Source organism: Luteimonas sp. A649, assembly GCF_054072735.1.
The window spans coordinates 1-54,269 of record NZ_JBSVRQ010000001.1; the positions used below are offsets into that span (position 1 = coordinate 1).

Annotated in this window: 57 protein-coding genes and 1 pseudogene (1 of these 58 running past the window's edge); 21 read left to right on the top strand and 37 right to left on the bottom strand. The window is 68.8% G+C overall.

The features are described from left to right. Positions 1-113: 113 nt before the first annotated feature. The 10 genes and pseudogenes from ACW5E8_RS00005 to ACW5E8_RS00050 form a co-directional block, all read right to left on the bottom strand. Positions 114-563, bottom strand: a complete 450-nt coding sequence (locus tag ACW5E8_RS00005; protein ID WP_456963459.1) for a hypothetical protein — start codon at positions 561-563, stop codon at positions 114-116. A gap of 70 nt (positions 564-633) precedes the next feature. Further along, positions 634-1,083 carry a hypothetical protein gene (locus tag ACW5E8_RS00010; protein WP_456963459.1) on the bottom strand — a complete coding sequence of 150 codons (450 nt, stop codon included), beginning with the start codon at positions 1,081-1,083 and terminating at the stop codon, positions 634-636. 521 nt (positions 1,084-1,604) lie between these two features. Then, positions 1,605-1,937, bottom strand: a complete 333-nt coding sequence (locus tag ACW5E8_RS00015; RefSeq protein WP_456963460.1) for a hypothetical protein — start codon at positions 1,935-1,937, stop codon at positions 1,605-1,607. Between the two features lie 123 nt (positions 1,938-2,060). Then, positions 2,061-2,588, bottom strand: a complete 528-nt coding sequence (locus tag ACW5E8_RS00020; protein ID WP_456963461.1) for a hypothetical protein — start codon at positions 2,586-2,588, stop codon at positions 2,061-2,063. Positions 2,589-3,179: 591 nt separating this feature from the next. Then, positions 3,180-3,653: a hypothetical protein gene (locus ACW5E8_RS00025; RefSeq protein ID WP_456963462.1), complete on the bottom strand. Its 474-nt coding sequence runs from the start codon at positions 3,651-3,653 to the stop codon at positions 3,180-3,182. A gap of 162 nt (positions 3,654-3,815) precedes the next feature. Next, positions 3,816-4,259: an FKBP-type peptidyl-prolyl cis-trans isomerase gene (locus tag ACW5E8_RS00030; RefSeq protein WP_456963463.1), complete on the bottom strand. Its 444-nt coding sequence runs from the start codon at positions 4,257-4,259 to the stop codon at positions 3,816-3,818. A 66-nt stretch (positions 4,260-4,325) separates the two neighbouring features. After that, positions 4,326-5,066, bottom strand: coding sequence for an endonuclease/exonuclease/phosphatase family protein (locus ACW5E8_RS00035; RefSeq protein WP_456965193.1), 741 nt, complete (start codon positions 5,064-5,066; stop codon positions 4,326-4,328). Between the two features lie 85 nt (positions 5,067-5,151). Beyond that, complete coding sequence (locus tag ACW5E8_RS00040; RefSeq protein ID WP_456963464.1) at positions 5,152-6,012, bottom strand: thiol:disulfide interchange protein DsbA/DsbL; 861 nt, start codon at positions 6,010-6,012, stop codon at positions 5,152-5,154. After that, complete coding sequence (locus ACW5E8_RS00045) at positions 6,009-6,695, bottom strand: thiol:disulfide interchange protein DsbA/DsbL (protein WP_456963465.1); 687 nt, start codon at positions 6,693-6,695, stop codon at positions 6,009-6,011. Before ACW5E8_RS00045 ends, ACW5E8_RS00040 begins: the two co-directional genes overlap by 4 nt. Positions 6,696-6,997: 302 nt before the next feature. Beyond that, a pseudogene (locus tag ACW5E8_RS00050) lies at positions 6,998-7,771 on the bottom strand (c-type cytochrome); the annotation flags it as partial. A gap of 126 nt (positions 7,772-7,897) precedes the next feature. On the opposite strand from ACW5E8_RS00050, the gene yihA reads away from it, so the two are divergent. Then, complete coding sequence (yihA, locus tag ACW5E8_RS00055) at positions 7,898-8,512, top strand: ribosome biogenesis GTP-binding protein YihA/YsxC (protein ID WP_456963466.1); 615 nt, start codon at positions 7,898-7,900, stop codon at positions 8,510-8,512. 184 nt (positions 8,513-8,696) lie between these two features. Further along, positions 8,697-10,061 carry a glutamate--cysteine ligase gene (locus ACW5E8_RS00060; protein WP_456963467.1) on the top strand — a complete coding sequence of 455 codons (1,365 nt, stop codon included), beginning with the start codon at positions 8,697-8,699 and terminating at the stop codon, positions 10,059-10,061. Positions 10,062-10,066: 5 nt separating this feature from the next. Here the strand turns inward: ACW5E8_RS00060 and ACW5E8_RS00065 are convergent, their stop codons facing one another. Continuing rightward, on the bottom strand, positions 10,067-11,062 hold the full coding sequence (locus ACW5E8_RS00065) for a hypothetical protein (RefSeq protein WP_456963468.1): 996 nt from the start codon (positions 11,060-11,062) through the stop codon (positions 10,067-10,069). 78 nt (positions 11,063-11,140) lie between these two features. Between ACW5E8_RS00065 and ppc the strand changes: the two genes are divergently transcribed. From ppc to ACW5E8_RS00080, 3 genes are all read left to right on the top strand, one after another. Next, complete coding sequence (ppc, locus tag ACW5E8_RS00070) at positions 11,141-13,960, top strand: phosphoenolpyruvate carboxylase (RefSeq protein ID WP_456963469.1); 2,820 nt, start codon at positions 11,141-11,143, stop codon at positions 13,958-13,960. A gap of 85 nt (positions 13,961-14,045) precedes the next feature. Beyond that, positions 14,046-14,684: a glutathione S-transferase family protein gene (locus ACW5E8_RS00075; RefSeq protein WP_456963470.1), complete on the top strand. Its 639-nt coding sequence runs from the start codon at positions 14,046-14,048 to the stop codon at positions 14,682-14,684. Positions 14,685-14,804: 120 nt separating this feature from the next. Continuing rightward, positions 14,805-15,140 (top strand): carboxymuconolactone decarboxylase family protein, encoded by a 336-nt coding sequence (locus ACW5E8_RS00080; protein WP_456963471.1) that lies wholly within the window; start codon positions 14,805-14,807, stop codon positions 15,138-15,140. Between the two features lie 60 nt (positions 15,141-15,200). On the opposite strand, the gene ACW5E8_RS00085 is transcribed toward ACW5E8_RS00080, so the two are convergent. Both ACW5E8_RS00085 and ACW5E8_RS00090 read right to left on the bottom strand, forming a co-directional pair. Further along, positions 15,201-15,773 carry an NADPH-dependent FMN reductase gene (locus ACW5E8_RS00085; RefSeq protein ID WP_456963472.1) on the bottom strand — a complete coding sequence of 191 codons (573 nt, stop codon included), beginning with the start codon at positions 15,771-15,773 and terminating at the stop codon, positions 15,201-15,203. A gap of 139 nt (positions 15,774-15,912) precedes the next feature. After that, positions 15,913-16,707, bottom strand: coding sequence for an alpha/beta hydrolase (locus tag ACW5E8_RS00090; RefSeq protein WP_456963473.1), 795 nt, complete (start codon positions 16,705-16,707; stop codon positions 15,913-15,915). A gap of 235 nt (positions 16,708-16,942) precedes the next feature. Between ACW5E8_RS00090 and ACW5E8_RS00095 the strand changes: the two genes are divergently transcribed. The 5 genes from ACW5E8_RS00095 to ACW5E8_RS00115 all read left to right on the top strand — a co-directional run bounded on the left by ACW5E8_RS00095 (position 16,943) and on the right by ACW5E8_RS00115 (position 20,517). Then, entirely contained in the window at positions 16,943-17,218 is a 276-nt protein-coding gene (locus tag ACW5E8_RS00095) for a metal/formaldehyde-sensitive transcriptional repressor (RefSeq protein ID WP_456965194.1), read from the top strand. 72 nt (positions 17,219-17,290) lie between these two features. Continuing rightward, on the top strand, positions 17,291-18,400 hold the full coding sequence (locus ACW5E8_RS00100; RefSeq protein ID WP_456963474.1) for an S-(hydroxymethyl)glutathione dehydrogenase/class III alcohol dehydrogenase: 1,110 nt from the start codon (positions 17,291-17,293) through the stop codon (positions 18,398-18,400). 10 nt (positions 18,401-18,410) lie between these two features. Next, positions 18,411-19,097, top strand: coding sequence for an NAD(P)H-binding protein (locus ACW5E8_RS00105; protein ID WP_456963475.1), 687 nt, complete (start codon positions 18,411-18,413; stop codon positions 19,095-19,097). 49 nt (positions 19,098-19,146) lie between these two features. After that, a complete protein-coding gene (gene fghA, locus ACW5E8_RS00110; protein WP_456963476.1) occupies positions 19,147-19,980 on the top strand; it encodes an S-formylglutathione hydrolase in 834 nt (277 codons plus the stop codon). A 213-nt stretch (positions 19,981-20,193) separates the two neighbouring features. Continuing rightward, positions 20,194-20,517 (top strand): putative quinol monooxygenase, encoded by a 324-nt coding sequence (locus ACW5E8_RS00115; protein ID WP_456963477.1) that lies wholly within the window; start codon positions 20,194-20,196, stop codon positions 20,515-20,517. A gap of 153 nt (positions 20,518-20,670) precedes the next feature. Here ACW5E8_RS00115 and ACW5E8_RS00120 read toward each other — a convergent pair whose 3' ends face one another. From ACW5E8_RS00120 to ACW5E8_RS00145, 6 genes are all read right to left on the bottom strand, one after another. After that, positions 20,671-21,366 carry a Dph6-related ATP pyrophosphatase gene (locus ACW5E8_RS00120; RefSeq protein ID WP_456963478.1) on the bottom strand — a complete coding sequence of 232 codons (696 nt, stop codon included), beginning with the start codon at positions 21,364-21,366 and terminating at the stop codon, positions 20,671-20,673. Next, on the bottom strand, positions 21,356-21,697 hold the full coding sequence (locus ACW5E8_RS00125; protein ID WP_456963479.1) for a hypothetical protein: 342 nt from the start codon (positions 21,695-21,697) through the stop codon (positions 21,356-21,358). Before ACW5E8_RS00125 ends, ACW5E8_RS00120 begins: the two co-directional genes overlap by 11 nt. Positions 21,698-21,765: 68 nt before the next feature. Then, on the bottom strand, positions 21,766-22,707 hold the full coding sequence (locus tag ACW5E8_RS00130) for a DegV family protein (protein ID WP_456963481.1): 942 nt from the start codon (positions 22,705-22,707) through the stop codon (positions 21,766-21,768). A 103-nt stretch (positions 22,708-22,810) separates the two neighbouring features. After that, positions 22,811-22,984 (bottom strand): hypothetical protein, encoded by a 174-nt coding sequence (locus ACW5E8_RS00135; RefSeq protein ID WP_456963482.1) that lies wholly within the window; start codon positions 22,982-22,984, stop codon positions 22,811-22,813. Positions 22,985-23,104: 120 nt separating this feature from the next. Beyond that, a complete protein-coding gene (locus ACW5E8_RS00140) occupies positions 23,105-24,412 on the bottom strand; it encodes an amidohydrolase family protein (protein WP_456963483.1) in 1,308 nt (435 codons plus the stop codon). Continuing rightward, positions 24,409-25,824 (bottom strand): amidohydrolase, encoded by a 1,416-nt coding sequence (locus ACW5E8_RS00145; RefSeq protein WP_456963484.1) that lies wholly within the window; start codon positions 25,822-25,824, stop codon positions 24,409-24,411. Before ACW5E8_RS00145 ends, ACW5E8_RS00140 begins: the two co-directional genes overlap by 4 nt. A gap of 139 nt (positions 25,825-25,963) precedes the next feature. Between ACW5E8_RS00145 and ACW5E8_RS00150 the strand changes: the two genes are divergently transcribed. Next, on the top strand, positions 25,964-26,740 hold the full coding sequence (locus tag ACW5E8_RS00150; protein ID WP_456963485.1) for an AMP nucleosidase: 777 nt from the start codon (positions 25,964-25,966) through the stop codon (positions 26,738-26,740). Then, entirely contained in the window at positions 26,737-27,288 is a 552-nt protein-coding gene (locus ACW5E8_RS00155) for a DUF924 family protein (RefSeq protein ID WP_456963486.1), read from the top strand. The genes ACW5E8_RS00150 and ACW5E8_RS00155 overlap by 4 nt, the downstream gene beginning before the upstream one ends. A 173-nt stretch (positions 27,289-27,461) precedes the next feature. Here the strand turns inward: ACW5E8_RS00155 and grxD are convergent, their stop codons facing one another. Next, complete coding sequence (gene grxD, locus ACW5E8_RS00160) at positions 27,462-28,385, bottom strand: Grx4 family monothiol glutaredoxin (RefSeq protein ID WP_456963487.1); 924 nt, start codon at positions 28,383-28,385, stop codon at positions 27,462-27,464. A gap of 194 nt (positions 28,386-28,579) precedes the next feature. Between grxD and ACW5E8_RS00165 the strand changes: the two genes are divergently transcribed. Next, on the top strand, positions 28,580-29,359 hold the full coding sequence (locus ACW5E8_RS00165) for a polysaccharide deacetylase family protein (protein ID WP_456963488.1): 780 nt from the start codon (positions 28,580-28,582) through the stop codon (positions 29,357-29,359). Between the two features lie 370 nt (positions 29,360-29,729). Here ACW5E8_RS00165 and ACW5E8_RS00170 read toward each other — a convergent pair whose 3' ends face one another. From ACW5E8_RS00170 to ACW5E8_RS00180, 3 genes are read right to left on the bottom strand one after another with little or no spacing between them, the layout of a single operon-like run. Continuing rightward, entirely contained in the window at positions 29,730-30,431 is a 702-nt protein-coding gene (locus ACW5E8_RS00170; protein ID WP_456963489.1) for a methyltransferase domain-containing protein, read from the bottom strand. Next, positions 30,428-31,054 (bottom strand): SGNH/GDSL hydrolase family protein, encoded by a 627-nt coding sequence (locus ACW5E8_RS00175; protein WP_456963490.1) that lies wholly within the window; start codon positions 31,052-31,054, stop codon positions 30,428-30,430. Before ACW5E8_RS00175 ends, ACW5E8_RS00170 begins: the two co-directional genes overlap by 4 nt. Positions 31,055-31,059: 5 nt before the next feature. Next, a complete protein-coding gene (locus ACW5E8_RS00180; RefSeq protein ID WP_456963491.1) occupies positions 31,060-32,334 on the bottom strand; it encodes a pyridoxal phosphate-dependent aminotransferase in 1,275 nt (424 codons plus the stop codon). Between the two features lie 87 nt (positions 32,335-32,421). Between ACW5E8_RS00180 and rsgA the strand changes: the two genes are divergently transcribed. The 3 genes from rsgA to ACW5E8_RS00195 all read left to right on the top strand — a co-directional run bounded on the left by rsgA (position 32,422) and on the right by ACW5E8_RS00195 (position 37,170). Then, the gene (rsgA, locus tag ACW5E8_RS00185; protein WP_456963492.1) at positions 32,422-33,510 is read left to right on the top strand and encodes a ribosome small subunit-dependent GTPase A; all 1,089 of its coding nucleotides are present in this window, start codon (positions 32,422-32,424) and stop codon (positions 33,508-33,510) included. Positions 33,511-33,574: 64 nt separating this feature from the next. Then, entirely contained in the window at positions 33,575-34,798 is a 1,224-nt protein-coding gene (locus ACW5E8_RS00190) for a flavohemoglobin expression-modulating QEGLA motif protein (protein WP_456965195.1), read from the top strand. 11 nt (positions 34,799-34,809) lie between these two features. Continuing rightward, entirely contained in the window at positions 34,810-37,170 is a 2,361-nt protein-coding gene (locus ACW5E8_RS00195) for an NADP-dependent malic enzyme (RefSeq protein ID WP_456963493.1), read from the top strand. On the opposite strand, the gene ACW5E8_RS00200 is transcribed toward ACW5E8_RS00195, so the two are convergent. From ACW5E8_RS00200 to ACW5E8_RS00210, 3 genes are read right to left on the bottom strand one after another with little or no spacing between them, the layout of a single operon-like run. Then, positions 37,167-37,529, bottom strand: a complete 363-nt coding sequence (locus ACW5E8_RS00200; RefSeq protein WP_456963494.1) for a response regulator — start codon at positions 37,527-37,529, stop codon at positions 37,167-37,169. The two genes, ACW5E8_RS00195 and ACW5E8_RS00200, sit on opposite strands and share 4 nt — an antisense overlap. A 4-nt stretch (positions 37,530-37,533) precedes the next feature. Continuing rightward, complete coding sequence (locus tag ACW5E8_RS00205) at positions 37,534-37,974, bottom strand: response regulator (protein ID WP_456963495.1); 441 nt, start codon at positions 37,972-37,974, stop codon at positions 37,534-37,536. Beyond that, the gene (locus ACW5E8_RS00210) at positions 37,971-39,770 is read right to left on the bottom strand and encodes a sensor histidine kinase (protein ID WP_456963496.1); all 1,800 of its coding nucleotides are present in this window, start codon (positions 39,768-39,770) and stop codon (positions 37,971-37,973) included. Before ACW5E8_RS00210 ends, ACW5E8_RS00205 begins: the two co-directional genes overlap by 4 nt. 178 nt (positions 39,771-39,948) lie before the next feature. Here ACW5E8_RS00210 and aceE point away from each other — a divergent pair, with 178 nt between their 5' ends. Next, the gene (gene aceE / locus ACW5E8_RS00215; RefSeq protein ID WP_456963497.1) at positions 39,949-42,642 is read left to right on the top strand and encodes a pyruvate dehydrogenase (acetyl-transferring), homodimeric type; all 2,694 of its coding nucleotides are present in this window, start codon (positions 39,949-39,951) and stop codon (positions 42,640-42,642) included. A 120-nt stretch (positions 42,643-42,762) separates the two neighbouring features. On the opposite strand, the gene ACW5E8_RS00220 is transcribed toward aceE, so the two are convergent. Continuing rightward, positions 42,763-44,046, bottom strand: a complete 1,284-nt coding sequence (locus ACW5E8_RS00220; protein ID WP_456963498.1) for a hypothetical protein — start codon at positions 44,044-44,046, stop codon at positions 42,763-42,765. Between the two features lie 59 nt (positions 44,047-44,105). Between ACW5E8_RS00220 and ACW5E8_RS00225 the strand changes: the two genes are divergently transcribed. After that, entirely contained in the window at positions 44,106-44,603 is a 498-nt protein-coding gene (locus tag ACW5E8_RS00225; RefSeq protein WP_456963499.1) for a hypothetical protein, read from the top strand. Between the two features lie 199 nt (positions 44,604-44,802). Here ACW5E8_RS00225 and ACW5E8_RS00230 read toward each other — a convergent pair whose 3' ends face one another. The 5 genes from ACW5E8_RS00230 to ACW5E8_RS00250 all read right to left on the bottom strand — a co-directional run bounded on the left by ACW5E8_RS00230 (position 44,803) and on the right by ACW5E8_RS00250 (position 49,523). Continuing rightward, positions 44,803-45,516, bottom strand: a complete 714-nt coding sequence (locus ACW5E8_RS00230; protein WP_456963500.1) for a hypothetical protein — start codon at positions 45,514-45,516, stop codon at positions 44,803-44,805. Beyond that, positions 45,513-46,466, bottom strand: coding sequence for a DUF2167 domain-containing protein (locus ACW5E8_RS00235; RefSeq protein WP_456963501.1), 954 nt, complete (start codon positions 46,464-46,466; stop codon positions 45,513-45,515). The genes ACW5E8_RS00230 and ACW5E8_RS00235 overlap by 4 nt, the downstream gene beginning before the upstream one ends. Positions 46,467-46,568: 102 nt before the next feature. Continuing rightward, entirely contained in the window at positions 46,569-48,089 is a 1,521-nt protein-coding gene (locus ACW5E8_RS00240; protein WP_456963502.1) for an acetyl-CoA hydrolase/transferase family protein, read from the bottom strand. Between the two features lie 150 nt (positions 48,090-48,239). Beyond that, positions 48,240-49,013, bottom strand: a complete 774-nt coding sequence (locus ACW5E8_RS00245; RefSeq protein WP_456963503.1) for a hypothetical protein — start codon at positions 49,011-49,013, stop codon at positions 48,240-48,242. Between the two features lie 159 nt (positions 49,014-49,172). Then, complete coding sequence (locus ACW5E8_RS00250; RefSeq protein WP_456963504.1) at positions 49,173-49,523, bottom strand: BON domain-containing protein; 351 nt, start codon at positions 49,521-49,523, stop codon at positions 49,173-49,175. A gap of 186 nt (positions 49,524-49,709) precedes the next feature. On the opposite strand from ACW5E8_RS00250, the gene ACW5E8_RS00255 reads away from it, so the two are divergent. After that, positions 49,710-50,153, top strand: coding sequence for a PepSY domain-containing protein (locus tag ACW5E8_RS00255; RefSeq protein ID WP_456963505.1), 444 nt, complete (start codon positions 49,710-49,712; stop codon positions 50,151-50,153). Between the two features lie 140 nt (positions 50,154-50,293). Here ACW5E8_RS00255 and ACW5E8_RS00260 read toward each other — a convergent pair whose 3' ends face one another. The 4 genes from ACW5E8_RS00260 to ACW5E8_RS00275 all read right to left on the bottom strand — a co-directional run bounded on the left by ACW5E8_RS00260 (position 50,294) and on the right by ACW5E8_RS00275 (position 51,987). Beyond that, complete coding sequence (locus tag ACW5E8_RS00260; RefSeq protein ID WP_456963506.1) at positions 50,294-50,536, bottom strand: DUF3297 family protein; 243 nt, start codon at positions 50,534-50,536, stop codon at positions 50,294-50,296. A 92-nt stretch (positions 50,537-50,628) separates the two neighbouring features. Next, the gene (msrB, locus tag ACW5E8_RS00265) at positions 50,629-51,096 is read right to left on the bottom strand and encodes a peptide-methionine (R)-S-oxide reductase MsrB (protein ID WP_456963507.1); all 468 of its coding nucleotides are present in this window, start codon (positions 51,094-51,096) and stop codon (positions 50,629-50,631) included. A 38-nt stretch (positions 51,097-51,134) separates the two neighbouring features. Beyond that, complete coding sequence (locus ACW5E8_RS00270; RefSeq protein ID WP_456963508.1) at positions 51,135-51,419, bottom strand: DUF4031 domain-containing protein; 285 nt, start codon at positions 51,417-51,419, stop codon at positions 51,135-51,137. Between the two features lie 7 nt (positions 51,420-51,426). Then, positions 51,427-51,987, bottom strand: coding sequence for a DUF3016 domain-containing protein (locus tag ACW5E8_RS00275; protein ID WP_456963509.1), 561 nt, complete (start codon positions 51,985-51,987; stop codon positions 51,427-51,429). A 169-nt stretch (positions 51,988-52,156) separates the two neighbouring features. Between ACW5E8_RS00275 and ACW5E8_RS00280 the strand changes: the two genes are divergently transcribed. Then, entirely contained in the window at positions 52,157-53,137 is a 981-nt protein-coding gene (locus ACW5E8_RS00280) for a L,D-transpeptidase family protein (RefSeq protein WP_456963510.1), read from the top strand. Between the two features lie 3 nt (positions 53,138-53,140). Further along, on the top strand, positions 53,141-53,860 hold the full coding sequence (locus tag ACW5E8_RS00285; protein ID WP_456963511.1) for a M23 family metallopeptidase: 720 nt from the start codon (positions 53,141-53,143) through the stop codon (positions 53,858-53,860). 15 nt (positions 53,861-53,875) lie between these two features. On the opposite strand, the gene ACW5E8_RS00290 is transcribed toward ACW5E8_RS00285, so the two are convergent. Next, positions 53,876-54,269, bottom strand: the 3' portion of a protein-coding gene (locus tag ACW5E8_RS00290; protein WP_456963512.1) for an arylesterase. The gene runs 278 nt beyond the window's last position; 394 of the gene's 672 nt are visible here — the last part of the coding sequence; the start codon falls outside the window, past its right edge; it ends in the stop codon at positions 53,876-53,878.

A 54,269-nucleotide genomic window follows, 5' to 3' on the forward strand; every position in this document is an offset into this window, starting at 1 on the left:
CCTATAACGACAGTATTGAATAGCTGTGATCTTTCAGTAGCCATGATTTCCCCTGTAGTGCCTAACGCCTGAATTAAGCCGCGCCGCGAAGCGGCGTCGGCTTGAATGAATTGTTAGGCCCCGTCCGACGGCTCACGGCGCAAACTAACGCGAATCTTAAAGTCAGGACTTTCAGCGAGTTCTTTGAGTTCAGATAAAGGCGAACTTTCCGTGGCAAGCAATTTACGGACATCTTTGCTATCAAAGACAGTTATGACCAGCCCGTCTGTTGTAGCGTCAATCGAGATCTTTCCGTCGAAGACGGTGAAATCAATTCCAGTAGTCCGATCTGACAGTTCCTGTATGTCTTTTGGCCAGCGATTAAACAAGCCATAAAAGACACGCGAGGCTGCTGATAATTTAGTTGCCTCATCAAGGATAGCGGTCTGATGCTCGGTTAGCTCGAGCTCGGAGTAGCGAGTAACGGCGGCCTCTATGTCAATTCCAAGCTCTTTCGCGCGAACCGAGCTGCACAAAATGGCGAAAATGAGAAGCAGTAAGAGAGGGATTGTTTGAAATCTCATGAAACTCTCCACAGGGGCCTAACGCCTGAATTAAGCCGCGCCGCGAAGCGGCGTCGGCTTGAATGAATTGTTAGGCCCCGTCCGACGGCTCACGGCGCAAACTAACGCGAATCTTAAAGTCAGGACTTTCAGCGAGTTCTTTGAGTTCAGATAAAGGCGAACTTTCCGTGGCAAGCAATTTACGGACATCTTTGCTATCAAAGACAGTTATGACCAGCCCGTCTGTTGTAGCGTCAATCGAGATCTTTCCGTCGAAGACGGTGAAATCAATTCCAGTAGTCCGATCTGACAGTTCCTGTATGTCTTTTGGCCAGCGATTAAACAAGCCATAAAAGACACGCGAGGCTGCTGATAATTTAGTTGCCTCATCAAGGATAGCGGTCTGATGCTCGGTTAGCTCGAGCTCGGAGTAGCGAGTAACGGCGGCCTCTATGTCAATTCCAAGCTCTTTCGCGCGAACCGAGCTGCACAAAATGGCGAAAATGAGAAGCAGTAAGAGAGGGATTGTTTGAAATCTCATGAAACTCTCCACAGGGGCCTAACGCCTAAGTTAAGCCGACCCGCGCAGTGGAGTGGACCAGGTGGCAAGATTTACCTGCCGCCTGGGCCGCGTAACGAAGCGGGTTCGGCTTGAACGCATTGTTAGGCCGCATTGTGCATGACGCCCCACGACTCACAAACTCCGCCGGATGGCTCCATGGCCACGCTGACGCGGCGCTGGGTGGACGTGACGCCCTCGTAGGTGAGTCGGCCCAGTATCTGGAACTGGACATAGCCGTTCATGTCCTCATTGGGTGGGTAGAGCCCGAGCTCACCGTAGTGGGTCAGAAGCCAATCAAGTGCCTCTGCTGGAGGTGGCCAGCTCTCAAAGTCGACGTTTTAGTCAACAGAGTGCTGCACCGAGAAGTCGAAGTTGTCGGCTGCGAGATTGCGGAACACTCCGCCATCTGCGTCATCAGGCCAATCTGCGTTGAACTGTTTCATGCGGCCTAACGCCTGAATTAAGCCGCGCCGCGAAGCGGCGTCGGCTTGAATGAATTGTTAGGCCGCAGTGGGTGCTTGACCCGCGACGACGAAGAATAGGCCAAAGAACAAGAAGAGATAGATTGCGAAGAAGACCAGCATGGCATCGGACAACCTGGACAAGTGGCCGTCATTGAGCGCCTTGTGCTCTCGTGCAACTAGGAATTTGAGCGTAGCCCAGCCGCCGGCAATGCTATTGCGCAGAAAGAGAGACGGCCTGCCCATTGCCTCGTACTTCTGTGGATGTGCCCGCTCAAGCCGATTGAATAGAAGCTTGATGAGCACGAACCACACAATGACCATGCCGAAGAGAATCGGCGCGAGTGCGATTGAGAGCGTTTGAGGGTTCATAGAAGACCTTGTCTGCGGCCTAACGCCTAAGTTAAGCCGCGCCGCAGCGGGGCGTGAAGCACATGGCAAGCTGTACCTGCCATGTGGTTTGCGCCCCGATGCGGTGTCGGCTTGAACGCATTGTTAGGCGCGCCTTGCTGCAGCAGTGACGCGCCCACCACTCTGGAACGTAAACACGTAAGCAATCTTTATTGCAACAGTAGTCACTACCACTTCGTCGCCGGAGCAATCATCCATGGCCTCAACCCCTTCCGGGAAGGTACATATCGCTGCCGCCAAGAACTGCCACCGGATCGCTGCCTCTACGGCAGAGCCAATAAATTGTGGATCTAGCTCTTCCTTTGGCGCGGGACACTCGGGAAGGCCATAGAGAGGAGTTGTGGAAGCAACAGCACCATTCTCGTCAATCACAAACTCTATGCATACGCGCGCACTTGCACCGCGTTGGACCCCAGAAGGATACGCTGGCAAAGGCTGCGTCACCGGGGAAGCCATAAGAAAGGTCTTGTCCTTCGGAACATCCATGACTTCCGCCATGGGAGGAAGCACCATCTGCATTCCAACGGCAGGGCTAGTCTTACAGCCTGCAACAAGCACGACTATCAGAGCAGCGGCGGCGATTGTTCTGAAGCACTTTGCAGAGCTCTTCAAGTGAGCCTCCATGGCCTGGCGCGCGCCTAACGCCTGAATTAAGCCGCGCCGCGAAGCGGCGTCGGCTTGAATGAATTGTTAGGCCCGCCGCCGCTAACGGCCTGGGCCCATCTTGATGGATATAGGAACCGACACCAAGGTGCCGGTGAAGTACCCGCCACCCTCGAGCGCAGCGCAGGGAGCCTGGTACCTCTCGAGGATATGAGCCGGAATGTCGCCCGATACTTTTACGATCGTTCCTTCTGTTCCGAAGGAGAATTTTGAAACGGCTGTCCCGTCCACATAAGCCTCCGCAGGGTACCCATCTTCCATTCTCGAGCAGTCTCCGACCCTTACATACGTGTACAGCTCTCGGCTCTTGATCTTGGCTGCGTCTCTTGCCGGAATAGCTACTTCAACGATCACTGCATCGCCACTCTGCCGTGCCTGAGCCGATACGAGTTGGGGCTGAACCTGGCACCCAACTAGCGCGACTGCAGCTAGCAACCCCGAGACAGTTGCTCCGGTTCTAGTGACCACGTTGAACTTCCATCAAGGGCCTAACGCCTGAATTAAACCGACCCGCGAAGCGGGTTCGGCTTGAATGAATTGTTAGGCGCCTGGCCGATCATCTGCCCGTTTGACAGCAGCGAGTACTGACTGGCCATGCGCAAGAATGAGAACAACGGCAACCACGCTGAGTAAGGCAAATACTATCGCCACGCAGAGTGACACGTACCACAGAAGTGATGTAAAGCTCACGGTGAGTGAAACCAGGCCGATCACCGCGAGAATCGCAGCTACGCCGATGCTACGAGCCTTGCGGAAGTGGCTGTATGAGACAGGACCGTAAAGAAGATAGGGCTGTACGTATTGCCACACGACGATCCAAACCGGTATGCCGAGTGCGGCGGCGTAGAAGGAAATGCGAAGCGGGATGCTGGAGAGGCCAACCTGCAGTAGCACCAGAACTATGGCGGCTGAAAAGCTGCCGCCGCCGATTGCTGCGCTGCGCATCTGACCAAGATAGTTCTCAGAAATGCCGCGTGTCACAGGCTCCATAGCTTGCTCAAAGTTTTGGCTCACCGGAACGCCTCCCCTGGCGCCTAACGCTAAGTAAGCCTCACTTTTGAGGCGGTATAGCCCCGATTAGAGCGCAAAAATGAGGCGGTAACGAGTACCGCCCTGTTTTCGCCGGTATGCACCGGCTCCACGCCTGCCGCACATCAGCTGCATGAAGCCTTCGTCCTACTCCCGCACATCCAGCAGCTCCACCTCGAACACCAGCGAAGCCCCCGGTGGAATCACCTTGCCCGCGCCCTTCGCGCCGTAGCCAAGATCCGCCGGAATCAGCAGTTCGCGCTTGCCACCCACGCGCATGCCGGCCACGCCCTCGTCCCAGCCGCGGATCACGCGGCCCGCGCCCAGCATGAAAACGAACGGCTGGCCGCGGTCGAGCGAGCTGTCGAACTTGATGCCGCGCTTGTCGGCAGCGGCCTCGTCGTAGAGCCAGCCGGTGTAGTGCACGCTGACTTCGTCGCCGGCGGCCGCCTGCCGACCTTCGCCCACCTGCACGTCGACGCGCTGCAGTTCGGCCACATCACCGCCGGTATAGGGCAGCGGCTGGCTGCAGCCGGTGGCCAGGGCCACGGTCAGGAAGAGGGCGGCATGGCGAAGGCGGCGTGCAGGCATCGGGAACGGCTCCATTGGGCGGGGCCGGTAGGGTAGCCCACGGCCTCGCCGTGGGTCAGTGGCCGATCAGCGCTTGAGCGCCACGTCCGGTACTTCCAGGTCCACCGACAGCGCCAGGTGATCCGAGAACGCCGCCGGGAAGGCCTGCATGTCGCGGCATCCCAGCGTGTCACTGACCAGGATGTGGTCGATCGCCTTCTGCGGCTTCCAGCTGGGGAAGGTGTGCACCATGCACGACGGTGGTTCCAGGCGCGTCTGCCGGAACAGGGCCTGCATTTCGGGCCGGTCGACGGTGCAGTTGAAATCACCCATCAACACGGCGTGTGGGGTGTCGGACAGCAGTTCGCCGATGAAGGACAGCTGCGAGGCGCGCGACTGCGCGCCCAGCGAGAGGTGGGCCACGGCGATGGTCAGGCCTTCGTCGCCCGTGCCGAAGCGCGCGACCAGCACGCCGCGGCCCGAGATGCGGCCGGGCAGTGCGTGCACGGCGATGTCGAGCGGTTCGAACTTGCTCAGCAGGCCGTTGGCGCTGGAGGCGAACTGGCCCACGCGGCGGTTGGGCTGGTGGGTCCAGTAATCGAAGCCGCCGCGCTCGGCCAGGTAGTGGGTCTGGTTGGTGAAGCCGGAGCGCCAGCTGCCGGGGTCGGCCTCCTGCAGGCCGACGATGTCGTGGCGGCCGGCCAGCTTGGCGATGGCGTCGAGCATGCCGCGCTTGTTGCCGGCGGGCAGCACGTGCGACCAGCTGCGGGTCGCGTAGTCGCTGTAGCGGCGGGTGCTGGAGCCGGCCTGGATGTTGGCGCTGAGCAGCTTCAGCCGCTGCGTCGCGGTGTCGGTGTCGACAGCCGGCGCAGGGTCGGGCGCAGGCATGTTCGCCTGCGCCGCGGTGCTGTCGTCAGTTCGAGCCACCGGCCTGGGCGGCTGCGCGCTCGCGCGCGACGAGCTGGTCGGTGATGCGCAGGATGTCGTCCAGGCTGCGGCCGCGCACCTTGTATTTGCCGTTCACCACCACGGTGGGGGTGGCGTCGATGCCGCTGCGCACGATGAACTGCTTGGTGCGCGCGATCTTGGCGTTCACCGCGAAGCTGTCGATGGTGCCGCGCAGCTGGCCGGCGTCGGCGCCGTGCTTGCCCATGAAGGCGATGATGTCGTCGGCGCTGGCGTTCGGGCGCAGGCTGCGCTCGATGTGCATGGCGTTGAACAGCGGCGTGTGCACGCGGTCGAGCACGCCCACGGACTCGGCGGCGAAGAAGGCCTTCGGGAAGTTGTCCTGCTCGTAGAACACGGCCGGCAGCATGGTGAAGCGCACGTCGGCGGGCAGGCGGCGCTTCCAGGCCGCCACCAGCGGATCGAACGCCGCGCAGTGGCCGCAGGAGTAGGCGAACACTTCCACCACTTCCACCTTGCCCTCCAGCGGAGCGAAGGGCTGGCCGCCGGGGATCTCGACGTAGTCGGTGCCCGGGACCAGGGCCGGACCCTGCTGGGCGGCCTGGCTGGCCGCGGCCACGGCGGCTTCGGCCGCGGGATCCTGGGCGGCCGCTGCGGGCTCGCCTTCGGCCGCGGCGTCGGCGGGCTGCGCGGCGTCGGTTGCGGTGCCGTCGGCCGCGGGCTCGTCGGCGATCGCGGCGTCGGCAGGCGGCGCAGTGGCTTCGGTCTGCGGGGCGGGGGCCGCGGCGTCTGCAGGCGTCGAGTCGCCGCCACAGGCGACGAGCAGCAGGCTCAGCATCAGGGGAACGAACAGCAGGCGTTTGGTCATGGCTTGGACTCGTGAGGTGCGGAAGCGTGGGGAGTGGCCTGGGTGGCGCGTTCGCGCGCGACCAGCAGGTCGGTGATGCGGAGCATGTCGCCAAGGCTGCGGCCGATCACGCGGTAGCGGCCGTTGACGATGATCGACGGTGTGCCCTGAATGCCGGCAGCCACGATGAACGCGCGCGCGGACTCCATGTGCGCGTCGACTTCGGGCGAACGCATCGCCCGGGCGACCGCGGCAGGCTCGAGGCCGAAGCCCGCATAGAGCGTGGCGACTTCGCCCGCCGAGGCGCCGCGCGACGGCAGCGACTGCTCCGTGTGGATGGCGCGATAGGTGGGTTCATGCGTGCGTGCCAGCGCGCCCAGCGACTCCGCGGCGAAGTATGCGCGGGCATAGGGGTCGGCGTGCGTGAACGCGGCGGGCAGGTAGCGGAAGGCGACGTCGGCGGGCAGCTTGCGCTCCCAGGCCGAAAGCTGTGGCTGGAAGTCGTTGCAGACGTGGCACCAGTACGCGAACACCTCGACCACTTCGACCTTGCCTGGCTCGGCGGACAGCGGCTGGCCGCCGGCGATGGTGACGAAGTCGCGTCCTTCCACCAGGCCGTCATCGGCGCTGGCCAGTCCCGTGGCAAGCAGCGCGCACGCTGCGAACGCGAGGGCGAGCAGGGCGGCGGGCAGGCGCTGGGTCATCGGTTTCGGTCCTCGAACAAAAAAGCGCCGGCACAGGGATCTGGCCGGCGCTGCGATTCACGCATTGTGAATGCCGTCGACCCGCGGGGGTCGGGCAGCCGTCATGGAGTCTGGAGCTCGTTTCCTGCGTCCGCGTCCGCGTCCGCGTCCGCTTCGGCCGGCTCGGCGTTCGCGGCGGGCTCGGGGGAATCGCGGGCGGCGGGCTCGCCACCCTCGGCGCCTTCGGCTGCCGGCGCGGTCGCGTCGACGGCGGCTTCAGGCGCAGGTGCAGGTGCAGGCGTGGCCGGCAGCTTCGCTATCGCGGCCAGTGTGGCGGCGTCGGGACGCGTGTGCAGGCCCTGCATGTAGCTCGACAGGGCGCCGATCTCTTCGTCGGTCAGCTCGGCGGCGATCGCGGCCATGATCTCGAACATGCCGGTGTCGCGTTCGGTGCTGGTGCCGGCGCGGTATTCCTCGAGCCGGCGCGCGGTGTACCAGGACTCCTGGCCGCCGACGTGCGGGTAGGCCGGGCCGGGGTTGCCGGCGCCCGACGGGCCATGGCAGGCCATGCAGGCGGGGATGCCGCGCTCGAAATCACCGCGGCGGAACAGCTGCTGGCCGATCTCGTAGAACTTCAGGCCCTCGTAGTCACCTTCCGCGACCACGGTGTCGTCGGCGATGCCCGCCCCGGCCGACTGCGCGGCGTAGTGCGCGCCGACGTCGCGCATGTCCTGCGGCGACAGCATCGAGGCGAAGGGCTGCATGATCGCGTTCGCGCGCTCGCCGCTCTTGAACAGCGCCAGCTGGCGGGCCATGTACTTCTCGCTCTGGCCGGCGATGTCGGGATAGATCTCGGGGATCGTGCTGTTGCCGTCCACGCCGTGGCAGGCCGCGCAGACGGCGGCCAGGGTGGCGCCGTTCTGGGCGTTGCCCGGCACCGTGGTGGCGAGCTGCGCCAGCGCGTCGACCGCCTCCAGCGGCAGGGTCTCGACCGGCTCGGCCTCCTCCAGCGGGGCGACCGTGGTCTGGGCGAAGGCGACGGCTCCGACCGCCAGGGCGGCGAAACCGGCGAGGAGGTAGCTGCGGGCGTGACGCATCTGGCTGGACTCCGAGGATCTGGGCACCGCGCCCTGTGGGCACGGTCGCAAGGTCTCGCATTATCCGGTCGCCGGCTCGGCACGGTCAAACCGGCCCCGCGCGCGTTCCGTGCGATCCTGTACGCCATGGCCAATCCCCTTGCTCGCGCCCAGTACATGCTGGCGGCGCATCTTCCCCGCCAGCTGCCTCCCGATGGCGGTTTCGAGGTGGCCCTTGCGGGCCGCTCCAACGCCGGAAAATCCAGCGCGCTCAATGCCCTGTGCCAGCAGAATGCGCTGGCGCGGGTGTCGAAAACCCCCGGACGGACCCAGCAGCTGGTCTATTTCGAGATGCCGCAGCATCCCGACCGCTTCCTGGTCGACCTGCCCGGCTACGGCTACGCGAAGGTCCCGCACGACCTCCGCGAGCACTGGCAGGCCTTCCTCGACACCTACTTCCGCACCCGTCTCGCGCTGCGCGGGCTGGTGGTGGTGATGGACATCCGCCATCCGCTGAAGGATTACGACCGCCACATGCTCAATTACACGGTGGAGCGCGGCCTGCCGGCGCACGCCCTGCTCACCAAGGCCGACAAGCTGTCGCGCAGCGCGGTGGGCAATGCGGTGCAGGCGGTGCGGCGCGACCTGGCCCAGTCCTATGGCGACACGGTGAGCGTGCAGGCCTTCTCGGGCGAGTCCAAGCTCGGCGTGGAAGAGGCGCGCGCGGTGATCTGCAGCTGGCTGGAGATCCCGGCCAACTGAGCGTGGGCCATGGGCCCCTGCGCATCGCACGTTTCCCGCGAGCCGCCGGCACCGATTGCGCCGATGACGGCGACGCTGCAATCCGGTGGCGTGGCCGGCTGCGCGGGTGTCACGGGATATAGTGGCGGCTTCCGCGCCGGACCGTGACCGGCGGCCTTGCAACCTGCGTCGACGAGTCCGCCCCGTGTCCAACCCCAGCACCTCCCCCGACGCTCCGATCCGTTCGCGCGACGAACTCGTCGCCTACCTCGCCGATGGCTGCAAGCCGCCGGCCGACTGGCGGATCGGCACCGAGCACGAGAAGTTCGGCTTCCGCCTGGACGACCTGCGCCCGCCGTCGTATGAAGGTGATCGCGGCATCGGCGTGCTGCTCGACGGCCTGACCCGCTACGGCTGGGAGCGCGTGGAGGAGCACGGCCAAGTGGTCGCGCTGCTGAAGGATGGCGCCTCGGTCACGCTCGAGCCCGCGGGGCAGCTGGAACTGTCCGGCGCGCCGCTGGAAACCATCCACGACACCTGCCGCGAAGTGGGCAGCCACCTGTTCGAGGTCAAGGCGGTGGCCGACGAGCTGCGCCTGGGCTTCCTGGGCATGGGCTTCCAGCCGAAGTGGACCCGCGCTGACATGTCGTGGATGCCCAAGGACCGCTACAGGATCATGCGCGCCTACATGCCCAAGGTCGGCAACCTGGGCCTGGACATGATGACGCGCACCTGCACGGTGCAGGTCAACCTCGATTTTTCCAGCGAAGCGCAGATGGCGAAGATGTTCCGCGTGTCGCTGGCGCTGCAGCCGGTCGCGACCGCGCTGTTCGCGGACTCGCCCTTCACCGAGGGCAAGCCCAACGGCTACCTCAGCTACCGCTCGCACATCTGGACCGACACCGATCCCGACCGCACCGGCATGCTCGACTTCGTGTTCGAGGACGGCTTCGGCTTCGAGCGCTACGTCGACTACCTGCTCGACGTGCCGATGTACTTCAGCTACCGCGACGGCGTGTACCACGACGCCAGCGGGCAGTCCTTCCGCGATTTCATGCAGGGCCGGCTGCCGGTGCTGCCCGGCCAGCTGCCCACCATGCGCGACTGGACCGACCACATGACGACCTCCTTCCCGGAGGTGCGCCTGAAGCGCTTCCTGGAAATGCGCGGCGCCGACAGCGGCCCGTGGAACCGCATCTGCGCACTGCCCGCGTTCTGGGTCGGCCTGCTCTATGACGACGCGGCGCTGGATGCCGCTTGGGACCTGGTGAAGGATTTCAGCCTGGAAGAGCGCCACGCCCTGCGCGACGGCGTGCCGAAGCAGGCGCTGAAGCTGCCCTTCCGCGGCGGCACCGTGCGCGACCTGGCGCTGCGCGCGCTGGAGATTTCAGCCGCGGGCCTCGCGCGCCGCGACCGTCGCAACGACCAGGGCCAGGACGAGCGCTTCTTCCTCGATCCGCTGATCGAATTCGCCCAGGCCAACGAAACCCCGGCCGAACGCAAGCTCGCGCTGTACCACGGCGAGTGGGGCGGCGACATCGACCGCGTGTTCCGCGAGTTCGCGTACTGACCGCGTCAGCGGCGGCGGCGGTTGATGGATGCGCCTTCGCGGGAACCCATGACGGACGAAAAGCGGAAGGTGACCGGCACGGTGCCGCCGTGGGGGGCGAACGCGTACTGCTGCAGGCATTTCCTGATTTCGTGCGCGATGCTGGCGTTGGGCACGAAGTTCTCGAGCACGATGCGGCCCGTCTCGCCCGTGGGCAGCACCTCGACGATCCACGCCGCCGAGGCCGCTCCGAGGCGGTCGAGGTCGCGGACGTAGCATTTCCCGGGATCGTTCGTCGTCGTGACCCCGATGTTCTGGGCGGAGGCGCGCCGGTGCGTTGAACCCTTCCCGTTGGCGCGCACGCGCTGGAGGAGGTGCGGCTGCGTGGCCAGGTAGGCGTGGAAGTCCTCGCGCTTCAGCTTGCGCGGAAGCGACGGCTTGGACCAGTTCCAGATGAGTTCGACGCGGGTCAGCAGGTTGCCGTTGTAGGCCGAACGCTGGTAGTGGCGCTCGGCGGCGTCGGCGCCTTCGAGCATCACCTCCTGCACCAAGTAGAGGTAGACCTGCGTCCAGAGCATGGCTTCGCGCGCGTTCGCGTGGCGCATCTCCATTTCCGCCAGGTCCGCGAAGGCACCGATGTAGCCGGCCTCCTCGGCCATCGGCCGGATCAGCTCCCGCGCGCGGGGCACGTCCTGCGCCAGCGGATTGCCGGGCAGGTCGTGGCCGTGGCGGTACAGCTGGCCCAGCGTGTATGCGAATTCGGGGCATTCCTTGATGGTCGCCAGTCGCTCGTAGGTCTCGAGCGCGCTGGCCCGGCGTTCGGCCGGCGCCTCGGGATCAAGCAGGTCCAGGATGGTGCCGTATGGCAGCGCCTGGTACTCGCGCTCGCAGATGGCGCCGGCGACGGCCTCGACCGGGTTCGCCGCGTCTGCGGCCACGATGGCTTCGACCGGATCCTCCGCGGCCAGGCCGGCCAGCGGAATGAGCATGCCGGCGATCAGGCCGATCCATTGCGGTTTCATCGGGCTTCCCCCATCACCTGTGTCCCCGGCGCGGAGCATATCGCACGGATGCAATGCCTGGTGCGTTAGCGTAGGGCCATGGCCAATCCGCTCCGCGACCAGCTCGACTTCGTTGAATCCGACGCGCTGTTGCGCGATGACGTGCGCCGACTGGGCGCGATGGTGGGCGACATGCTCGCCGAACAGGTGTCGCCGGCGCTGCTGGACCAGGTCGAGGCCGTGCGACGCGCGGCGATCGCGCGGCGCGAGAACGGCGCGCCGGTCGACGCACTGGCCGGCGAGCTGGCGCAGGTGTCGCCCGCCAATGCCGACGCGCTGGTGCGTGCGTTCTCGGCGTGGTTCGGCGCGATCAACCTGGCCGAGCGCGTGCATCGCATCCGCCGCCGGCGCGACCACCAGCGCAGCGATGAAGGCCCGCAGCCCGGCGGACTGGAAGCGGTGCTCGGCGCGCTGCATGCCGATGGCGTGACCCTGGATGAACTCGAGTCGCTGCTGCCCGGCCTGTGGGTGGAGCCGGTGTTCACCGCGCATCCCACCGAAGCCGTGCGCCGCGCGCTGCTGGCCAAGGAGCGCGTGATCGTCGAGCGCCTGGTCGCCGACATCGACCGCACGCGGACGCCCGACGAACGCCTCAGCGACGAGTCGCGCATCCGCCAGGCGCTGGCGACCACGTGGCAGACCTCGGAAGCGCCGCCGCTCAAGCCCACCGTGACCGACGAGGTCGACCACATCGGGCACTACCTGGGCGTGCTGTTCCGCGTGCTGCCGGCGTTCTACGAAGTCTTCGCCGACGCCGTGGAGGCGGCCTGGGGACGGCGCATCGAGCTGCCCAACGTGCTGCGCTTCGGCACCTGGGTGGGCGGCGACATGGACGGCAATCCCAACGTCGGCGCCGAGACCATCGAGGCCGCGCTGGCGGCGCAGCGTGCGCAGGTGCTGGGCCAGTATCGCGACGAACTGAAGGCGCTGGGCCAGGTGCTGACCCAGACCCGCGATCGCGCCGGCGTGGACGAGGCGGTGGAAGCACGCCTGGCCCAATACAAGTCCTTGATGCCCATGGCGGCAGCGAAGCTCCGCGCGCGCCAGGCGGACATGCCCTATCGACAGCTGATGGAGCTGATGTCGGCGCGGCTTGCGGCCACGGCGGCTGGGGGCGTTCGAGAAGTCGGGAATGGACATGCCACGAACGGCGCCGATCACGACGGCCCGGAAGTGGATGGGCCGGCGGGCGCCGCGTATGCCCGCGTCGACGACTTCCGCGGCGACCTGGAGCTGCTCGATGCCAGCCTCGCGCGCAACCGCGGCGAGCACGCCGGACGCTTCGCGCTGCGACGCCTGCTGCGGCGCGTGCGCAGCTTCGGCTTCCATCTTGCCGCGCTCGACCTGCGACAGGATTCGGCGGCGCACGACGCCGCGTTGGCAGCATTGCAGGGCGACGACGACTGGGCCGCGCAGCCGCTGGACGCACGGCTCGCGCAGCTGCACGCACTGATCGATGCGCCGACGCCGCCGCTGCCGGATGCCGAAGCCGCCGTGCCGGCGCTTGATGTCTTCCGCACCGTGAAGTCCGCGCGCGCGCGCTACGGCGCCGATGCCTTCGGCCCCTATATCGTCAGCATGAGCCGCAGCGCGGCGGATGCGCTGGCGGTGCTGGCGCTGGCGCGCATCGCCGGCTGCATCGAGCACGACGGCGCGGCCACGCGCGAAGACGCGGGCGCATCCGGCGGCACCGGGCAGGTGCCGCTCGACGTCGCCCCCCTGTTCGAAACCGTCGACGACCTCGACGCCGCGGCGGGCGTGATGCGCGCACTGTTCGATGATCCGGTGTACCGCCGCCACGTGCGTTCCCGCGGCGATCGCCAGATCGTCATGCTCGGCTATTCCGACAGCGCGAAGGACAGCGGCCTGGCTGCCTCACGCTGGGCGCTGCAGCGTGCGCAGGTCGATCTGATGCGGCTGGCGCGCGAGGCCGGCGTGCGCCTGGTGTTCTTCCATGGCCGCGGCGGCTCGGTCAGCCGCGGCGGCGGCAAGACCGAACGCGCGATCATCGCCGCGCCGCGCGGCACCGTCGACGGCCGCCTGCGCGTGACCGAGCAGGGCGAGGTGATCCATCGCAAGTACGGCATCCGCGCGCTCGCACTGCGCAACCTCGAGCAGATGACCGGCGCGGTGCTGCGCGCGAGCCTGCGGCCGCGACCGCCGGAGCCACGCGTGCAGGGATGGCGCGCCATCGCCGACGGTCTGTCCGCCGACTCGCGTGCCTGCTATCGCGCCCTGGTGCACGAGGATCCCGGCTTCAATGCCTACTTCCGCATCGCGACGCCGGTCGACGTGATCGAACGGCTGCAGATCGGTTCGCGCCCCTCGCGTCGCCGCGATGGCGGGATCACCAACCTGCGCGCCATCCCATGGGTGTTCGCCTGGTCGCAGAACCGCTCGGGCCTGACCGGCTGGTACGGCGTGGGCCATGCGCTGGAGGCCGGCATCGCCGCGCACGGGCTTGACGCCATGGCCGAGATGGCGCGCGACTGGCCGTTCTTCGCCGCTATGCTCGACGACGTCGAGATGCTGCTGGCCAAGTCCGACCTCGACATCTTCGAGCGCTACTCACGCCTGGCCGGCGACGCGCACGACGCCTTCTTCCCCGGCATCGCCGCGGAGTTCGTCCGCACCCGCGATGCCATCCTCGCGATCAAGGGCGAAGACGAACTGCTGGCCCACGACTACCGCCTGCGCCTGTCGATCCGCCTGCGCAATCCCTACGTCGACCCGATCAGCCTGCTGCAGGTGGAGCTTCTGCGCCGCTGGCGCGAGGGTGGCAGCGAGGACGAGGAGCTGCTGCGGGCGCTGTTCGCAACCGTGAACGGCATTGCCGCGGGCATCCAGAACACGGGCTAGACAGGCGGACGGACAGCACGCCGGCGTGCCCGTTGGCCGCCCGTCGCAGCGTTAGACTGGCTCGGCCCACCCCGGAGCCGCAGCCATGTCCCAGCCAAGCGAAGCCATCGTCCTCCATACCAATCCCATGTCGCGCGGTCGGATCGTGCGCTGGATGCTGGAAGAGCTCGGCGTCGACTACCGCGCCGTCGTGCAGGACTACGGCACCGGCATGAAATCGCCCGAGTACCTGGCCATCAACCCGATGGGCAAGGTGCCGGCGCTGCAGCACCGCGGCGTATTGGTGACCGAGGCCGCGGCGATCTGCGCCTACCTGGCCGATGCCTTCCCGCAGGCCGGCCTCGCGCCCGCACTGGACGATCCGCTGCGTGGCCCTTACCTGCGCTGGATGTTCTTTGCCGCCGGACCGGTGGAGGCCGCCGTGACCGCCAAGGCGCTGGGCCTGGAGCCGCCGCCGGAGAAGTCCGCGTTCGTCGGCTACGGCAGCTACGGCCAGGTGATGGCCGTGTTGGAGCAGGCGGCGGGATCGGCTTCGCCCTGGCTGCTCGGCGATCGCTTCAGCGCCGCCGACGTGTACGTCGGTAGCCAGGTGGATTTCGGCTTGGCCTTCAAGTCGATCCCCGATCGCCCCGCGTTCACCGCCTGGGCCGAGCGGCTGCGTGGCCGCGAGGCGTACCAGCGGGCCAAGGCGCACGATGACGCGCTGGTGCCGCCGCAGGGTTAGCCTCGCGCCGTGGGCAAGGCCCCGGGCATTGACAGCGGGCCGTGCGAGGAGGACACAGGGGCCGGGCCTGCCGTCCCGCGGCGGGCGACGTTGCCGGGGAAGCCCGGGGAGGACAGCGCCATGCTCGAATGGAACGACTATCGCCGTGACCTGATGAAGCGCATCTCTGAATTCGGAGCGCTCTCGCCCGACACCGTGCGCGGCTACGCCACGCTGGACGGCGCCGGGGCGAAGACCAACCACCTGGATGCGAAGACGCGCGAGCTGATCGCGCTGGCAGTCGCGGTCACCACGCGCTGCGACGGCTGCATCACCGTGCACGTTGACGCCGCGCTCAAGCACGGCGCCACCCGCGAGGAAATCGCCGAAGCCCTGGGCGTGGCGGTCACCCTCAATGCCGGCGCGGCGCTGGTGTTTTCGGCGCGGGTCATGGATGCGGTCGACGCCCACGGCTGATGGTGTCGCGCCGCATGCGGCACGTGCGATGCGGCTGCACCAGGGCGTGCTGCCGCTCGCTCAGGCGCCGCGCGGCAGCACCGTCAGCACGCGCGCGATGAACTCGTGGAATTCCTTCATGTACGTACGCAGGAACTCCGCGGTCGAGGCATCCGCGATTTCGCCGGCGTCGTTGAGCATCCCGTCCTTGAACTGGATGTAGGCCTCGGGTGCGTTCATCTGCGGCGAGTTGAGGAAGCCGAGGATGCTGCGCAGGTGTTGCTGGCCTACCGCGGTGCCGATGGCGCCCGGCGAGGTGCCGATTACGCCAGAGGGAATGTTCGCGAAGGAGTTCGTCCCCCAGGGACGGCTGGCCCAGTCGATGGCGTTCTTCAGCGCGCCCGGGATGGAGCGGTTGTACTCCGGCGTCACGATCAGGATCGCATCGGACGCTTCGATGGCCTTCTTGAAGTTGCTGCCCGATGCCGGGTAATCGGCGTCGTAGTCATAGCTGTAGAGCGGCAGGTCGCCGAAGGGGATTTCCTTGAAGCTCAGCTGTGACGGCGCCAGCTTGAACAGCGCCTGGGCGAGCTTGCGGTTGATCGATTCCTTGGCGAGGCTGCCGATCAGGTAGCCGACGTTGTAGGTCTTCATGGGCTGCTCCGGGTTGTGGGTGGGCACCGCCCGTAGGCCAGGCGGCGCGGCAGGACCCGAGGAAGGGTCTCGCAGGCGCCAGTGTGCCCGGGCACTTGTTATGTCGGTGCCACCGTCCCGGGGCCGGACGCAGGATCCGTCAGCGCGGTGCCGGTGTGATCGAGTCGCGGAACAGCCACAGCATCGCGCGCCGGTAGACCTCGCCGATGCTGGCGGCGTGGGTGCCCTCGGGCAGCACGACCAGTTCCACCTGCCATGGCGCGTCATCGCGACCGGCCCAGGCGGCGCTCCACTCCGCGGCGTTGCGCACCCGCTCCGCGGTATCGCGGGCGCCGCTGGCCACCACCACCGACAGGTCATCGCGCCGGTGCGGCGCGGGCGCGGCGAACAGCTGCTCGCGCGCCGGTGCCAACGACGGATTGCTGGCGATGCGTCCCCAGAACAGGTCCGGATCCTTCAACGCCGACCAGAGCACGAAATAGCCGCCGCGCGACTGGCCCACGAGCACCCGGCGTGCGGGATCGGTGCGATAGCGCCCTTCGACCTCGGGCAGCAGCTGCTCGGCGAGGAAACGGTGGAACGCCTCCGCGCCGCCCTGGCCGGGCGCCGTGCCCTCGCCGCGCGCGGTGAAATCGACGTCGCGCTTGTTGGTCGCGGGATCGAAGCTGCCGTAGGCGATGCCGACGATGATGGCTTCGGGGAGCTTCTCGTCGTAGCCGAGGAACAGGTGGGTGGTCGCGAGCAGCGGGAACAGGCTGTCGCCGTCGAGCAGGTAGACGACGGGCCAGGTCCGCTCGCCGGTGGCGTCGTAATCCTCGGGCAGGCGCACGTAGATGTGGTGCGTGCGGCCGGTGGCCTGGGAGGTGATCGGGAAGTAGCCGCCCTTCAGTGCCGGGAGGTGGTCGAGCGGGACATGGGCTTCGGTCGGGGCCATCGGGACCGACGACGGAGACGGCGGATGTGCCATCGCCATGCCGCACGGCAGCGCCGCGAGCAGGAACGCTATCAGGGGCCGCCAGATGTGCATTGCGCCGGAGTCTAGCGCGCTCGTGCGCTGCGCGGTCGTCATGGCGGGCATCGAACGCCCGACGCGCGTGGGCCCCTCTGCGACCTCGCCGCTCACCGGCGCGGTGATATACTGCCCCCCACTATCCAGTGGGCGCATCCGGATGCCGCATTCGCCAGAAGAAAAGCGCAAGGTCCTGGCGCGTATCCGTCGCATCCGCGGCCAGTGCGAAGGCCTTGAGCGCGCGTTGGAAGCCGGTGTCGACTGTGCGCCTGTGCTGCAGCAGATCGCGGCCATCCGCGGCGCGGTCAACGGCCTGATGAGCGAAGTGCTGGAGTCGCACCTGCGCGAGCAGTTCGGACAGCCCGCCGCCGATCCGGCCGACCGGCAGGCGCGCGTCACCGAGATGACCGGCCTGATCCGTTCCTATCTGAAATGACCCTCGCCTACCCGTGCGCCGCCGCCGCGCCGCGGCAGCCACCCATGCCATTGCATTGCAGGAGTTGAAACCATGAAGACCCGTGCCGCCGTCGCCTTCGAAGCCGGAAAGCCGCTGCAGATCGTTGAACTCGACCTCGAGGGCCCGAAGAAGGGCGAGGTGCTGGTGAAGATCACCCACACCGCGCTCTGCCACACCGACGCCTTCACCCTGTCCGGCGACGATCCGGAAGGCGTGTTCCCGGCGGTGCTCGGTCATGAAGGCGCGGGCATCGTGGTGGAAGTGGGCGAGGGCGTGACCAGCGTCAAGTCGGGCGACCATGTGATCCCGCTGTACACCGCCGAGTGCCGCGAGTGCCTGTTCTGCAAGAGCGGCAAGACCAACCTCTGTGTGGCCGTGCGCGCGACCCAGGGCAAGGGCGTGATGCCCGACGGCACCACCCGCTTCAGCTACAACGGCCAGCCGGTCTACCACTACATGGGCTGCTCGACCTTCAGCGAATACACGGTGGTGGCCGAGGTCTCGCTGGCGAAGGTGAACCCGGACGCGAACCCGGAACACACCTGCCTGCTCGGCTGCGGCGTGACCACCGGCATCGGCGCGGTGCACAACACGGCCAAGGTGCAGGAAGGCGACACGGTCGCGGTGTTCGGCCTCGGTGCGATCGGGCTGGCGGTGATCCAGGGCGCCGTGCAGGCCAAGGCCGCTCGCATCATCGCCATCGACACCAATCCGTCGAAGTTCGAACTGGCGACGCAGATGGGCGCCACCGACTGCGTGAACCCGAAGGACCACGACACGCCGATCCAGCAGATGGTGGTCGAGATGACGGGCTGGGGCGTGGACCACAGCTTCGAGTGCATCGGCAACGTCAACGTGATGCGCGCGGCGCTGGAGTGCGCGCACCGCGGTTGGGGCCAGAGCGTGGTCATCGGCGTGGCCGGCGCGGGGCAGGAGATCAGCACCCGGCCATTCCAGCTGGTCACCGGCCGCAAGTGGCTGGGCACCGCGTTCGGCGGAGTGAAGGGCCGCACGCAGCTGCCGGGCATGGTAGAGGACGCGATGCGCGGCGACATCCAGCTGGCGCCGTTCGTGACCCACACGCTGCCGCTGGAGCGCATCAACGAAGCCTTCGACCTGATGCATGAAGGCAAGTCGATCCGCACCGTCATCCACTACTGACGGGGAAGGCATGGACACTGAAGGCGGCAGCGCACGGGCCAGTGGCGGACGGGTCGCGCTCGTGGCCGGCGCGAGCGGGCTGGTCGGGCGCGCGCTGCTCGCGCGCCTGTGCGCCGACCGCGGCGTAGCGCAGGTGCATGCGCTGGTGCGCCGGCCGCTGGCGCTGGACATGCCGAAGCTCCGGCTGCACGAGGTCGACTTCGGGCAGCTGCCGGCGCTGCCGCGGGCGGACGAGGCCTACCTCGCGCTGGGCACCACCATCCGCGTGGCGGGCAGCCGGGACGCCTTCCGCGCGGTCGACTTCGACGCCAAGCTCGCCGTGGCCAGGGCCGCACTGGACGCCGGTGCGAAGCGGATCGGACTGGTCAGCGCGATGGGCGCGAACGCCACGTCCCGGGTGTTCTACAGCCGGGTGAAGGGCGAGCTGGAAGGCGCCCTGTCGGCCTTGCCGCTCGATGCGCTGGTGATCGCGCGGCCGGCGCTGCTGCTGGGCGATCGCGATCGTCTGGGCCAGCCCGCGCGCCGCGGCGAGCGCCTGGCCGAGGGACTGGACCGCTGGCTGCGTCCGCTGATCCCGGCGCGCATCCGCGCCATCGCCGCGGAGGATGTGGCGGCGGCGCTGGTCGCCGCCGTTCCGGACGCGAGTGGCCGCCAGGTCCTCGACTCCGCAGACATGCAGGGCGCGGCGCGCCGCTGAGCCGCCGCCGCGCCGTCATCCCGTCAACGAACCCTATTGGAGGAACGCCATGGAACGTATCGAACACCGCGCCTGCGCCGGCGGCTGGCAGGACGTCTACCGCCACCGCTCCGAAGTGCTTGGCTGCGACATGACCGTCGGCGTGTATTTCCCGCCGCAGGTGGCCGATGGTCCCTGCCCGGTGCTGTACTGGCTTTCGGGCCTGACCTGCAACGAGCAGAACTTCATCACCAAGGCCGGCGCGCAGCGCTATGCCGCGGAGCACGGGATCATCATCGTCGCACCCGACACCAGCCCGCGCGGCGAGGACGTCGCCGACGCGCCGGGCTACGACCTCGGCAAGGGTGCGGGCTTCTACGTCAACGCCACGCAGGATCCGTGGGCGGCGCACTACCGCATGTACGACTACATCGTCGACGAGCTGCCGGCATGGGTGGAAGCGGATCCCTCGGCCAGCGACGCGCGCGCGATCAGCGGCCACTCGATGGGCGGCCACGGCGCGCTCACCATCGCGCTGAAGAATCCCGGCCGCTACCGCAGCGTGTCGGCGTTCTCCCCGATCGTTGCGCCAAGCCAGGTGCCCTGGGGCGAGAAGGCCTTCGGCGCCTACCTCGGCGACGACCGCGAGGCCTGGAAGCAGCACGACGCCGTCGAGCTGGTGAAGTCCGCGAAGGAACAGCTGCCGCTGCTTGTCGACCAGGGCGATGCCGACGAATTCCTGGATGGCCAGCTCAAGCCGCACTTGCTGCAGGCCGCCTGCGAAGCCGCCGGCCACCCACTCGAACTGCGCATGCAGCCCGGCTACGACCACAGCTACTACTTCATCGCCAGCTTCATCGGCGACCACATCGCACACCATGCGAAGGCGCTGCGTGCGGCGTAGAGGCAGAGCTTTTTTGCCACGGATCTACGCGGATAAACGCAGATAGGACGTGGAACAGCGATGCGCGGCGGCCCATCTGCCTTGATGGGTTTTTGATCCGCGTCATCCGTGGCAAAGCTTTTGCCGTCCGTTCTTTCCAACCGTGATCCGCGCACGTGCATGGGTCAGCGGCGTGGCGGGAGAATGGGGCACCCCCCGGACAGGAGAGTGCCTGTGGCGAACCAGGATCTTGTTTTCTACGTGAAGTTGCGCGTCAAGCCGGACTGCATTGATGCATGGCGCACGGCGGTGACGGGGATCATCGAGCAGATGTCGCGGGAGGACACCTTCGTCTCCTGCCAGCTGCACGTCGACGCCCAGGACCCGACGCTGTTCACGCTGTACGAGCGCTGGGCCGAGCCCTCGGTCGAGACCTTCCTGCAGCGACAGGACACGCCCTACCGCCGCGCGTACGAAGCACTGCTGCCAGGCCTCCTGCAAGGCCCCCGCGAGCCGCAGGTCCTGGTGCCCCTCGGCGAATGGCATCGCCCCGCGTAGCGGATTCCTGCAGGAAAGTACGAAAGCTTTCTGCCGCGGATTCACGCGGATAAGAGCAGACAGGGCATGGAGCAGCGATGCTCCGCGCCCCATCTGCTTTGATGGGCTTTTGATCCGCGTCATCCGTGGCAAAGCTTTCGCCCTGATCCCCACTCAGCCCGCCAGCCAGACGTCCGTGTACGCGAAACGCGCATCACGCAGCACGGTTTCGCCGGGCTGCAGCGCGAGCGGCGCGCTGAACATCGGGCCGTCCGACACGCAGGTGTGGAACTCGCCGCGTTCGCCGCAGGAGTCCACGCCGTCAGACAGGGCGTCGAGCAGCGCGGCGTCGAAGTCGCGTCCCGCGAAGGCGGCGTCGAGCTGCTGCGTATCGACGCAGCACAGCGTCGCACGCAGTCCACCGGCGATCATTTCGCGCGCCAGCGTTTCGGTCTCACGACCGAACAGGGGGAAGACCGCGCCCCATCCGAGCCGTTCGCACAGCGCCTCGCGCCAGGCGCGGACGTCGGCCAGCAGCAGGTCGCCGAAGGCGATATGGGCGATGCCGGGCCAGCGTGCCCGCGCATCCGCCAGCGCATCGGCGAACGCGGCTTCGTAGCGGGCGTTGTCGCAGTCTTGCGGGATCCGTGACTCGATCAATGGCAGTCCTGCGGCCGCGGCCTGCGCGCGCAGCACGTCGACGCGGACGCCCTGCATCGACGCCCGTTCGAAACCTTCGGTGATCGTGGTCAGCAGCCCGACGACTTCGAGTTCGCCGCCGTCGCGCAGCGCGTGCAGCGCCCAGGCTGCGTCCTTGCCACCGCTCCAGGCCAGCAGCGCGTGCGGGCGCGGTGCGGGCTCAGCCGGCACGGACGTCGCGCAGCTCCCAGACGTTGCCCGCAAGCAGGCGCATGCGGTGCTTGAACACGTCGCCGCGCAGGCTGGTGGTCGCGACCAGTTCCACGCGGGTCTCGCGCTGTATGCCCTCCACGTTTGCGGCCGGATCGGTGGCGCCCAGCAGCGGGTCGACCTCGTCCGGCTCGTCCTGGGTGGCGCGCCAGCGTTCGAACAGCGCGTCGCCCTGCAGCGCCTCCTGCAGGTCGCGGGCGAAGCCTTCGGCGCCGTGCGCGGTGAAGGCGAACTCGCCCGCGCCGCGCGCGGCCTCGGGATCGGGGATGGCGATGAAGTAGCGTGTGGCCATGGCGTCGTCCGCTGCGTGTCGTTGCGGCAAGCTTAGCCGCCGCCCGTTAACCCGATGTTGTAACGACCTCAGTCGAACGCGTGGTCGGGGGCTGCGAAGCCCACCACCACCGCGCCGCGGCCGACGTTCACCATGCCCGTCGTGCTCATCACGCTTTCGAACACGTCCACGTTTTCGTCGGCGCAGGCTTCGCGCAGGCGGGCGTAGCCGGGCAGGGCGCGCATCTCATCGAGGTGGCCGCCGTAGCAGAGGGTGACGGTCGGGGTCAGCAGCCCGGCGCGCACGCGGCGGGCGGCGAAGTCGAACATCTTCTCCACTGCGGGCTCGAAGCCCTTCACCTTGGCGACCGGGCCGGTCTCGCCGCGGAAGCAGCGCAGCACCGGCTTGATGTCCAGCGCAGTCCCCAGCGCAGCGCTGAACAGGCTGACGCTGCGGTCGCCCTTGGCGCGCGCTCGGTTGCGGATGTAGTACAGGTCGCGCGGCACCAGGTAGCCGCAGGTATGGTTCGCCAGCTCCTCCAGGCGCGCGCGGATACGCGGCGGCAGTTCGCCGGCGGCGCGCAGGCGCGCGGCTTCCACCGGCAGGATGCCCTGGGCGCAGAACAGGTTCCGGGTATCGATCACGCGCAGCGCGAAGGGCGTGGTGTTGCCCGCCGCGGCGCGCGGCTGCTTGTACTCGTTGAGGATGAGGAAGCTCGCCTTCTGCGCGTTGGCGTGGATCGGGCTGCGCGAGCCGGTGATCGTCATGCAGAAGACGTAGTCGTAATCCACCACCAGCCGCTCGAGGAACAGATCGCGGATCTGCTCGGGCGTGTAGGGAATCGTCTCGGCGCTGGCGCCGCGTTCGGCGATATGCGATTCGAGGAAGGCGAGGGTCTGGGCCTCGTCGCGATGGTCGGCCTGCACGGCGTCGCCGATCCGCACCGTGATCGGCATGATCTCGACGCCTTCGCGTTCGAAAAAGTCCCGGGGCAGGTCGCAGGCAGAGTCGACGACAAGTCCGACGCGCATCGTGTTTTCCTTCTGGCAATGCCGATCCAGATGGAATCGTCGCATGGAGCGTGCCCGGGGTCACGCTTGCCGCGTGATCGCCCGCTCGCCCAGCCGGCGAGGATCAGCGCCGGCGCGGTGGTGGCGCACCCCGGCGCTTGGCGTCTTCCGCCTCCGCACGCTCGCGGCTGCGGATGAACAGGGGCACGCCGATGCCGATGCCGAGCATGATCAGCGTGCCGCCGATCAGGAGCCAGCCCACCGGGCGGGCAACGAGTTCAACCAGGATTGGATGCATTGCAAGTCTCCCCAAGGGTCTGGGGAGATCATTGGCCGAGGTGCCGGTCGGGATATTGATCCCGGTCAAAGCCGCCGCAGGGCGTGGTCGGCGGCGGCGTCGGTTCCGCTGGCGTGGCGGTCAGCGCCCGCCGCTGGCCGGATACGCCCGCGGCAGCTCGCCGCGCGCGGCATCGGGTTCGGCGCGCAGGTAGCGGTCGCGCAGTTCGGTCTGGCGCGAGCGCATGTCGATCGCGCGGCCGTCGAACCACACCTGGCTGGCGAGGCTGGCGACGTCCAGCGGGTCGCCGTCCCACAGCACCAGGTCGGCGCGCAGGCCCGGCGCGATGGCGCCGATCTCGCCGTCGACGCCGAAGGTGCGCGCTGGCACGCGGGTCAGGCCGGCCAGGCCGTCGTCCCAAGGCAGGCCGTTGGCCACGGCATTGCCCGCGAGCTGGCGCAGCTTGCGCGCGTTGTGCGAGGAGTCGCCGGCCTGGGTGAAGCCGACCTCGACCCCGGCCGCGCGCAGCACCGCGGCGCTGCGCAGGCTGGCGTGGATGCGGTCGAAGTTGGCAGGCAGGTTGTCCAGCGGATCGATGAAGACCGGTACCCGCGCCGCGGCCAATTCGTCCGCCACGCGCGCGGCCTCGCCGCCGCCGCGGATCGCGACCCGCACGCCGTGCTTCTTTGACCACCGCAGCAGCTGGCGGATGTCGGCCGCGCGGTCCACGGCCACCACCAGGGGGAGGGTGCCGTCGAGGTGCCGCTGCAGGGTGGCGCGGCCGGCGGGCGTCAGCAGCGCCGAGCGTGATTCCGCGGAGATGCGCCCCCGCGCCTCGTCGACAAGCTGGTCGAGCAGCATCCACTGCGCCGCGCGCGAGCCGCCGGTGAGGTTGGCGGCGCGGCTGCCCAGGTCGATGAACAGCAGCTTCGGTCCCGCCGGCTGGTCGCCGCCGTCCAGGCGCATGGTCGCGCCCTGGCCGCCGATGATCGAACCGCCGGCGCCGGTGCCCGCCGACAGCAGGGTGAAGCCGATGCCTTCGACGCGCGCGACCGGCAGCAGCAGCGAGTCGGGGTTGTAGGCCAGGGTGACGTCGAACTCGGGGCGCACGGTCATGTCGTGCGCGTCCTCGCCCAGCGCCAGGCGGCCGTCGGTGGTCGCTTCCTCGCCCGACACCTCTTCGATGCCGATGCCGGTGATGCCGCCGAACAGGGTCGGCGTGACCGGCCGGCCGTTGGCTTCGACCACGGTGGCCCCAACGGCGTCGAGGCCGGTGCCGACCGCACTGATGCGGCCGTTGCGCACCAGCACGTCGGCGCCCTGCAGGGTGCCGCGCTCGGTGGCGGTGTGCACGGTGGCGTTGCGGATCAGCAGGTCCTGGGCGGCGGCGGTCGCCGAGGCGCCAAGCATCGCGGCCAGCGCGACCCCCTGCAGGAGCAGACGGCTCATCGCACACCTCCAACAGCCACGTCCCGTCCCAGCATGAAGTCCGAGCGCGGCTGCAGCGAGGGGTCGTTGCGGTCGTATACGCGGGCGCCGTCGATCCAGACCTGCTCGGCGAGCGCGTAGGAGCTGAAGGGGTTGCCGCTCCACAGCACCACGTCGGCCATCTTGCCGGCCTCGAGCGTGCCGGTGCGTTCGAGGATGCCCATCGCCTTCGCCGGGTTCTGCGTCAGCCAGGTCATCGCGCGTTCGGGCGCGATGTCGATGCCCGCGCGGCGCGCATTGGCCATGACCTTGGCCGCTTCCTGGTTCAGGCGCTGGATGCCCTCCTCGGAGTCGGAGTGCACGATCGCGCAGCCGCCCGGCGCGCGGTCGACGATGGCGACGTTCTCCTGGATCCCGTCAAAGGCCTCCATCTTGAAGCCCCACCAGTCGGCCCACAGCGCGCCGCAGACGCCTTCGCGGCCGAGCCGGTCGGCGATCTTGTAGGCCTCCACGCCGTGGTGGAACGCGGCGACCTTGAAGCCGAACTCGTCGGCGAGGTCGAGCATGGTCGCCATCTCGTCGGCGCGATAGCAGTGGATGTGCACCAGGATGTCGCCGTCGAGCGCGCCCGCCAGCGTCTCGAGCTTGAGGTCGCGCTTGCCGTCCTTGCCGCTGCCGTTGCGCTTGTCGCGGTAGTCGGCGGCGTCGATGAAGGCCGCGCGGTAGCCGGCGACGTTGCCCATGCGCGTGGCGGGGCCGCCCTTCTGGCCGTACACGCGCTTGGGGTTCTCGCCGCAGGCCATCTTCAGTCCGTGCGGGGCGCCTGGGAACTTCATCGCCTGGTAGGTGGTGGCGGACACGTTGCGCAGCGTCACCCCGCGGCCACCGACGAGGTTGGCCGAGCCGGGCAGGATCTGCAGCGTGGTGACGCCGCCGGCGAGCGCGGCGTGGAAGCCGGGGTCCTGCGGCCACACCGAATGTTCGGCCCAGACCGCGGCGGTGACCGGCGAGGTCGCCTCGTTGCCGTCGCTGTGCGAGCGCGTGCCGGGGCTCGGGTAGACGCCCAGGTGGGAGTGGATGTCGATGAGGCCGGGGGTGACCCACTTGCCGCGGCCGTCGACGCGGATCGCGTCGGCCGGGGCCTCCAGGCCCGCGCCCACGGCGACGATGACACCGTCGCGCATCAGCACGTCGGCGCCTTCGAGCCGGGCGCCGGCGCCGTCGAGCACGGTCGCGCCGCTCAGCAACACCGGCGCACTGGCGATGCGCTGGTAGGTGCTGGGATAGGCGTCGCCCGGGGAACCGCTGGTGGCGGCCGACGTGTCCGTGCCGCGGCTGTGGTCGCGGCCGCCGGTGGCGCTGGTGGTCGCGCAGCCGGTGGCCAGCGCGATCGTGAGCGCCGCGGCAAGCGCGGCGTGTGGCTTGAGTCCCATGTGTCGCTCCCCGTGGTCAGTCGCACACCCTAGCCGCGTATCGGGGCCACGGGCAATGTGCGGAAAGTCGGGTTCCTGTGGGAGCGGCTATAGCCGCGATCCCCGCCATGCCAGAATCCCCGCAAACCAGGAGGAACCGATGAAGGAAAAAGAACAGATCGTCGAGAACTGGCTGCCGCGCTACACCGGCGTGCCGCTCGACGGCTTCGGCGAGCACATCCTGGTGACCAACTTCGGCGGCTACCTGGGCCATTTCGCGCGCCTGACGGGCGCCGAGATCACCGGCACCGACCGGCCGATGCCCAGCGCCACCGCCGACGGCATCACCATGATCAATTTCGGCATGGGCAGCCCGAACGCGGCCACGCTGATGGACCTGCTGTCCGCCATCGGCCCCAAGGCGGTGCTGTTCCTGGGCAAGTGCGGCGGCCTGAAGAAGAAGAACCAGCTCGGTGACCTGGTGCTGCCGATCGCCGCCATCCGCGGCGAGGGCACCAGCGACGACTACCTGCCGCCGCAGGTCCCGGCGCTGCCGGCGTTCGCGCTGCAGCGCGCGGTGTCGACCTCGATCCGCGACATGGGCCTGGACTACTGGACCGGCACCGTCTACACCACCAACCGCCGCGTGTGGGAGCACGACGCCGTCTTCAAGGAGCGGCTGCGCACCATGCGCTGCATGGCCATCGACATGGAGACCGCGACCATCTTCGCCGCCGGCTTCGCCAATCGCATTCCCTGCGGCGCGCTGCTGCTGGTCAGCGACCAGCCGATGATCCCCGAGGGCGTGAAGACCGAGGCCTCCGACGCGCAGGTCAGCACGCGCTTCGTCGAGGGCCACATCCAGGCCGGCATCGAATCGCTGCGCCTGATCCGCCGCCACGGCAAGTCCGTGCGCCACCTGAGGTTCGACGAATGAGCGCCGTGGACGGACTGCGGACCGCGGCGGAGATCGTGGACTTCTGGCGCGATGCCGGCCCGCCGAAGTGGTTCAACGGCGGTGCCGCGTTCGACGCGGAAACACGTCGGTTCCTGGAGGCCGCGCACTTCGCCGCCGCGCGCCGCGAGCTGGATGCCTGGGTGGACGATGCCGAGGGCGCGCTGGCGCTGCTGATCCTGCTCGACCAGGTGCCGCGCAACATCTTCCGCGGCAGCGCGCATTCGTACGCGACCGATCCGCTGGCGCTGCACTATGCCGAGCGCATGCTGGCATCCGGCCTGGACCGCGAGGTGGATCCGGAGCTGCGCGCGTTCTGCTACCTGCCCTTCGAACACTCGGAGGCGATCGGCGACCAGGAGCGCGCGGTGGCACTCATGGCCGACCTGGGCGAGATGTCGCTGGACTACGCCGTGCGGCACCTGGAAGTGATCGAACGCTTCGGCCGCTTCCCGCACCGAAACCGCGCGCTGGGCCGGGCCAACAGCGCCGACGAGCAGGCCTGGCTGGACGCCGGCGGCGGCTTCTAGCCTTGTAGGAGCGGCTATATCGCACTGTGGGAGCGGCTATAGCCGCGATGCGCTGTGCCGAATCGCACTGTGGGAGCGGCATAGCCGCGATCCGAGGCGCTTATCGCGGCTATAGCCGCTCCCACATGGCCGCTCCCACAGGAGATTGATTGCCGGGGAGTCGGCAGCCCGGCTCAGTAGCGCGGGATCTCCGCGTCCACGTCGGACCAGGCGTCGATGCCGCCTTCGATGTTGTAGACCTCGCGGAAGCCGAGCTGGCGGAAGTGTTCGGCCGCCTGGCCACTGCGGCCGCCGTGGTGGCAGAGGAAGGCGAGCGGCGTGTCCTTCGGCAGTCCTTCAAGCGCGCCCGGACCGTCGTCCAGCGTGGCGTGGGGCACGGGCGCGGTAGCGAGTGCGCGCTCCTCGGCCGGACGCACGTCAACCACCCGCAGGCTGCCGTCCGAGGCGCGGGCATGGGCGTCTGTCGGCGACAGCGCGCGCACCGGCGGTGGCGCGTTCGGGTTCTCGACCACCAGGCCACGGCCGCGGGCGTCGTCGGCGAAATCGATGACGATGCCGTCGGCGCGGCGCGCAGCGGCGACCGCCACCTGCACCGGGATGCCATCGCAGTCCACGGTGATGGCGCCGGCGTCGCGCGTGGCCAGGGCCAGGCGCGTACGGAAGTTCGGGTCGATGTCGATCTGCACGGCGAGGTCGCCACCGGCGTCCTCGATGGCCTTGCGCAGCGTCGGCTGCGCGGTCGGGGTGATGGTGATCACCGGTGGTGTGCGGTCCGGCGGCGGCAGGCCGACCGCGGCGTGCAGTTCGCCGGAGTTCGCCATCTGCTCGATGATGTCGCTGCCGCCGACCAGTTCGCCGCCGATGTACAGCTGCGGGATGGTGGGCCAGTTGCCATAGGCCTTGATGCCCTCGCGGATCTCGGCGTCGGCCAGCACGTTGACGTGCGCGAAGGGCTGTTCGAGCGCGGACAGGGCGGCCACCGCCTTGGCCGAGAAACCGCACTGCGGCGAGCGCGGGTCGCCCTTCATGAACAGCACGATGCGATTGGCCTGCAGCAGGTCGTCGATGCGCTGGCGGAGGTCGGGGGCAAGGGTCATGGCGGGCACGCGGTGTGTAGTGTGGAGGTGCAACAGGGTACTCCCCGTGTCCCCGCATCGCCTTGACCCGCATCACCCGGAAGCCCGTCCTCCCTCCCAAAACCCGTGTGGGAGCCGCCATGGCGGCGATCCGGGCGCGACGCTGCCTCAGCTGGGCCGCCCCGCACGCAGCGACGGATGCCATCATCCCGCCCATGCCTGCCCGCACTGCATTCCACGCCACCCCGAAACACCCCCACGCCTGGGCCTGGGCCGCGCTGCTGCTGCACGCCGGCATCGCCGCGGCCTGGTGGTGGCTGGGCTGGTGCTGGGGCCTGGCGCTGCTGGTCGCGGTGCACCTGGGTTTCGTCTGGGGCACGCTACGCCCGGGTTCGCGCCTGTTCGGGCCCGTCATCCGGCGCTTCGCCGCCACGCATCGCGGGGTCTGGCTGACCATCGACGACGGGCCCTCCGACGACACCGCGGCCATCCTCGACCTGCTCGACGCCCACGATGCGAAGGCCACCTTCTTCCTCGTCGGCGAGCGCGCCCAAGCGCGGCCGGACCTCGTGCGCGACATCGCCGCGCGCGGCCACGGCATCGGCAACCACAGCCACACCCACCCCCAGGCCCGCTTCTGGGCCCTGGGTCCGCGCGCGATGCGCCGCGAGATCCTCGACTGCCAGCGCACGCTGGCGGGCATCACCGGCACCGCCCCGCGCTGGTTCCGCGCCGTGGTCGGCCACGCCAATCCTTTCGTGCACGCACCGCTGCGCGAAGCCGGCCTGTCGCGCCTGGCCTGGAGCGCCCGCGGCTACGATGCCGTCCGCTCCGACGCCGCCGACATCGCCGCCCGCATCGCCCGCGACCTCACGCCCGGCGCCATCGTCCTCCTGCACGAGGGCGCCCCCCACGGCCGCAGCGCCGAAATCGTGTCCGCGGTCCTGGCCGAAGTGAAGCGTGCAAACCTCCGCGCAGTCATCCCCGCAGACTGATCGCCGCGCTGCGAAACTGCGGGATCCCGTGGGCAGGACAAGAGCTTTCATGCCACGGATTAGCGCGGATTACGCGGATCAAGCCAAGGCCAGCGCCGGCACCACGCGCTGCACAAGCCTCTTCTTCAGATGGGTTTCCCGCAGCAATCTTGCCTCGGCCAGATCCGCGTAATCCGCGCTAATCCGTGGCAGAAGAAGCTCTCCGCTTTTTCTTCTTCCCTTCCGCTCTATCCGCGTCGATCCGCGCAAATCCGTGGCCAAAAAAGCACCTCGCCTTTTCCGCCCTTCCCGCTTTATCCGTGCAAATCCGCCCTGATCCGCGTAAATCCGTGGCAAAAAATGCTCTTCCCCGGTCAGTGCGAAATCCGAGTCAATCGCGGCGCCCCACGATCAGCCAGTTGTTGAACGGCGTGTTCCCGTACAGCGGCCGGAATTCCACCGCCAGTCCCGCATCGCCCAGCGCCGACTCCAGCTCCGCGCGCGTCGGATAGCGCTTCGGCACTTCCTGCATCCAGCCCGCCAGGTGCGCCAGCCGGTCGGTGATGCGCGTGGTGCGGCCGCGGCGCGAGTCGTCGCCCAGTCCGCTGCGGATCACCAGGCGTGCGCCCGGGGTGAGCATCGCGGCGGTGTCGGCGAGCAGCGCCGCCTGCGCCTGCGCATCCAGGTACTGCAGCACGTCGAGGATCGCCACGCTGCCCGCGTGTGGCGGCCAACCCGCGGCGAGGTCCACGACGTCGAAGCACGCGCCGTCGGCAAAGCCGCCGCGCGCGGCGATCTCGCGGCCGCGGCGGATCTTGTCGGCGTCGATGTCCACGCCGTGCCAGGGCATCGCCTGCCCGTCCAGGCGCAGCGCATGCAGCAGCAGTCCGAGCCCGCAGCCGAGGTCGAGCACCGGTGCGGTGGTGCCGCGCAGCGCGTCGAGCACGCCGGGATACAGCGGGTCGGTGCGCAGCTTCGACAGCGTGTAGTAGTAGTCGTAACGGTTGCCGTAGAAGCGGCGCGGCAGGAACGCGCGTGCGATCGCGCGGGCTTCGTCAGCGGGGAAGGGCGCGTCGGCGGAGCGTGTGGTCATGGCGTCGTCCGTGGCGGCTGCAGCAGGCGGCGCGCGACCGGCAGGGCCAGGCGCGTCCACTCGGTGTACAGGAGGGCGGAAGGATGCAGACCGTCGTCGGCCAGCATGTCGGGCTCGGCGCCGCGGGCGCGGCTCACGGGCGTGATGTCGACGAAGGCGACGCCGCGGGCCTCGCATACGTCGCGCGCGGCGGCGTTGTACGCATCGAGTTCGCGCGCGATCGCTCCGGGATCGCGCCCGGAGGCGGCGGCGAACGGGCTCACGCCCCAGTCGGGGATCGACAGCACCAGCACGCGGTCGGCGTGGCCGCCGGCAAAGCCGATGGTGCGTTCGAGCAGGGCGGCGAATTCGTCGGCATACCCGATGGCGCTGCGCCCGCGGTACTGGTTGTTGACGCCGATCAGCAGGCTTGCGAAGTCGAACGGGCCTTGCGGATCGGCGGCATCGATCGCGGCGTCGAGTTCGTCGGTGGTCCAGCCGGTGGTGGCGATGGTCAGCGGGTCTTCAAGGGCGATGCCTTCGGCGCGCAGTGCGCGGGCGAGCTGGTGCGGCCAGCGGTCCGCGGGTTGGACGCGTTCGCCGATGGTGTAGGAATCGCCGAGGGCGAGGTAGGAGAGGGGCATCGGGGTCAGGCCGTCGCGGGATTGATCGCGGCTGTAGCCGCTCCCACAGGTGCCGCCTTCGTGGCGGCCCGCCGCTCCAGCACCCGGTCGATGCGCCGGAACACTTCGCGCAGCTGGTCGGGTTCGGGCAGCAGGGTGACGCGGAAGTGGTTGCGGTAGGGCACGTTGAAGCTCGAGCCCGGCACCACCAGCACGTGTTCGCGCTCCATCAGCTCCAGCGCGAAGGCGTGGTCGTCGAAGCCCCGCGCGGCGTCGCCGACCACCCCGGGGAAGGCGTACAGCGCGCCATCGGGCACTTGCAGCTTGAGGTGCGGGCTGGCGGCGCAGGCTTCGGCAACCACGCGCCGCGCCTCGTGCAGGCGCCCGCCCGGCGCCACCAGCGGGCCGATGGTGTCCAGGCCCGACAGCGCCGCCGGCACCGCGAACTGGCCGGGCACGTTGGCGCACAGCCGCAGCGCGCCCAGCAGGTCGATGGCGTGGCGGTAGTCTCGCGTTGCCTCGGTGCTGCCCGACAGCACGCCCCAGCCGATGCGCCAGCCGCAGGCCCGGTGCACCTTGCTCAGGCCGCCGAAGGACAGGCAGGGCACGTCGCCGGCCAGCGGCGCCAGCGGCTCGAAGCGCGCGTCGTCGTAGGTGATGCCGTCGTAGATCTCGTCGGCCATCAGCAGCAGGCCGTGGCGCGCGGCGATGGCGACGATGCGCTCCAGCAGCGCGCGCGGATAGCTGGCGCCGGTGGGATTGTTCGGGTTGATCAGCACGATCGCGCGCGTGCGCGGCGACACCAGGGCCTCGATCTCGTCCGGGTCGGGCAGGAAGCCGTTGCTTGCGTGGCAGCGGTAGTACACCGGCCGGCCGTCGTTGAGGATGGTGGCCGCCGACCACAGCGGATAGTCGGGCGAGGGCAGCAGCACTTCGTCGCCCGGGTTGAGCAGGGCGCGCAGGCTGATGTCGATCAGCTCGCTGACGCCGTTGCCGATGAAGACGTCGTCGGCGGACACGCCCGGCACGCCGCGCGCGACGTGGTGCGCGGCCACCGCCTCGCGCGCCGCCGGCAGGCCTTGCTGGTGGGCATAGGGATCGGTGTCGTGGATGCGGTCGGCGATCGCGCGCTGCAAGTGCTCCGGTGCGCGGAACCCGAACGCACCCGGGTTGCCGATGTTGAGCTTGATCAGGACGTGGCCCTGGGCCTCGAGCTCGCGTGCGCGGCGCGCGAGTTCGCCGCGGATCTCGTAGCGCACCTCGGACAGGCGTTGCCGGGTGGCGACGTGGGGCTTGGACATGCGGGCGGGTCGGCGTGGGGCGAACCCGAAAGCCTAGCGGAATTCCCGGCTAGAATCCCCGGTGATGACCACCTCCCGCGCCCCCGTTTGAACTCCGCGCACACCGCCCTGCGGGCGATCGGCTGGCCCCATGCCGGTTCGCCACCCGAGGGCGCATGGGCCGAAGCGATGGCCGCGCATCCCGCGGCGCGCCCGGCGCGGGTGATCGAACAGCACCGCACCGGCTATGTGGTGGCCGAGGGCCCGGATGACGGCGGCGCGGTCGAATCCCTGCCGCAGTGGCAGCGCCCGAAGTGTCCGCCGTCCGAGCGCGCGGCCGTCGGCGACTGGGTGCTGGTGGAAGACGGCCGCATCGTCGCCCTGCTCGCGCGCCGGAGCGTGATCAAGCGCGGCATCGCCGGCGAGCACTACGGCCAGCAGCTGATCGCGGCCAATATCGACACCGTGTTCGTGGTCTGCGGACTGGACGGCGATTTCAACCCGCGGCGCATCGAGCGCTACCTGCTGCTGGTGCAGGGCGGCGGTGCGCAGCCGGTGGTGGTGCTGACCAAGGCCGACCAGCCCGGCGCCGATGCCGATGCCGCGCGCGCCGCGCTGCACGCGCGCATGGGTGACGGCGTGCCGGTGCTCACGGTGAACGCCCGCGACCCCGCCGATGCCGCTGCGCTTGCGCCGTGGCTGGGCCCGGGCCACACCGCGGTCCTGGTCGGCAGCTCCGGCGCTGGCAAATCGACGTTGACCAATGCCCTGCTGGGCACCGAGCGCATGAAGACCGGCGAGGTGCGCGAGCGCGACGCCCGCGGCCGCCACACCACCACCCACCGCGCGCTGATCCCGCTGCCCTCCGGCGGCTGCCTGATCGACACGCCCGGCATGCGCGAGCTCAAGCCGACCGGCGAGGAAGACCTGGCCGAGGGCGGTTTCGCCGAGGTCGAGGCCCTGGTCGCCGAGTGCCGCTTCAGCGACTGCCGGCACGAAGGCGAACCGGGCTGCGCGGTGCGTGCGGCCCTGGAAGCCGGCCGGCTGGATGCGGGCCGCTTCGCCCACTACGCCAAGCTGCGCGACGAGGTTGCCGGTGCGGCCGGCGTGCTGGCCTCGCGCCAGGCGTCGACGAAGCCGCAGTCCAGCGGCAAACGCCCGGATCCGCGCAAGGGCGGCCGTCCCGGGCGGCGCTGAGACCGTGTCGGCCGTGGCCAGCTTCGACGCCGAAACGCTCCGTCACGCCGCGCTCGATGCGCGCATGGTCCAAGCCGCGCGCGGCATCCGCGTGCTTACCCTGGCGAGCTGGCCCGCGGCCGAACAGGAGCGCTTCCTTGCCGACCATGCCGCCGGCCGGCGGCGGATGCCGGAACCGGTGTATCCCCGGCACGACTTCGGCGAAGCCCGCCGCGAACTGGCGGCCGTCGCCGAAGAAGCCGACCCCGGCCACCCCGCAGGCATGTATCTGCGCGAGTCCGCGGAGTCCTGGGACGTGGCCGCGCAGCTGCTCGAGACCCTCGGTCGGCCCGAGGCCGGCCAGCACGCCATCACCCTGTACGGCAGCCCCGACCAGCCGCTGCCCGGCAACGGCCCCACGACCCGCGAGGCGGCGCGGCACTTCATCGGCATCGCCGACGACCTCGACCACGAACTGCTCGCGCCGTCCGAACAGGTGCCGGTGTCCGCGCGCGCGCTGCAGCTGCAGCTGCAGGGCGACCTCGACGCCTTCTTCGGCGGGCGTGTGGTCGCGGTCGAACTCGATCCCGGCCTGATCGCCAAGGCCGCGGCCGGCGCGCACCGCATCCGCCTGCGCGACGGCGCGCTGTTCTCCGGCTACGACCGCGCCCAGCTCTTCAACCACGAAGCCCTGGTGCACTCGCTGACCGCGCTCAACGGCCGCGAACAGCCGCTGTTCGCGAGCCTGGGCATGGCCTCGCCGCGGATCACCGCGACCCAGGAAGGCCTGGCGACCTTCGCCGAGCAGATCACCGGCAGCCTCGACATCGGCCGCATGAAGCGCATCAGCCTGCGCACCGAGGCGACCTCGATGGCGCTGGCGGGCGCCGACTTCCTGCAGGTGTTCGACTGGTTCATCGGCGCCGGGCAGCCGGCCGGTGAATCGTTCGCGTCGGCGCAGCGCATCTTCCGTGGCGTGCCGCTCGGCGGTGGCCACGCCTTCACCAAGGATGCGGTCTACCTGCGCGGCATGGTGGAGGTGCACACCTTCTTCCGTTGGGCGCTGCGCGAGGACCGGCTGCTGCGCTGCCGCCAGCTGTTCGCCGGCAAGATGACCTTGGCCGACACCGCGCGCCTGGCGCCGCTGTTCGAATCCGGCGCGGTCGCGCCGCCGCGCTGGCTGCCGCAGTGGGTGGCGCAGGCCGGTGGCCTCGCGGGCCTGCTCGCGTTCTCGCTGTTCGCCAACCGGATCCGTCTGGACAGCATCGGCACCGACGGCCGCGCCGACCCGGCAGAGGCGCTGCGCTGACAGGGGCTAGAATGGAACGTCGCCCGAATCGCAGCCCCGCCATGCCCGAACAGCCGCCCGCAAACCCGTCGTCGACCGAAGAATTCAAGCAGGCAGCGCTCGACTACCACCGCTCCGAGCCGCACGGGAAGATCAAGGTCGCCGCGACCAAGGCCCTGGTGACGCAGCGCGAACTGGCCCTGGCCTATTCGCCCGGCGTGGCCTACGCCTGCGAGGCGATCGTGGCGGACCCCGACGAGGCCAGCACGCTCACCGCGCGCGGCAACCTGGTGGCGGTGATCTCCAACGGCACCGCGGTGCTGGGCCTGGGTGACATCGGCCCGCTGGCGGGCAAGCCGGTGATGGAAGGCAAGGGCGTGCTGTTCCAGAAATTCGCGGGTATCGACGTGTTCGACCTGGAAGTCGACGAGCGCGATCCCGACAAGCTGGTCGACATCATCGCCAGCCTCGAGCCGACCTTCGGCGGCATCAACCTCGAGGACATCAAGGCGCCGGAGTGCTTCATCGTCGAGCGCAAGCTGCGCGAGCGAATGAAGATCCCGGTGTTCCACGACGACCAGCACGGCACCGCGATCATCGTCGGCGCGGCGCTGATCAACGCCCTGGAAATCGCCGGCAAGCGCATCGACGAAGTGAAGATCGCGCACTCGGGCGCGGGCGCCGCGGGCATCGCCTGCCTCGACATGCTGGTGGCGCTGGGCGTGAAGCCCGACAACATCCTGGCGGTCGATCGCGACGGCGTGCTCCACTCCGGCCGCACCGGCCTGGACCCCGACCGCGCGCGCTATGCCCGCGACACCGCCAAGCGCACGCTGGCCGAGATCGTCGAGGGCGCCGATGTGTTCCTCGGCCTGTCCGCAGGCGGCGTGCTCACCCCTGCGATGGTGGAAACCATGGCCGCGCGCCCGGTGATCCTGGCGCTGGCCAACCCAAGCCCGGAGATCCTGCCCGACGCGGCCCGCGCCGTGCGTCCGGACAGCATCATCGCCACGGGTCGTTCGGACTATCCGAACCAGGTCAACAACGTCCTCTGCTTCCCCTACATCTTCCGCGGTGCGCTCGACGTCGGCGCCACCGAGATCAACGAACGGATGAAACTCGCCTGCGTGCATGCCATCGCCGACCTCGCCAAGCGCGAGTCGTCCGACCTCGGCGCGGCCTACGGCGGCGACATCCTGTCCTTCGGCCCCGACTACTTCATCCCCAGGCCCTTCGACCCGCGACTGCTGATGATCGTGGCGCCAGCCGTGGCCCAGGCCGCGATGGACTCCGGCGTGGCCCGACGTCCGCTCGCCGACGTCGGCGCCTACCGCGAGAAGCTCGGGCAGTTCATCCACCGCACGGGCCTGGTGATGAAGCCGGTGTACGAGCGCGCGCGCGCCGACATCAAGCGCATCGTCTACGCCGAGGGCGAAGAGGAAACCGTGCTGCGCGCCGTGCAGACGGTGGCCGACGAGCAGCTGGCGCGGCCGATCCTCATCGGCCGGCCCGACGTCATCGCTTCGCGCATCGAGCGCCTTGGCCTGCGCCTTCAGGAAGGCCGCGATTTCGACCTCACCAACATCAACGACGATCCGCGTTTCAACGACTACTGGCGCCAGTACCACGCGTTGACCGAGCGCCGCGGGGTGACGCCCGATGCCGCAAAGAACCTGGTCCGCTCGCGCGCGACGCTGATCGCGGCGCTCATGGTCCAGCGCGGCGAGGCGGACGGCCTGATCGCTGGCCTGGTCGGCCGTTACCACAAGAAGCTGGGCTACCTGCGCACCGTCTTCGGCCTCGACCGTCGCGTGGCCTGCACCTCGGCCATGACGGGCGTGATCAACGAACAGGGCGTGTGGTTCTTCCTCGACACGCATGCCCAGATCGACCCGACCGCCGAGCAGATCGCCGAGGCCACGCTGCAGGGCGCCTACCGCCTGAAGCTGTTCGGCATCGAGCCGCGGGTGGCGCTGCTGTCGCACTCCAACTTCGGCAGCCACGACAATCCGGGCGCCGCGAAGATGCGCCTCGCCCGCGACATCCTGGCGCGCCGCGCGCCGCGCCTGAACATGGACGGCGAGATGCAGGGCGACGCCGCCTGGGACGAGGCGCTGCGCCAGACCATGTTCCCCAGCACCACGCTTACCGGGCGCGCGAACCTGTTCGTCATGCCCAACATCGACGCCGCGAACATCTCCTACAACCTGGTGCGGGTGATGACCGGCGGCGTGGCGCTGGGGCCGATCCTGATGGGCCTGGACCATCCCGCCCACATCCTGACGCCGGGCAGCACGCCGCGCCGCGTGGTCAACATGACCGCGATCACGGCGGTGGACGCGCAGATCCGCGCGACGCTGCGCGGGGATGCGACGGGGGACTCCGCCAGCTAGCCGGTTACCCGGCTGCAGTCGATCGCGCGCGCCAGTTCCACCAGGCGCGCGAGGTCGTCCTTGAGCACCACGTCGTCGTCGGGGAGCTTGCGGTCGAAGGGCAGGGCGCCGGTGACGAACACGAAGCGCGCCCACGGCGCACGGCTGCGGACCGCGGCCATGGCCTCGGGCCCGGACCAGCCGGGCAGGTTGAGGTCGCACAGGACCAGCTGCGGCTCGAAGCCGTCCAGCGCCGCCGCCAGCGCGTCCTCGCGGCAGAGGTTGCGGCAGTCCACGACCAGTCCCGCCTCGCGCAGCGCGAACTCGGTGAGTTCGGCATCGTCGCGCGAGTCGTCGATGATCAGCACGCGCAGCGCCATGGGATCAGCCCTCGGACGGACTTTCGTTGAGCACGGCCCAGAACTTGCCCAGCGTGCGCACGGCCTCGAAGAACTGGTCCACGTCCACCGGCTTCACCACGTAGGCGTTCACGCCCAGGTCCCAGCTGCGCGCGAGGTCGTTCTCTTCCCGCGATGACGACAGGATCACCACCGGCAGGCGCTTGAGGTGCTCGTGCTCGCGCAGGTGGGTCAGCACTTCCAGGCCGTCCATGCGCGGCATCTTGATGTCCAGCAGCAGGACCGCCGGGTCGCCCTCGGGACGGTCGGCGAAGCGGCCGCGGCGGAGCAGGTAGTCCAGTGCCTCGACGCCGTCCTCGACGTGGACGATCGGGTTGGCGAGGTGCGCGTCACGCAGCGCATCGATCGCCATTTCGGCGTCGTGCGGGCTGTCCTCGGCAAGGAGGATCGTGCGGATGGCGGTCATGCGTTGTGGCTCCGTGGACCCAGGTCCAGGTTGGCTGGGAGTGTGAAGTGGAAGGTGGCGCCCTTGCCGGGCTCGGATTCGGCCCAGATGCGCCCATTGTGCCGCGTAACCACGCGTTTGACGCTGGCCAGGCCGATGCCGGTGCCGCTGAACTCACTGGGCGCGTGCAGGCGCTGGAACACCCCGAACAACTTGCCGGCATAGGCCATGTCGAAGCCGGCGCCGTTGTCGGACACCGTGAACAGGTGTTCGCCATCGTCACCCAGCTGGTGCCCGACCGTGATCACCGCCGGTTCGCTCTGCGCGCTGTATTTGACCGCGTTGCCCAGCAGGTTGCTCCAGACCTGGCGCAGCATGTTCTCGTCGGCGACCAGCACGGGCATGGATTCGATCTGCCACTGGATGTGGTGGCCTGGCGTGTCGATGGCGGCATTGGCATCCAGCATCGCGCGCGCTTCCTCCAACAGCGACTGCATGTCCACCGCCTGCAGGCGCAGCGCGCTGCGTCCCAGGCGCGAGTACACCAGCAGGTCGTCGATCAGCTCGGACATGCGTTTGGCCGAACCACCGATGACCTGGATATAGTGCTGGCCCTTGTCGTCGATGTCGTCGCCAAGGTGGCGGCGGAGCTTGTCGGCGAAGCCGGCGATGTGGCGCAGCGGCGCGCGCAGGTCGTGCGAGACCGAATAGCTGAAGGCCTCGAGTTCGCGGTTGACGTCCGAAACCTGCTCCACCTTCCCTTCCAGCTGGCGGTTGAGGTCGCGGATGTGCTCCTCGCTGGCCTTCTGCAGGCTGATGTCGCTGGCGGTCACCAGGGCGACGGATTCGTCGTTGTCGGGCAGCTCCATCAGCCGTGCGTTGACCAGCATCACGCGGTCGATGCCGTCGGCGGTGCGCTGGCGCAGTTCGTAGTCCCACAGTTCGCGGCCGCGGGCGAGGACGTCGCGCAGCCGCCGCAGCATCTCGGCGTCGTCCCAGGCGCCGCCGCCGATGCCCTTCAGCGCGCGGCCCCTCTGGTCGCCGTCGATGCCGAAGAGTTCGGCGAAGGCGGCGTTGTACATCACCATCTCCAGCCCCGAGTCGAGCAGGACGATGGGCTCGCGCACGGTGTCGAGCACCGCGCCGGCGCGCGAGTTGGCGCGGTGCGACGCGGCCTCCGCGCGGGTGCGGCGGTCGGAGTCGCGCACGGCCAGCGTGGCCAGGCCGAACAGCAGCAGGATCTGCGCGGCAAGCGAGCCGGTGGCCAGCCAGTTGGCCTGGCGCCGCGTGCGGTCGGCCGCAACGATGCGGTCGTCGAGCAGCGCGCGCTCGGCGCGGACCATCTCCGCGATCGGGGCCTGGACCGGGAAGTGTTCGGCCAGGCGTTGCAGCTCGTCGTTGTCGATGCGGCCATCCCTGTCGACAAGGCGCGCGATCTGGTCGAGGCGCTGCGAGATGCTCTGGCGCAGGGTGCCGACGCGCACCTGCTGCCGGGCGGATTCGCGGGTGAGCTGCTCGATGCGGTCGAGCGTGGGGAAGACCAGGGTGCGGCTGTAGTCGAGGCGCTCCTCGAGGACCGGGGCGGTGGCGCCCAAGGCGCGCTCGAGCGCGGCCGCCTCGATGTTGCGCACCGCGGCGCTGACCATCTGCAGGTTGGTCTCGACCTCGAGGGTATGGGCCACCAGGGCTTCCGCGTCACGCGTGCGCTGCTCCGCCATGCGCAACAGCGCGAACGGCCCCACCACGATCAGGAGCACGGCGGCGGCCAGCAGGAGTGCGCGCCAGTGCGGGCTGACCTTGTACGAGGCGAAGGGCATGGGCAGCGGTGGGTCCCCTGGATTGGTACGGCCGGCGGCGTGCGAATGGAGGGCACCGGTGGCCGCAGGATCATCCGTCAAGCACCGCCCGGTGGCAAACGCCGGATGACCGCGCTGGTAGAATGCGGGGTCCATAGACCATGACTGACACGGCCGGCGCGCCGGTGCGGGAGCAGAGATGAACAGCTGGCTGAACGACGTCCTCGACAACGATCCGGATCCAACCGAGTCCCAGGAGTGGCTGGAGTCCCTGAAGGCGGTCATCGACGCCGACGGCCCCGGCCGTGCGCACCAGCTGCTCGAGGGCATGGTCGAGCTGACCCGCCGCGCGGGCGCCCACCTGCCGTTCGCGCCGACCACCGAATACATCAACACCATCCCGCCGCACCTGGAGCCGAAGATCCCCGGCGACCAGACCATGGAATGGCGCATCCGCTCGATCATCCGGTGGAACGCGATGGCGATGGTGGTGCGCGCCAACCGCAAGCCCGGCGACCTCGGCGGCCACATCGCAAGCTTCGCCAGTTCGGCCACGCTCTATGACGTCGGCTTCAACCACTTCTGGCGCGCGCCGTCGGAAGACCACCCGGGCGACCTGCTCTACATCCAGGGCCATTCCTCGCCGGGCATCTACGCGCGCTCCTTCCTGGAAGGGCGCCTGACCGAGTCGCAGATCGACCACCTGCGCATGGAAGTCGACGGCCGCGGCATCCCGTCGTATCCGCACCCCTGGCTGATGCCCGATTACTGGCAGACGCCCACGGTTTCGATGGGCCTGGGTCCGATCGCCGCCATCTACCAGGCGCGGAACTGGAAGTACCTCGAGGCCCGCGGCCTGATGCCCAGGACCGACCGCAAGGTGTGGTGCTTCCTCGGCGACGGCGAGACCGACGAGCCCGAGAGCCTGGGCGCGATCTCGATCGCCGGCCGCGAGGGCCTCGACAACCTGGTCTTCGTCATCAACTGCAACCTGCAGCGCCTGGACGGCCCGGTGCGCGGCAACGGCAAGATCATCCAGGAGCTGGAGGGCAACTTCCGCGGCGCCGGCTGGAACGTCGTCAAGGCGATCTGGGGCAGCTACTGGGATCCGCTGCTGGCGCGCGACAAGGACGGTGCGCTGCGCAAGCTGATGATGGAAACCGTCGACGGCGAGTACCAGAACTGCAAGGCCTTCGGCGGCAAGTACACGCGCGACAACTTCTTCGGCAAGTACCCCGAGACCGCAGAGATGGTGGCCAACCTCTCCGATGATGACATCTGGCGCCTCAATCGCGGCGGCCACGACCCGCACAAGGTCTACGCCGCGTACCAGAACGCGGTTGAAACCAAGGGCCAGCCCACGGTGATCCTGGCCAAGACGGTCAAGGGCTACGGCATGGGCAGCGCCGGCGAGGCGCTCAACCCCACCCACCAGACCAAGAAGCTCGACGACGACGCCGTGCGCGCGTTCCGCGACCGCTTCAAGATCCCGCTTGACGACGCCCAGCTCAAGGATGGCGAGGTGCCCTTCTTCCACCCCGGCGAGAAGTCCGAGGAAGTGGAGTACATGAAGGAGCGCCGCGCTGCGCTGGGCGGCTTCCTGCCGCAGCGCCGCGGCAAGAGCACGCAGACGCTGGTCGCGCCGAAGCTCGAGGTCTTCGAGCGCCTGCTCAAGGACACCGGCGAGCGCGAGATCAGCACCACCATGGCCTTCGTGCAGTCGCTGGGCATCACCCTGCGCGACAAGCAGGTGGGGCCGCGCGTGGTGCCGATCGTCTGCGACGAGGCGCGCACCTTCGGCATGGAGGGCCTGTTCCGCCAGATCGGCATCTACGCGCCGGACGGCCAGAAGTACAAGCCGGTCGACCGCGACCAGCTGATGTACTACCGCGAGGACGCCACCGGACAGGTGCTGCAGGAAGGCATCTCAGAGGCCGGTGCGTTCGCCTCGTGGATGGCGGCGGCGACCAGCTACAGCACCAACGACCTGCCGATGCTGCCGTTCTACATCTACTACTCGATGTTCGGTTTCCAGCGCATCGGCGATGCCGCCTGGCAGGCGGCGGACATGCGCGCGCGCGGCTTCCTGCTCGGTGCCACCGCGGGCCGCACCACGCTCAATGGCGAAGGCCTGCAGCACGAGGACGGCCACAGCCACCTGCTGGCCGGCGCGATCCCCAACTGCCGCGCCTACGACCCGACCTTCGCCGGCGAAGTGGCGGTGATCGTCCAGCACGGCATGGAGCGCATGCTCGACCAGCAGCAGGACGAGTACTGGTACATCACGCTGATGAACGAGAACTACGCCCATCCGGCACTGCCCGAGGGCGCGGCCGAGGGCGTGATCCGCGGCATGTACCTGCTCAAGGATGCCGGCAAGCCGAAGAAGGGCGAGCTGCGCGTGCAGCTGCTGGGTTCCGGCACGATCCTGCGCGAGGCGATCGCCGCCGCGGAGCTGCTGGACAAGGACTTCGGCGTCACCGCCGATATCTGGTCCTGCCCCAGCTTCACCGAGCTGCGCCGCGACGGTTTCGATGCCGAGCGCTGGAACCGGCACAACCCGGAGGCGAAGAAGCCGCGCAAGGCCTACGTCACCGGGCTGCTGGAAGGCCGCCAGGGCCCGGCGATCGCCGCCACCGACTACGTGCGCGCCTTCCCCGACCAGATCCGCGCCTTCGTGCCGATGCATTACACGGTGCTGGGCACCGACGGCTTCGGCCGCTCGGACACGCGCGCCAACCTGCGTCGTCACTTCGAGGTCGACCGCTTCCACATCGCCCATGCGGCGATCGATGCGCTGGCGAAGGACGGCAAGATGACCGCGAAGGACGCGGCGCGTGCGCTGAAGCTCTACAAGATCGACACCGATCGGCCGAACCCGCTGCACGCGTGACCGTACCCGCGCAGCGGCTGTCCGTCGCGTGGGACGCACTGCTGGAAAGCACGAAGGCACGCCCTGGGGCGTGCCTTCGCTTTTACGGCCGGAGTGGGGCGTCCCTGCCCCTGACCGGACTCACTCGGCCAGCTGCTTGCCGTCGAAGCGCCACGGGGCCGCGGCTTCGGCCCGCATCGCGGACGATCCGCCCGCATCGGACCGCGCGCAGGCGACCCAGAACGTGACCGTTTCCGAGCTGCCGAACAGGCGGCGGTTCGAGGCGATCACCACCCATTCCCGCGCATTGCTGCCCACGCCGCTGGTGTTCATGTAGATGCCGCTGACGCTGTCGAGGTTGAAGTTGTCGGCCGCGTGGTTGGCCACGTAGACGCCGCCGTTGACCGCGACCTCGTAGGAGGCGCACTGGCCGATGCCGCGACGGATCGAGCCCGACGGAATGCTGGCCGTGGTGGTGGTGAAGCCGATCGAGGAGATGCCCGCCGGACCGGCCGGACCCTGCGGACCCGCGGGTCCGATCGCACCGGCGGGACCTGCCGGGCCTGCGACGCCCGCCGATCCCGCAAGGCCGATCGGACCCATGGGGCCCATGGCACCGGTGGCACCAATCGCGCCCTGTTCGCCCTGCGGACCAGCGTCACCGGCCGCACCCGTCAAGCCTTGCTCGCCCTGCGGACCAGCGGCACCGGTTGCGCCAGTGAGGCCTTGCTCGCCCTGCAGACCCGTCGGGCCAGCCACGCCTTGCTCACCCTGCGGTCCGGCCGCGCCGGTCGCACCGGCAGCACCGGTTGCGCCAGTGAGGCCTTGCTCGCCCTGCAGGCCCATCGGGCCGGCCACGCCTTGCTCACCCTGCGGACCGATCGCGCCGGTCAGGCCCGGCTCGCCTTGCGGACCGGCCGGGCCGGCATCGCCGACGAGGCCCTGTGGGCCGGCAATGCCGGTTTCACCGGTGGGACCCTGTGCGCCGGCGGGGCCGGTTGCGCCAGCTGCGCCGGCAGGCCCTTGCGAACCCGTCTGCCCGGCTTCGCCGGTGGCGCCCCGCGCGCCCACGGCACCAATGGTCAGGCCATAGTCCAGCTGGGTGGTGCCCTGGCTGCTGAAGTGTTCGATGGTCAGCATGTAGTCGCCGGGCGGCGGCAGGCCGCCGGGCAGCGTGCAGGTCAGCATGGCCAGCGCATCGGGGCCGCGCGAGCGCATGCAATGACGCGAAATGTCCCCCACGTCACCGAGCGTAATCCGTGAACGCCCGAGCGAGTACTGCAGGTCTTCGCCGAGTACGACGAACGCGCCCAGGTCGTCCATCGTGACCACCGAGACGATGCGCGGCTCAGCGAGCGCGCTCCCCGAAGCGATGGCCAGTGAGAGGGCGCCCGCGAGCGCCGTACGGTTACGTGTCTTGCCCATTGCTGTTTTCCCTTTTCCGGATGTGACTCGCGGGTGAGTCCGCGTTCCCATTGGAAAGCGTGAGCAATGACCGTGCCAAACGTGACGAAGTGCCGTTTTCGGGGCTTGACTCCGGCCGTTCCATGCGGCTTTGCGCGTTGTTCAGCAGGATGGAAGCGGGCTGGACGGTACGGATGGACGGGCTGTCGATTGTCAAATCACGGGAGGCGCGGACGCTGCGCGTCCACGTGCGCGGCCCTGCGTCATTCGAGGCCACGATGGCCTACTGGCGGGAAATCGTTGAGGAAAGCCGGCGGGACCGCCCGGATTTCGTGCTCCTGGTCGATGAGCTCCGCGGGCCCGCGCTTGGAGCGGTGGAGTGGCAGGCGCTGGTCGTGAGCCTCGCCGGCTCGAACCTGGCGTCGGTGCGCATCGCCCACGTCAAGCCCCATGGGCTCGACGAGGTCGAGTACTGCGAGCTGTCCGCGAGGCAGGCCGGATTCCAGGCGCGGGTCTTCGTGAACGAGCGCCTGGCCAGGCTCTGGCTGCATTACGGGGAGCAGCCGGAGACGCCCTGAGTGCGGGGTCTCAGGCTCTGGGCGTGTACTGCCGTGGCTCGCGGAGGACTGCCGCTACCGGAATCGCCGCATCGCTTCGTCGTAGGCCGCGTTGATCGCGGCCGAGCGTCGCTGCGCGATGTCGCGGATCTCGTCGGCCGCCGGGGCTGCGGGGTCACCGTCGCCCGCGTCCCCGTCGCCGGGCGGTCGCTTCGCATACTCATGGCAGCGTCTCCCGGACATGTCCGAGCTGGGCGCGCATGCCGTCGACGTGGATGGCACTGTCGTCGGCACGCGCGACCAGGTCGATGCGGGCCTCGATCCCCTTGCGCAGGCATGCGCCGTCCGCCGCAGCGAGTGTCCGGGCCGCGAAGGCGAGCGGATCACCACGCAGGCCGCGTACCAGGCAGACCTTGCGCACGAGGTTGATGGCATGCGGAGGGCAGAGCAGCGCCCCGATGCCGAGCGCAACGACGTCCCGCCCCGACAGGCCCAGGCGCCGGCGCCTTCGCGCAAGCAGCGCCAGCATCAGGGCGATCACCGCGTACGCGCAGCCGAGGATCGCCAGCAGCACGCTTGGCACCCGGTAGGCGAGGATCGCGGCGGGCAGCGCCACCAGCAGCAGGAAACAGAGGGCGACGCAACATCGCCCCAACGCTACGAGCTCGGCCACGAACTCCGACAGTCCGGCAGGCGACTCCTGGACGCTCCGGTCCGCCTCCAGCCAGTTTGCGCGGAACATCGCGCGCGCCGGCAGCAGCGGGTTCGGGACATGCAGGAAGCGTCCCCCGAGTTCCAGCGAGCCCAGCCGGAACCGCCACCCGCGCCGCGTGCCGACCACCACGATCTCGTCCACGTAAAGCAGCTGCGACGAGTCCTGCACGTAGAACGCGACCAGGCCCATTGCCAGCAGGACGCCGGCATCCAGCATCACCGCGATGGCTTCTCGTTCTTGCCACCGAACAGCCTGCGCAGCCAGACGCCGCCGCCGACCACCGCGACGGCAAGCAGCTTCCAGAACTTCAGCAACGCGACGCCGATGGCGGCGAAGAAGCCCTTCTTGGAGGCGACCGCAGCAGCGCCGCCGGTGATCAGTGCGGCAAGGCCGATCTCGGCGACATGGTCGCCCGGCTTGAACTCTGCGTACTTCTCGCCGGCGGCGAACTCGTAACCGGGCATGAGCGTCTTGAACGTGGCGACCGACCCGTCCAGCAATTCCGGATCGGTTACCAGCGTCACCTCCATCACCCCGCGCCGGCCCAGCAGGCGGGTGTTGTAGTTGACGATCCGGGACTGTGATTGCTCGGTCTCGGCAAGGATTGCCCATTCAAGCGCGTTGAGCTGCCCGTCGTACTTGGGCTGGAACGACCAGCCGAGGATCCTGAGCGTGTCCCAGCCGCGTTTCGTGCGTTCTGCGTTGCTGTGGCGGGTGCCCTCGGTGATGCTGTCCAGCAAGGCGTCCGCTTCCAGCGACTCGTCATCCTGGATGTAGCCTACGGAGCTGAAGTTGAAGTAGGCGACCCAGGCGAGATCGTGCGGCGCCACCACGAACTGGTCGGCGTCCGAGGGCGGGTTTTGCATCAGCACTTCGAGGTCGCGCGTCCCCTCGGCGCCCAGGAACGCGAAACCTTCGGGCACCTGGATGGTCGCGTGCCCGGCGATTTCGCCCGTTGTCGGACCAAACTGCCAGGGCAGTTCGCCGATCGGATCGTGTTCAGCGTCCTGGGCGATCGCCGGAAACGCCAGCGCAGCCAGAACGAGTACCGCCGCGCCAAGCGCTGGAAGGATCGTGTTACGCATCCGGTTTTCCCCTGTAAAAGTTGTGCGGCCGCGCTTGGCGGCCTCCGTCCGGACTGGCGATCCCCATCGCCAGGGCCGCTCCATCGCGGCGCCCGGACGCGCAATCCTAGCAGTCGCCGCTCCGCCGGGTAGCACGCGCGGCCTCCTGGCCCGGCACTTGCCCGCGCCGCATCGGCGGCTGCGGGTTCAGCACCCTGCAGGGCGCATGTCCCCGGTATCAACCATGCGCTGGTGCCAGGACAGGGCCTCGCCGAGCAGGTGCGGCGTGTGCTTGCCGTGGCTGTCGCGGCTGGCACGGTCGAAATAGTCCTCGAGCATCGGGCGGAAGTCGGGGTGTGCGCACTTGGCGATGATCTGCCGGGCGCGCTGCCGCGGCGACAGGCCGCGCAGGTCGGCCAGGCCCTGCTCGGTCACGATCACCATGGTGTCGTGCTCGGTGTGGTCGACGTGGCTGGCCATGGGCACGATCCCGGACACCTTGCCGCCCTTGGCGGTGCTGGGCGACATGAAGACCGACAGGTAGCCGTTGCGCGCGAAGTCGCCGGAGCCGCCGATGCCGTTCATGATCCGGCTGCCGGCGATGTGGGTGGAATTGACGTTGCCGTAGATGTCGGCCTCGATCATCCCGTTCATCGCGATGCAGCCCAAGCGGCGGATCACCTCGGGATGGTTCGAGATCTCCTGCGGCCGCAGCAGGATGCGCCGGCTGTAGAAGTCGACGTCGGCGCTGAACTGCTCGATGCCCGCCGGGCTGAGCGAGAACGAGGTCGCGGAGGCCATCCGCAGCACGCCGTCCTTCAGCAGATGCAGCATGCCGTCCTGGATGACCTCGGTGTAGGCGGCCAGGCCTTGGAAGCCGCTGTCGGCCAGTCCGGCAAGCACGGCGTTGGCGATGTTGCCCACGCCCGACTGCAGCGGCAGCAGCTTGTCGGTCAGCCGTCCGCGGGCGATCTCGTGGCGGAAGAAGTCGATGAGGTGGCCCGCGATCTGCCGTGATGCCTCGTCGGGCGGGTTGAAGGACGAGTTGCGGTCGGGGGCGTGGGTTTCGACCACTGCCACCACCTTGTCGGGATCCACCCGCAGCCAGGGCTCGCCGATGCGGTCATCGGGGTGTTCGAGCAGGATCGGCCTGCGGTCGGGCGGCAGCGCGGTGCCGTAGTAGATGTCGTGCATGCCGTCGAGCGCGGCGGGCTGCCAGGAATTGACCTCCAGGATGACCTTGTCCGCCTGCTCCAGCCAGGTCTTGTTGTTGCCCACCGACGACGATGGAACCAGGCGGCCATCCTCGCGGATGCCGGCGACCTCGACCACGGCGACATCGATATCGCCGAAGAAGCCGAACCAGGTGTGCTGTGCCACGTGGCTGAGATGGATGTCGATGTAATCGAGCGTGCCGGCGTTGATGCGCTCGCGCACGGCGGGGTCGGACTGGTAGGGGAGGCGAAGCTCCATGCCTTCGACCTTCGCCAGCGCGCCGTCGAGCTCCGGTGCGGTTGAGGCGCCGGTCAGGACCTTGACGCGGAAGTGATCACCCGCGGCATGCGCGCGTTCCATCCGCGCCGCCAGCGCCCGGGGTACCGCCTTGGGATAGCCGGCTCCGGTGAAGCCGCTCATCGCGACGGTCATGCCCGGCTCGATGATGGCTGCCGCGGCATCCGCGGAAAGGATGCGGTCGCGGAACAGGGGATGGCGGATGCGGTCGGTCACGAGCGTGGTGCTCCGGAGGATTCAAACGCTCATTTTAATGCCCCGGACGCCCGCAGGACGGGAGGAATGCATCGTTTCGGCACTTGCAAGCATGCACGGCGCCCTTGCGGGCGCCGTGCGTCGTGGTTGATGCAGCTGGCCTGCCGGGACTCAGCGGCCGTCGCGGTCCATGTCGCCAGGCAGCCGATTCTCGACGCGATGCCAGGCATCCTTCACCGCCTCTTTCGCTTCCTGCCATCCCAGGCGCGACTGCCCCTTGGCCTTGTCCCAACCGCGCTCCAGCTCCGATTCGGTATCGGGCGACCACGAGGCGTCCGGCCGTGACGTGCGTGCCTGCGTGCCATAGCGATAGGCCGGACGGTAGTCTTCGAAGCCGTAGTCGGCGTTGTGATACCCCGCCTTGTCGTACTGCTGCGCGTAGTGCCTATCGGTGTCCTCGTAGGCCCGATAGGTCCGGTCGGTGCGCGTGTAGGCATCTTCAACAGCCGGGCGCGCCCGTTCCCAGTCCAGGCCGGATTCACCGCGGGTTTCATCCCAGCGGTTCTTCAGCTGCGACTCGGCCTCGTTCCATTCGCGCATCCCGGCTTCGTTGCGATATTCGGCGCCCATGCGATAGGCCGGCGCATAGTCACGGTCGAAGTCGCGGTCGCGCTGGTAGTAGTCGCGCTGCTCTGCGCCCTCGCGCCAATATTCGACTTCGGCGGTCGGGTCCACGCGTTCCGCAAGGGACTTGCCTCCGGCCGCACCGCCCACCGCGCCGATACCGCCGCCGACAAGCGTGCCGATCGGCCCGAAGATGCTGCCGACCGCGGCGCCGGCGAGCGCACCGGCAGTGCCGCCGGCGGCCACGCCGACGGGGTGCGATCCGGGCGTGCCAGTGATCGGGTCGCGATTGGCGTCCGGGGTGCTGTCTCGATTGCTCATGTGATGCTCCAGCGTCGTGGGGGAAGGACGACTATTGCGCGTGGCGGGTTGCGTCCGTGTGCAAGGCGTGCGCAGGCGTCGCTAACAAACGCAAAAAAAGACACCGGCCATGCAGCCGGTGTCTTCATGTGCACTGGCGCAAGTGCGCCTGGCTTCGGGTTACTCGGTCGCGTCGACGCGCAGCGCGGTGGTGTCGACGTCGGTGACGCCCTCGATTTCCGACGCGATGCGGCGTGCTTCGTCGATCTGCGCCTGGCTTGTGACATCGCCACCCAGCGTCACCACGCCATTGAGGGTCTCGACGTCGATCTGCAGGCCGGCGACGTCTTCATCGGCGAGCAGGCTGGCCTTCACCTTGGTGGTGATCCAGGTATCGCCCGCCGGCTGCGCCGAATCGGCGTTGTCCGAGCGCTCGGTCTTCGGATCGTCGGCGGCCAGGGCATTGCCACCGGCCAGGAGCAGGGCCAAGGCCGTTGCCGTGAAGGTGCCGTTCTGAATGCGCTTGTTCATGGGGACGCTCCGTTCTTGGTTCGGGGAGGCTGCGATTCTGTCTGCCCGCGTATCGACGTCATGTGAGCGCAGGCAGCAGCGCATGAACGGGACCCTTGGAACGGCACCTTCGAACGGCACGCCTTCATCGCCGTTTCGCACTGCTGCGCGAACACTGGCCCTTCCCCACGATCCGGAGACGGACACATGAAACATGCAGCCACGCTGACGATCGCCCTCTCGCTCGCGCTGTGCGCGGGTGTCGCCGCTGCGCAGGAGAAGACCGCCCAGGCCGACGCGATGACCGCGCCGCAGGTACGCGCCGCGCTCGAGGCCAAGGGCTATACCAAGGTCAACGACATCGAGTTCGAAGACGGCGTGTGGCAGGCCGATGCGCGCAGCGCCGACGGCCAGCGCGTGGACCTGCGCATCGACCCCGCGACCGGCGAGGTCTATCCCGAAGACAGGGTCGCGCAGCTGGGCGAGGCCGATGTGCGCGCCAAGCTCACGGCCGCGGGCTACGCAGACATCCACGACGTGGAGTTCGAAGACGGCATGTGGACCGCCGAAGCCGACGACGCCAACGGCCGCGAGATGAAACTGACCCTCGATCCGGAGACCGGACGCGTGGTCGGCAAGGATCGCGACTGACGCGGGCGCACAGGCGGCACCAACCAGCAGCACCCGTGGGAGCGGCTATAGCCGCGATTCCGGCGGGGTCGGTCGCGGCTATAGCCGCTCCCACAGAAGGCAGGATGGCGTGCGGGGCGCATGGCGCGCCCCGCCGTGGCTTACTCGCCGCTGCGGAAATATGGCTCGACGCGACCGTTGATCTTCATCGTCATCGGGTTGCCGCGGCGATCCAGCGCCCGGCCCACCGCGACCCGGATCCAGCCCTCGCTGACGCAGTATTCCTCGACGTTGGTGCGCTCCTCGCCGTTGAAGACGATGCCGATGCCGCGGCCGAGGATGGCTTCGTCGTAGTGCGGGCTGCCGGGGTGGTTGCTGAGGCGGTCGGGCGGGGTCTGCGTCATATGGATTCCATCGTGTAGTTTGCCGCGGGAGCGGGCGCCAGCGCCTGCGCGTGGCGCAAAAGCATACTTGGCTGCGCTGCGTGCTGCAGTCTTCAGCCCAGCGGACGGCCTTCCGGCGCGCCGCGGTCGAGGAGGTCGGGAAGCGGCTCGCCTTCGGCCACGAAGCCCAGCGCGACCGAGTTCAGGCAATGGCGGTCGCCGGTGGGCGGCGGCCCGTCGGGGAACACGTGGCCCAGGTGGCTGCCACAGCGCGCACAGACCTCTTCGACGCGCACCATGCCGTGGCTGATATCGCGCACCAGTCGGATGTGTGCCGGGTCGAGGGGCTGGAAAAAGCTCGGCCAGCCCGTGCCAGAGTCGAACTTGGCGCTGGAGCGGAACAAGGGCAGGCCGCAGAACCCGCAGGTGTAGGCGCCCTCGCGTCCGTTGTCGAGGAAGGCGCCACAGAAGGGCGCCTCGGTGCCATGCGCGAGCAGCACGCGACGGGCGTCATCATCGAGCGCTTCGGCAAGCGCGCGTCGCTGCGCATCATCGGGTGGAGAAAGGTCGAAGGCGGACATTGGCGGCTCCAGCGGGGTGGACGCGCGCATTATCCCCTTTACCGCAGGTGCCGGCGCCCCTGGCGGCGGGCATTGGCGATCACCGCACGCATCTGTTCGCGATCGCGGTGGCGGGAGATCGGCACCGCGCCGAGCGCGATCGCGCGTGCGCGCAGTTCGGCCGTGACGTCGTAGTGCGCACCGCTGGTCTTGTCCTGGAAGGCATGGCGGGGCATGCCCAGCGCCGCGGCGAACGCGTGCAGCTCGTCCAGGGTGTCGGCCATCAGGTGCGCCCAGCGGCGGCCGCGCCAGAGCGTGACTGCGTCGTCCACATAGACCGTCATTGCGCGGTCAGCGCGCCCCGCGCGCCAGGTCGCGGCGGACCCAATCGTCGATCAGTCGTTTCTCGTGCCGCAAACCGTCGCTCATCGACACGGTACCGCCGGCCCTGTGCAGGAAGCCGAGGTCGGTGAGTTCGCGTTCGCCGCTGTCGACGATGCTTCCGGCGGCATCGCGTCGGGCATAGCGCAGGTGTATCCGGGGGGGGTAGATGTCGCGGACGATGCGCACGTGGTCGTTGCGACCGCCACCAGGCTCGAACTCGCCGGCGCGCTTGATGTCGGTGATCTCGACCTCGAGCGTTTCGCCGGGTGCGAGGGCGCTGGCGGAACGCCTGGCCACGTGCCTGGCGATGTCGCGGACCCAGTCGCCATTCCGGGCCTCGAAGCGGTTGCGGCTGTGGCGGATCTCGGTGAAGAGCGACGGGTCCGTCCACGACACGGCCACGGGGCCGTCCTGCTCCAGGCTGCGGGGATAGTCGGGATCGGTGACGTTGATCGCGCTCGCGGGGCCTGCCAGCACGAGTGCAAGCAGCGCGCCGATCAGAAGCGCCGGGACATGCAGGCGGGACATGGCACACCTTCCTGTGGTCGGGACCCCGAGTCTGCTCTTCCTGTCGGCGTCGCGGCAATCGCATTCCATACGGGTTGCAGGGTGCGTTCAGCCCTCGCCGCACCCTTCACGCTACCCGGGTCGCGGCTGCAGCAGCATCCCATGCGACCTGACCACCAAGGACGAACGCATGACCCTGGCCAAGCCGCTTGCCATCGCACTGTGCATGATCCTCGGATCGGCTCCTCAGTCCGTGTCCGCCCGATCCATCGCGGAATCCGCAGTGAAGGCCGCCGGGCATGCTGCCAACGACGCGGCGACCACGTCCGGCGACGGCGCCATGTTGCGCGCCCAGGTGCTGCTCGAGCGGGCACGCTTCTCACCCGGCGAGATCGACGGCCTGGGCGGCGAGAACACCCAACGAGCGATCGCTGCATTCCAGCGCAGCCGCGACCTGACGGCCAGCGGCGAACTCGACGCCGCCACCTGGGAGGCGCTGAACATGGATGCGGCGCCGGTGCTGGTCGAACACGAACTCGCGGCAGGGGATGTCGCCGGCCCGTTCCGACAGCTGCCCGACGACATGATCGAGAAGGCGAAGCTCGATGCACTCGGTTTCGAAAGCGCCGCCGAAGCTCTGGGCGAGAAATTCCACGCCAGCCCGGCGCTGCTGCAGCGGCTCAATCCCGACACCGACCTGGCCGCCGCGGGGACGCGCATCCTGGTGCCTGGCGTGACCGCCGCGGCGCCGCTGCCGGAGATCGCGAAGGTGGTGGTCGACAAGTCGGATTCCGTCGTGCAGCTCCTTGCCGCCGACGGCACGGTGGCAGCCCAGTTCCCCGCGTCCACCGGCAGCGAGCATGATCCGCTGCCGATCGGGGAATGGACCATCCAGGGCGTCGCGCTCGATCCGACCTTCCACTACAACCCGGACCTGTTCTGGGACGCCGATCCCTCGCACGCCAAGGCAACGCTGGCACCGGGACCGAACAACCCGGTCGGCGTGGCGTGGGTGGACCTGTCCAGGGAGCACTACGGCATCCATGGCACGCCGCTGCCCGCGCACGTCGGCAAGACCGATTCCCACGGTTGCATCCGCCTGACGAACTGGAACGTGCGCGCGCTGGCCGAGGCGGTGAAGCCCGGCACGCCGGCGGTCCTGCAGGAATAACGAATGAAGTACATCGCCATGGCCCTGGCCGGCCTGTTGCTGGCGGCGGCGGTGCATCTGGCGCTGATGTCGCCAACGGAGCGCGCGCAGGTGCTGCACATCACGCGTGCAACGACAGTGCCTGTGGATGCTTCGGGCGGGCGTGCAGTGGAGGCAGCGCCCACTTCGATGCAAGCCGGGGCGGGTGACTCCACCCTTGGCCCCGCAGGAGGCGAGCCACGCATTCCGGCGCTCCCGGTCGACACCGGATCCGTCCCGCCCATGGAGGTGAGTGCGCCGGTGCTGCCGTCTGGCCTCGTGGTTCCGGTGCAGGGCGTGGCGCCGTCGCAACTGTCGCCCACCTTCGAGGACGCGCGCAGCGGAGGGCGCGTGCACGAGGCGCTCGACATCATGGCGCCCGCCGGCACGCCGGTGCTGGCGGTGGCGGACGGCCATATCGAGAAGCTCTTTGACAGCAGGCAGGGCGGGTTGACGATCTACCAGTTCGAGCCCGGCGGACGCCATGCCTATTACTACGCCCATCTGGAGCGCTATGCGCCAGGGCTGGCGGAGCAGCAGCATGTCCGTCAGGGTCAGGTGATCGGGTACGTGGGCAGCAGTGGCAACGCGGATCCGACAGCGCCGCACCTGCATTTCGCCATCTTCGTGCTGGGTCCGGAACAACGCTGGTGGGAGGGCGCGGCGATTGATCCCTGGCCGCTGCTTTCCGTCGAAACGCGCTGACGCGTGGTGCCGGCTTCAGCGCAGCAGTGGTGCGAGTGCCTGCCAGACGTGGTCGCGGATGGCCGGCTGTGCGTCGGCGGTCGGATGCAGGTTGTCGTCCATGAAGTGGCTCCTGTCCACGGCGACGGGTTCGAGCAGGAACGGCAGCAGCGGGATGTCGAAGAACGCGCCGAGCTCGCGGTAGGTGCGCTCGAAGCCCTGCGTGTACTCGGGCCCCAGGTTGGGCGGCATGCGCATGCCGATCAGCAACACCCGCGCGCCGACGTGCTGCGACGCCCCGACCATGCGGGCGAGGTTGTACTTCAGCTCGGCCAGCGGCAGTCCACGCAGCGCATCGTTCGCGCCCAGCGCGATCACCACCACGTCGGGGCGGTGCCGCAGCACCTCGCCCACCACGCGCGCGGAGCCA

Bases quoted from the DNA above. Each gene is read 5' to 3' on its own strand.
- ACW5E8_RS00005 (WP_456963459.1), bottom strand. From the start codon at position 563: ATGAGATTTCAAACAATCCCTCTCTTACTGCTTCTCATTTTCGCCATT.
- ACW5E8_RS00010 (WP_456963459.1), bottom strand. From the start codon at position 1,083: ATGAGATTTCAAACAATCCCTCTCTTACTGCTTCTCATTTTCGCCATT.
- ACW5E8_RS00015 (WP_456963460.1), bottom strand. From the start codon at position 1,937: ATGAACCCTCAAACGCTCTCAATCGCACTCGCGCCGATTCTCTTCGGC.
- ACW5E8_RS00030 (WP_456963463.1), bottom strand. From the start codon at position 4,259: ATGCCTGCACGCCGCCTTCGCCATGCCGCCCTCTTCCTGACCGTGGCC.
- ACW5E8_RS00040 (WP_456963464.1), bottom strand. From the start codon at position 6,012: ATGACCAAACGCCTGCTGTTCGTTCCCCTGATGCTGAGCCTGCTGCTC.
- ACW5E8_RS00045 (WP_456963465.1), bottom strand. From the start codon at position 6,695: ATGACCCAGCGCCTGCCCGCCGCCCTGCTCGCCCTCGCGTTCGCAGCG.
- yihA (WP_456963466.1), top strand. From the start codon at position 7,898: ATGGCCAATCCCCTTGCTCGCGCCCAGTACATGCTGGCGGCGCATCTT.
- ACW5E8_RS00065 (WP_456963468.1), bottom strand. From the start codon at position 11,062: ATGAAACCGCAATGGATCGGCCTGATCGCCGGCATGCTCATTCCGCTG.
- ppc (WP_456963469.1), top strand. From the start codon at position 11,141: ATGGCCAATCCGCTCCGCGACCAGCTCGACTTCGTTGAATCCGACGCG.
- ACW5E8_RS00075 (WP_456963470.1), top strand. From the start codon at position 14,046: ATGTCCCAGCCAAGCGAAGCCATCGTCCTCCATACCAATCCCATGTCG.
- ACW5E8_RS00080 (WP_456963471.1), top strand. From the start codon at position 14,805: ATGCTCGAATGGAACGACTATCGCCGTGACCTGATGAAGCGCATCTCT.
- ACW5E8_RS00085 (WP_456963472.1), bottom strand. From the start codon at position 15,773: ATGAAGACCTACAACGTCGGCTACCTGATCGGCAGCCTCGCCAAGGAA.
- ACW5E8_RS00090 (WP_456963473.1), bottom strand. From the start codon at position 16,707: ATGGCCCCGACCGAAGCCCATGTCCCGCTCGACCACCTCCCGGCACTG.
- ACW5E8_RS00095 (WP_456965194.1), top strand. From the start codon at position 16,943: ATGCCGCATTCGCCAGAAGAAAAGCGCAAGGTCCTGGCGCGTATCCGT.
- ACW5E8_RS00100 (WP_456963474.1), top strand. From the start codon at position 17,291: ATGAAGACCCGTGCCGCCGTCGCCTTCGAAGCCGGAAAGCCGCTGCAG.
- ACW5E8_RS00105 (WP_456963475.1), top strand. From the start codon at position 18,411: ATGGACACTGAAGGCGGCAGCGCACGGGCCAGTGGCGGACGGGTCGCG.
- fghA (WP_456963476.1), top strand. From the start codon at position 19,147: ATGGAACGTATCGAACACCGCGCCTGCGCCGGCGGCTGGCAGGACGTC.
- ACW5E8_RS00125 (WP_456963479.1), bottom strand. From the start codon at position 21,697: ATGGCCACACGCTACTTCATCGCCATCCCCGATCCCGAGGCCGCGCGC.
- ACW5E8_RS00130 (WP_456963481.1), bottom strand. From the start codon at position 22,707: ATGCGCGTCGGACTTGTCGTCGACTCTGCCTGCGACCTGCCCCGGGAC.
- ACW5E8_RS00135 (WP_456963482.1), bottom strand. From the start codon at position 22,984: ATGCATCCAATCCTGGTTGAACTCGTTGCCCGCCCGGTGGGCTGGCTC.
- ACW5E8_RS00140 (WP_456963483.1), bottom strand. From the start codon at position 24,412: ATGAGCCGTCTGCTCCTGCAGGGGGTCGCGCTGGCCGCGATGCTTGGC.
- ACW5E8_RS00145 (WP_456963484.1), bottom strand. From the start codon at position 25,824: ATGGGACTCAAGCCACACGCCGCGCTTGCCGCGGCGCTCACGATCGCG.
- ACW5E8_RS00150 (WP_456963485.1), top strand. From the start codon at position 25,964: ATGAAGGAAAAAGAACAGATCGTCGAGAACTGGCTGCCGCGCTACACC.
- ACW5E8_RS00155 (WP_456963486.1), top strand. From the start codon at position 26,737: ATGAGCGCCGTGGACGGACTGCGGACCGCGGCGGAGATCGTGGACTTC.
- grxD (WP_456963487.1), bottom strand. From the start codon at position 28,385: ATGACCCTTGCCCCCGACCTCCGCCAGCGCATCGACGACCTGCTGCAG.
- ACW5E8_RS00165 (WP_456963488.1), top strand. From the start codon at position 28,580: ATGCCTGCCCGCACTGCATTCCACGCCACCCCGAAACACCCCCACGCC.
- ACW5E8_RS00170 (WP_456963489.1), bottom strand. From the start codon at position 30,431: ATGACCACACGCTCCGCCGACGCGCCCTTCCCCGCTGACGAAGCCCGC.
- ACW5E8_RS00175 (WP_456963490.1), bottom strand. From the start codon at position 31,054: ATGCCCCTCTCCTACCTCGCCCTCGGCGATTCCTACACCATCGGCGAA.
- ACW5E8_RS00180 (WP_456963491.1), bottom strand. From the start codon at position 32,334: ATGTCCAAGCCCCACGTCGCCACCCGGCAACGCCTGTCCGAGGTGCGC.
- ACW5E8_RS00190 (WP_456965195.1), top strand. From the start codon at position 33,575: ATGGTCCAAGCCGCGCGCGGCATCCGCGTGCTTACCCTGGCGAGCTGG.
- ACW5E8_RS00195 (WP_456963493.1), top strand. From the start codon at position 34,810: ATGGAACGTCGCCCGAATCGCAGCCCCGCCATGCCCGAACAGCCGCCC.
- ACW5E8_RS00200 (WP_456963494.1), bottom strand. From the start codon at position 37,529: ATGGCGCTGCGCGTGCTGATCATCGACGACTCGCGCGACGATGCCGAA.
- ACW5E8_RS00205 (WP_456963495.1), bottom strand. From the start codon at position 37,974: ATGACCGCCATCCGCACGATCCTCCTTGCCGAGGACAGCCCGCACGAC.
- ACW5E8_RS00210 (WP_456963496.1), bottom strand. From the start codon at position 39,770: ATGCCCTTCGCCTCGTACAAGGTCAGCCCGCACTGGCGCGCACTCCTG.
- aceE (WP_456963497.1), top strand. From the start codon at position 39,949: ATGAACAGCTGGCTGAACGACGTCCTCGACAACGATCCGGATCCAACC.
- ACW5E8_RS00220 (WP_456963498.1), bottom strand. From the start codon at position 44,046: ATGGGCAAGACACGTAACCGTACGGCGCTCGCGGGCGCCCTCTCACTG.
- ACW5E8_RS00235 (WP_456963501.1), bottom strand. From the start codon at position 46,466: ATGGAGCGGCCCTGGCGATGGGGATCGCCAGTCCGGACGGAGGCCGCC.
- ACW5E8_RS00245 (WP_456963503.1), bottom strand. From the start codon at position 49,013: ATGAGCAATCGAGACAGCACCCCGGACGCCAATCGCGACCCGATCACT.
- ACW5E8_RS00250 (WP_456963504.1), bottom strand. From the start codon at position 49,523: ATGAACAAGCGCATTCAGAACGGCACCTTCACGGCAACGGCCTTGGCC.
- ACW5E8_RS00255 (WP_456963505.1), top strand. From the start codon at position 49,710: ATGAAACATGCAGCCACGCTGACGATCGCCCTCTCGCTCGCGCTGTGC.
- ACW5E8_RS00260 (WP_456963506.1), bottom strand. From the start codon at position 50,536: ATGACGCAGACCCCGCCCGACCGCCTCAGCAACCACCCCGGCAGCCCG.
- msrB (WP_456963507.1), bottom strand. From the start codon at position 51,096: ATGTCCGCCTTCGACCTTTCTCCACCCGATGATGCGCAGCGACGCGCG.
- ACW5E8_RS00270 (WP_456963508.1), bottom strand. From the start codon at position 51,419: ATGACGGTCTATGTGGACGACGCAGTCACGCTCTGGCGCGGCCGCCGC.
- ACW5E8_RS00275 (WP_456963509.1), bottom strand. From the start codon at position 51,987: ATGTCCCGCCTGCATGTCCCGGCGCTTCTGATCGGCGCGCTGCTTGCA.
- ACW5E8_RS00280 (WP_456963510.1), top strand. From the start codon at position 52,157: ATGACCCTGGCCAAGCCGCTTGCCATCGCACTGTGCATGATCCTCGGA.
- ACW5E8_RS00285 (WP_456963511.1), top strand. From the start codon at position 53,141: ATGAAGTACATCGCCATGGCCCTGGCCGGCCTGTTGCTGGCGGCGGCG.